This is a genomic window from Anaerotignum sp., assembly GCF_040307045.1.
In the GTDB taxonomy this organism is placed as follows: domain Bacteria; phylum Bacillota; class Clostridia; order Lachnospirales; family Anaerotignaceae; genus Chakrabartyella.
The window spans coordinates 1-57,671 of the sequence record NZ_JAWRKF010000003.1 but is presented as its reverse complement, the minus strand read 5'-3'; the positions used below and the strand labels follow the sequence as shown (position 1 = coordinate 57,671).

Sequence of the window (57,671 nt, the reverse complement as noted above, 5' to 3'; positions counted from 1 at the left end):
GTATTTTCCACTACGTAAAGTGAAAAATACCAATATTCGTATCCTTCGCCCTTAATGCATGTCAGGCTCTTGATATTTGATTTGTATATTACTTCTTAAAGGTGCAAGGTTTTTGCACCTTTTAAAAACACGAAAAAAAGACCGGCAAATAGACCTAAGCCAATCATCAAAAGGGTATAGTTATCCCTTTGATGTGGCAAAAGCCTATTTACCGGTCCCTTAATGGTGCTCTGTCTGCAACAAACACATGAGGCTTTTGTTAAAAGCCCTGTATCTGCGTGATGTCTCAATTACCATCACTGTTTCACACAGACTGCCAAGTTCGATTCCTTCGATAAATTTTAACGGTACAGAACGGCGATCTTCACGATGCTCTGTTTATGTGCGTCTTGACGATAAACTGTCGAGTACAACGCTCCTGTCTGTCCGAGTTCGTTCTTAATTCAAATTTAAAAGATTCACCATCTACTGTTTCTCAGATGGCTTTATAATTTTAACAATTACTGTCTGTTCATCCACGGTATACTCTATTTCTGCGCCACATTTTGGACATTTTGTTTCTGTCTCCGTTCCAGAACGGGAACGACCAAATTTATGTCCACAGCTGCTACAAAAAGTTAAAAGTTTCATTCCCATTCAATTCCCCCATTGCCTCTTACCGAAATCACCTGAAATTCTTATTTATCTTATAACCCTAGTTATTATTCAAGATCCTTCAACACCTTAACTGCTATACCCTGAATAATACATTCATCCACATAAATATCATTCATCTGACTATTTTCAGGATGAAGTCTGAATCTTTGCTGCTGAGGTTCTGGGAAGAAACGTTTTAAAGTCGCCTCATTTTCCATAAGAGCAACTACTATCTGACCAGATTGCGCATAGTTCTGACGTCTTATGAGTACAAGGTCACCATGGTCGATACCTGCTTCAATCATGGATTCTCCATTTGCCCTCAAGATGAAAAAATCACCTTTACCAAATAGGGCCACAGGCAAACGTACATACTCCTCAATATTTTCCTCCACAAACATTGGAATGCCACACGAAACCGCTCCAAGCACAGGAACCTTCACAGACTGAGTTCTACTTTGAGCTAACTGTCTTGTGATAATATTGCGATGGCCCTCATACTTAATCATTCCATTTTCTTTCATATAATTAAGGTATCTGGAAATAGTAGCAATGGAAAGGCTGGTTCCTTCAGATATCTCTCTTACAGTTGGTGAACCACCGTTTGCTTCATAATAATCATCTATAAACTTTTCTAGCAAAGAAAAATATTCTGGGTTTTTAGTACGCATCGTTTTCACCCTTTCATATGTGTAACATTTATTTCAATTGCGTTTTTAATTATATATTAGAACACAAGTTCTGTCAATAGCTAAATATAGTGAATTTCAACAACCACCAGTTCGCTTTCTATCAAAAATGGTTGCAATTCGGTCCAAGAAAATATGAAGAATTTGAATTTGCAATGATATTTAGGTTCTTAGGTGCATAATAAAAGGACTACTGATAATTCACTGCTAAACTCAGGTATTATCAGTAATCCTTATTTTAATGTGTGTAGACATTTTGGGGTACAATACTCGTATGAAAATTCTTAATCCTTGGATTATCTATTATAAACATACTGGGAAGCATATTTACCCCTAGCTTCTTTTTAGTTTTTCATTCACCTACAGCTACTCCACCCACAATTATTGCTTTTTTACATCTTCGCCCATTTTCCACTCTTATTTTTCTGTAATTATTCTATTGCATTGGTCTGATATAACCAGATTAGTAAATCCTCTGTCATTCTTAGTGCGAAGAAAGCATCTTCTAAGGTTGCATCCTCAAATTCAACCCCGGCTTGGTTTACATTACCCTCATTCTTATGAGCACCTAAAGCACAGGTATAGGAATAAAGTTTATATATTAAATTATACCGTGGGTACTGGTATCTTGCATTTACATCTTCAGCATTTGCATTGTATTTAAACTCAGGTATCTTGTTAATTGGCACATTCAAAATATTTTTGTCTTTACAGCAAACTTTTTGCATACCGTCCAACCATTTTCTTTGAGCTGCTTTCTTATATGTAAAAATACCCGTTATTATATTTCTGCAATGTGCAATACAACCAACTTCATCACTTACACTATATGCTTTCATAGCATCAATATAACTCTCTGCAATGTTTTCATAATGCCCAGACAGCCACTGAAGTATTACACTGTTATCAAAGGAACTCTCTCTCAAGCTGCCCGTGAAAGGCATAATACATAACGCTTCATCATCAAAGCAAATATCTAAACCCAGAATATTTACATTCGTTCTCAATTGCATAAAAATTTTACTCGGATACTTCATTAATATTTCGTTCTTTTGCTGAATGCTCAACTTCTTCAAATAGTCATCCAAATACATATTGCCATATTTGCGATAAGTGCGGCTCAAATCATCTTCTATATCTTCTTTAAATACCCGATTCATATTTAACCTGCAGACTATATTATTCAATAAATTAAATAACTCTTCATTTGAATTTGTTATTACCATATCCATAAAAGTCTCGTGCAAACCATTATAACATCTCTCGTTATTATTATAGTAAACATCACTTGGGTTACCCCCATAACTCTCTATCCTAATAGTAAACTGCGGTTTCCTTTGTTGAAAATACTCCGACAACCCTGCATTATTAAATATTTTCTTCCAGATATCCACTTCCAATGTTAAAAGCTTAGAACTAGATAAAATATCTGCTATCTTAGAAATAGCAATATCTTGTATACTATCCATGTAAAACCCTCCCAATTGGCTGCTATTTTTTTAATTTATCATTGTTAATAAATATAATGCCTCCTTGTTCTAACTTCACTTTTTTACGGCAATAAAAATTTTATCTCTGTTTAGTATTTTAATTTCATTTTCAAATTAAGATTACTGTCTCTAGTTACAGTAAGAATACAAAAAAAACGTTTGAATATATTGTGTCCTTAAAGTACGCATACTATATAAAAGTATTTCTTCTATAAATCTAAATTTAGCAAACCCGTACTCAACTAGGTACATAGACTATATCTTATTATCTGATAAAATTCAAAAAACTATAAATCGAATTCACTATACAACGATCTTGCAAAACCATCAATACCAGGTAATAAAGTTTCGCTTGTAATATTCATTAGTTTCAAATCTTTCCTTATTTCACTATGAAATTCTTTTGGAATTTTAATTTTAAGCAAAACACAGTCTTTATTTAATTTTTTTGAGACTTATTTACTGTTAAAGAAAGATTATATTCAAATGATTGATGTCCTTCAAAAGGAATTGCAAATAACCCTTGTTGTTTAGATAATCTTTCATGCAAATTGTAAGGTTCTACCAGCATAACTAACGGGCTTAGAGTTTGTTCATTTAGTACACTGTTACAGTGTTTTCTTGTTCCAAAAGAAAAATCATCTTCTAGCCCTCTCCATTTTTCAGTTTTAAGCCCTTCGTTATGAAGCAAGTCTTTATTTAAACAAAATACCGCTGATTCCTGTAATGCTTGCTCTATAGAAAAATACAGAGCAACATAATATGAATAAGAGAAATCTAATAATCTTGTTGGTGCTCCATGATGTTGCATTAATGAAATCCATTCTAGCGTATCGTCTTTATCTGGTAATTTTTCTATATAATTTGAAATACTACGTTTAAATTTTTCAATAATTGTTTTTTCGATCTTTGGTATATTTCTAATGTCAGAGTTGTTTATTTTTACTCCTCTTTCTAAAGTAGTTTGCAAAGGCCACGAACTATTTGCCTGCCCTCTAAAAACCCAATTTGTAAGATATTTGAACAACCTACTACAATCTTCCCATGATTTAATTGTATATTCACAAAATATATTATTATTATGCTTATTCACGATTTACCTCTATTCTTATCTTCACAATTCTGTATTTATTGTAACGACATCTATTTTAACAGCAAAACATAATTGTTTGCTATAATAGGCCTGTCCATAAAAATCATAGATGGGAAACTAAGCAATATCTACTTGCTTCTTATATCTTCTAATCCTTTGAAAAATTTCCAACCATTTTCAGATAATCCAGTAATCAGATCAGCAGGCGCGGATGGTGATTTAAACGCCAAATTCACTTGAGTTATGAGCTTTCCATTCTCTTCTTTAACTTTTTCATTTGCTATGTAGCTATCTATTATTGCATTCCCTCTTTTGTAATGATTCTGATCCTTCCATGTTTTTGTTGATTCTGGAGGTCTTTTTATCTCACTTCCAGCTGAGAGAATAAATTTACCATCCTTTACAAATAGCTTAGCATTATGCTTAGTTGGTGGATAATAGTATTTAATTGATTCATTCTTACCTACTTGCTCGTCAATGTCAATCCCCTCTGCACTTAATAAAAATTCAATTTGAGCAATAAATGCTTCAAGATTGGGGAGATCGTAAACACTAATATTTGGCTTATTAAGCCTTAAATCTTTATTTGTTAATACATAGCTGCTTTTCTTAAACTTCTGTATAAATTCATACTCCAAATAGTCAATTAACAACCTATCAAAGCTATTATTGTCAGTGACAAACAAAATACCATATGACCAAAAATCTTTACTCCTAACGTGATCTTCAATTCTCTGTATTCCGTTTACAGATTGCCCAACATAAACAAGGTTTTCATCTTCACTATCATTAAATAGAAAGTATATAGCATAGTTCAGAGAACAAGGTAATTCATAAACCCGTTTATAACTTTCTCGCGTAAAATAAAACGCTTTAATTTGATTTGTGCGATCTTGGTACATTTTTAGATTGGCTGCGTTTCTTTCATCTGGATACAAATATGTTATTGTTTTCTGCATAATACCTCCTAGACTTAAAGAGTTAATAAACAAATATTTGTTTATACCATTAGCTTGATAATGACTACCCATAAACATAACGTAAAGTTGGTAAATAAAACCTAAATTTGTGAGCATTTAAATTATAATCCCATTATCGACTCATTTAAAGCTACTTATATATTATTAATCTTACTTATGTCACGGCGATACATCTCTATGGCATCATTTGCTTTTATTAGTTCTTTACAAGATGCCTCATTTAAAGTAGAATTAAGAACGTTCCATATCTTTGGCTCTATATGTCGTATTTCAATATAATTTAAATCTAGTTTTTTTATACTACTATTTACTGAATATTCCTCCTTAGTGATTTCCACCTTGCCATCTAAATCTAAGGCTACTACCCCAGCATAATATGGATAATCCCCAGGTTTACTATATGTCAAATCCGCGAGTACACTAACGTTCAAATCTATATAATAAGTAATGATTTTTTCTTCTTTCACGACTGAAACAGTATCAATTTCCCAATTAATATTTTCTTCACCTGTTTCCAAATATTTTTCATTTAACTCTTTTTCAACATCAATTATAATTAACTCTTCTTCAACCTTTTTATATATATCATCATGATAATAAGTTAATAATTTTCTTGCATCATCCGCTGCTGATAGTTGCAACGCACTTTTGGAATTTCCTATATGCAACTCTTCAGCAATAAATGAGAAAAATTTATCCAGAGTCAGAAAGTGAATGTCTAAGTTTGCGTTATTTTCCTTAAATTCCATTAGCAATTCATTTTTTAAATCAATTGGGTTTTCTCTATCCTTTTCCCACCAATCTTCCTTTACATCATTACATACAAATAAAATGTTGGCACTTTGTTCTTTTGCGACTTTAATAATATTTTTCCAAATAAATAAATCTCCGTATTTATCTATACCGTCTTTTTCACAATCCTTATATCCAGGCGGAATTAAATTATCAAAACGAACTTGCCCCTCTTGTAAAATAGCTAATTTTTCATAAAACGGAATTATTGCTCCTATCTTCTTTTCTGCGACTAATAGGTCCACAAATTCTTTTACTCTGTCATTTTTCAGAAATTCTAAATTTGAATTAATTTCTGTTTTATGATCCTTGTGAAACGTTTCAATAATTAATTTCATATCATCAATTTTTCCATTTAAATCGTTTTGCAATTTAGTAATATCTATATAGTTATGCATTCTGTATCCATTGGTTTTAGCCCTAATGTCTTCCTTATGCTTTCTTATTAATGCTATTAATTCTCCACTTACTTTTTGATATTTCTTTTTCTCACTACCACAAATTTTCTGATAATTTCTTATGTACTCGTCATATACATATCTTGGCACATAAAGATTATTCAATATTTGCTTTAATGCCTGGATAACATCAATGCTAATAGAAGCTGGTTGACGATAAAGCTCTAATAAAATGTTTGTATCCAATACTATTAAATGGGTACTTGACCTTATTTTCTGAAATTCCTCAATAATTATCATAATAACTTTGCCTTTCTTTTTTTACTTAATATCCTCTTAATTATACACCTTAATTCAAAATATTTCCACAAATACAAAAAAATGCTACGACTAGTCTAATTTAGACTAAATCTTAGCATTCTGAACTCTTATTCCCACTTTATTTTGTAAGAAACGCACTACCTTTGAAACTTTCACCTTAAATATTCTTATGGTCACAAACTGCATAGCATATATAATATTATTCAATTTCTTATGGATTTTGCGAATATCTATACTCTGTCGATTTTCACATGTCGCTTATTTTTCGCTTAAATCCTCTAAATGATACTTGACAGGTGCAAACGATAAGCAAAAAACAAAGTTAAACATTGCTTTTGCGTCTGTTACAATCGGCACAAAGCATTTGACAGTTGTCGGCCGTTGTTCTTCCGCCTTTACTCCACGGTGTAATATGGTCGGCCTGCATTTGGCTAATTTCAAAATGTTCGTTGCATTTCGGGCAAATACCTTTTTGCCGTTCATATGCTGTTCGTGCCATTTTTGGGTTAAAAGCGCGAACACTCAAATACTTTTCATCACCGCAAAGCAAATATTCATAAATACCCGAATGCTTTGTTACATCTTCATCTTCCATAAGTTCGACAATACGGGCTTCAAGTTGTTTTGGGTCATACTTGCCCGTGCTGTACTTATTATAAAAGATACCCCATTCAAGCCCTTTCATTTCCTTGCGATATTTCGGAAAAATAGCCTTTACCCAATTTATTACAGTTTGAAAATAAAGCCATAGCTCATTGCAATTTGTGTCATGTTGGTGCATCGCCATATAATCTTCGATTTCTTCACCGTCACGGGCGGCAATCCAACGAATAGTCGTTTCAAGATAGCTTTGACGAATTGCCGAACCAGTAAAATATTCTCCTGCAATGGCATATGCGGGGCAAGCTGTTTTGCTAAAATACTTCTTTGCTTCGGTCAGCCATTCACCCGTGTAAATCGCATTGCGCAATTCCTGTGCGGTTAGCTGTTCGCCTGCAATGTTGATAATTTTGAACCAGTCCAGCTTCTCTTTGTCTGTACCTTCACAAATGTAAACCATAAGCGGATAGTCTAAAATTTGGTCACGCTCTGATTGTGTCAGATTATCAAAACCCATATGGTCAATAGAAAAATCGCCGCTTACATATTGGCAAATGCTAATAGTGCGTTGTTGCCCGTCAAGGACTTCAAAATTTCCGGCGTCATCCTTTACCCAATACATAACATTTAGGGGGAAATCCTTTGTTACCGTATTGATAACCTCATCGCGCTGTTTGTCTTTGTATATGAATTCACGCTGAAAAGCGGGGCGAATGTTCAAGCGGCCCCCATATCCGACAACGCCATTTTCCGCGCTGTCTATATAGCCTGATACAACTTGGCGCACGGGTATTTCATGTAATTTAATTTTCATTATATCAACCCTTTCGCTTTATTAGTATGCGCCCATACTTCAATTTGCCGTTTATGTATGGTCCATCTTTTCCGGTACTCGACGTAATACCCGCCAACCCTTTTATATTACCCGCAATTAATCCTACTATATCAAACTGTTTAGGGTTATACTTATCCATAAATGTAATAGGAACGCCCATAACACCGTAAAAATCACATGGAATATCAACTACTTTATTCACGTTAATTGCTTCATAATTATCATACTTTTCATATTCTTCAGGCGAATATACTTTATAAAGCAATAAATTTTCATGTCTTTTAGGAATATCAATATTTGTGTACCAACAAATATTCCCCATACTTCGATATTTTACACCGTTTTCTTCTCTGTATCGGGTAGCGCGTGGTTCGTAATAATCGGGTACTGTAAATTCCATATCGCCGCAATTATAGCCTAACCATACCTTGTTATCTCTTAGCATTGGAAATACTTCTTTATAAGTTAGCGCATTTTGGCTTCCTATTATTATGAACCATTTTTCACTCGCAACTAATTGTGCAATATATTCACGGAACAAAGAAAAAGGCGGGTTTGTTACAATAACATCAGCTTGTTCTTGTAATGCTTCGCATTCTTCGCTGCGAAAATCCCCGTCACCTTGTAACAGTGTCAAGGCATTTTTGTGATTTCTCAAAAGGTATTCCACATCGAAAAGGTCAATGCGCCCATCGCCGTTTTCGTCGATAACTTCCGTTATTTCAATTTTATAGGGTTTTCGTTCGCTTTCTTCCATTGCAACAATTTCTTCATCACCGAACAAATTTAGTTGCGTGTAAACAATAGGCGAAGTCGCATAGCAAGTTGCTATCAACTTTTTTAACCCTAACGAATTAAAATTCATTGCAAAATATTTGAAGAAATTACTTTCAAAAGGGTCGTCACAGTTGCAAAAGACAGTTTTACCTCTGAAAAAATCACGATAATGCCGCAATTCTTTTTCAATATCTGTGAGTTTGGTGTAAAACTCATCTTCTTTAGCAACTCCAGCTTTATTAAGACTACCGTTTTTGCTATTTTGTGCCATTCTCTGTTACCTCCGTTGCCTTATTTGTGGTTATCTCCACAATATCATCAAGCCCACATTTAAGGGCAATACATATTTTTGCAAGGCTTTCTATTGATACAGGTTCTTCTTTGCCCATTTTAGCAAGAATGTTTGTGCTGATACCTGCCTGCTTCCGCATTTCTGTTTTCGTGATTTTTTTGTCTATTAGTAATTTCCATAGCCTGTTATAGTTGTATAACATAAGGCAAGCCCTCCTGTACAATTTACCATGATTAGTATAGCACAAGCGGGCACAATAATCAATTTTATATCATGATATCGTGATATATGATTCTATTATCTTGCCCAGCAGCAGCAATATAAGGACAATTTTCGGCATTGATAATTAGGCTATTCTATTAATTATCATAAATCTTTCTATATTATAACAATCCTGTCTCCTCAACCCACTAAAAGTTATTCTGTCCACTCAACCCTATGGATTGACCAGTTCTCAACAGGCGAATTTACAAGGAATTATGGGGATTCCCTCCTCGGAAGAATTTTATACAAAATCTCGAAATCCCCTTATTTCAAGGCTTTTCGTACCTCTTACTTCTCAACCCTTGTAATCAACGCTATCGTCTCAACGTGAGATAGTTAGGCTATTTTATAATAACACATTTTGCTCAGAAAAATAGCATTTTTTCCCTACTTTTACAACCATTCTCTCTTTAAGATAGTACATCTCGATTAGGCTATTTTTCATTTTTGTCCTTTAAACTATATTTTTTGTCCTTCTGCTGCTGACCATCATCATTCTTAATTACATTACTCCGATAAACCTTTTCAATCTTTACTACTTGATATGTTTCCTTAGAAATAAGTGCAGGGTTATTATCTTCAGATAGATAATGTGCCTCAAATACTTAAATATTTAAATCTTCCTTCAGCAAAATTTCTCTATCAACTAATTGGTTTTCACCAATCAAACGTTTCATGCACAATAAACCAGCATTATGCGAAGCTGTCCCACCATTTGAGTCACAATATTTTGTCAAAACAATAGGACGTATATTACACTCAAATAATCCTGTTGCTATAGCAAGTACACAACAATCAGTATCTGCTCCAACAATAAATACTTCTTCAGGATAAATGCCATCATTTAATTGACATAGTTTCTGAATAAAACTAGAATTAACACATGTATATACCGATTTATCAAGAACACAATCAACATATTTTTCGTATCCATCAGCAAGTTCTCTTTCTTCTTTTGTTTTTAATCTATTCCATCCAAATAATTTTTCATATATACTATTATCATCATTAATAAAACGTGTAGCAATAACTACGTCAAATAATTTTCTCTTTAACAACTTTCGAATTTCCTCTGTTAAGTTAATTGTTTGATCATATATTGCAAATCCATTCTGCATATCAACTACTACTAATATTTTCTTCATTATCTATTTCCCCTTTCCTATTATCAAAATTGAGCAAATTATCAGTACTACCAGCATAATTCCGCCAATTACTAAATCAGCTGTACCTATTGTTCCACTTATAAGGTTTTTTACTGGTTCATAGATACTCACCAAAGTAAATATAACCAATAAAATTTCCGTAATCACACCATAAATTCCTTGCTTTTCACTTATTTTAGCTTCCTCTATTGCTATTCTATTCTCTAATAATAAAAATAGCTTTTCCTTTAATGTGTTAATTCCAGATGTAGCGTATATTGATTCCATTACGTTCTTTTCATTTGTACTCATGTTTGCACTCAATATATTGCTAATCTCAAGCGAAGCATTTGTCACTAAACTTTTTTCTTTTTGCAGATCTAAATTCGACATTTTACTATGTTTTATATTATCAATTAAACAATCAAATAAAAACCAACTTGCTTGAAGATTTACTTCATATTCAATTATTTTAGAAATCACTTCAGTCTCTTTCTCTTCAATAACTGCCACTGCTGACCATGATGATGCTACAACAGATACATCATTAATTACTTGTCGATTGTAGCCTTTCGTCTTATGTTTTCTTATTTTTTCTTTAATCGAACCCCACTGTTCTTCTTTTTCTATTTTGCTAAGTATATCTGGATTCATAAGCAAATCAATATCCCTGTTGTATTCCTGCTCTAAATTTTGAGAACCATCTATAATATGATAGACAGACATTACATATGACAACCCATTGTATTTGTAATTTTTAGATGCTGAAAACGGTCTTATCATCTTGTAGACTGAAGACCATACAATTTCCATAAATTCATTTACTTTTACAAATTCTTCTCTCTGATGCAATATTTTCTTTTGTTCTATTTTTTTTAGATAATATAAATCACATACAAAATTATTATCAAAAACCTCGCTAAAATGTGTCATGTCAGATATATCAAGGTTTTCAAATGTAAAAACTCCAACACCACACTCTAATAAATAGCAAGATGTTTTTTCGTTTAATTTTACATAGTACATATATCTATCATTAGATGAATTATCAATTGACATTCCTTTTTCCAAACACTTTTCAGATAAACATTTAATAAATTCTTGCCTGTTCTGCCTTTTAGTATATTCATAATCAAAAAATGAGCAGCCAATATCAAACGGTGCAATATGTATCAATTTGCTTTCCATTATACCTTCTCCTTAACTTAATTTTAACGTATCCATAACAGCGTGTTGGTATACAACTACTCATCATGATGTAGATTCTCCACTATGTTAATTAGCCCATTTTTACAACTTTTCTATCTCAAGAACCTGCCCAAAAGTAATTCTGTGCAATCTATTTGTAGATAAATTCTCCTAAACAATCTATTTTGACAAATTCCGGAAATACCCACAAACGGCAAATCCCCTTATTTTCTATATTTTCGAACCTTTTACTTATTCACCCTTGTCATTAACGTTATCGTCTCTACGGAGATACTTAGGCTATTTTATATAATACCTCAATCATTGTTGACTATATAGCTTGATAATATCACTACATAGAGTTAACATATGACACTACCAAAGGAGGTAGCGTCATGGATAACCAAAACCCTAGATTACATGTGATAATCTATTATCAAGCGAATTCTAAAGCTAAAACCAAACTGCATAAGAAATTAATTGTCTATGCTAAGAAAATTTCAGATGACCCTTATGAACCTACCATTGATATTTCTATGGAAAATTCATATTTGAAAAAGGTAAAGGCCGCCCTGCAGACATTAACCTGTGACACCATTAGCAGCTTTAACGTAAACCGCTCTCTAAGGGATACTGAACAGTTATGTATTTTCATTAAAATTTTACTAAGTCTTACACTTCAAAGATTATCTGAAAACACTCCCGATTACACGGTAATTGATAATTGGATGTTTATATCTATCATACCATCAAAAATAAGTGATGTATATGACATTGAATGGTCACTCGGGAAATAAAAAAACATAGCCTAATTATCATTCAGCCTATTTCCGGCATTGATAATTAGGCAATTTTAAACATTATTGTAAACCTATCTATCTTATAACAATGCTATCTCCTCAACCTACCTAAAGCTAATCTGTCCACTCAACCCTAAGGATTGACCAGTTCCCAACAAGCGATTTTACAAGGAATTCTCTGGATTCACGGCTCTCAAGAATTTTACCGAAAACCACGGAATCCCCATGTTTCAAGCCCTTTGGGACCCTCTACTTGTCTACCCTCGTAATCAACGCTATCGTCTCAACGTGGATTGTCATCGGAAATTGATCTACAACCTGCACATCTACCACCTGAAACCCTTTTTCACACAAAAAATGCACATCCCTAGCAAGAGTTGCAGGGTCGCAGGACACATAAACCAATTTCTCTGGACGAATTGTTGCAATTGTTTCCAAAAGGGTTTGTTCACACCCCTTTCTGGGTGGATCCACAACAATAACATCGGCTGTAATCCCTTGTTCCTGATATAAACGCGGTATCACTTCTTCCGCCGCTCCAACTTCGAAAGTTGCATTGTATATTCCGTTTCTTTTTGCATTTTTTCTTGCATCTTCAATGGCTTCGGGAATAATTTCTACCCCAAAAATTTTTTTTGCCTTTTTAGCAAAAAACAAAGAAATCGTTCCAATTCCACAGTATAAGTCTAAAACAGTTTCCTCTCCCCTTAAGTCAGCCATTTCAACCGCTTTATTATACAAAACCTCCGTCTGAGTCGGGTTTATTTGATAGAACGATAAGGGAGAAATTTCAAATGTGATACTATCTAAAGAATCCTCTATGGTTTGCTTTCCCCATAAGGTAATTATTTTTTTCCCTAAAATTACATTTGTTTGTTCTTTGTTTACATTCAGAACAATAGACACAATCCCCTTCACTTGTAGCAGTCGTTCCACCAAAACTTCACTGTAGGGAATACTTTTTCCATTTATGACGATGCAAACCATGATCTGCCCACTATTACGCCCTACCCTAGTTAAAATATGGCGCACAAGACCTTTATGCTTTTCTTCGTCATATGCTGAAACTTTAAATTCTTCCATAAAATTACGAACAATCACAGTAATTTCATCATTTACAGCATCCTGTAAATAACAAACGGGAGTATCCACAATTCGGTGGCTACGCTTTGCGTAAAAACCCACTTCCACAGCTCCTTCTTTTCCATTCCCCACAGGAAACTGGGCCTTATTTCGATAGCGCCAGGGGTTTTCCATGCCAAAAGCAGGTAAATCCTCCAGGTTTTTTAATCCACCAATGCGCTCCAAATCATCCTTTACCTTTCTTGCCTTATACGCAAGCTGCCCTTCATATGAAAAGTGTTGCAACTGGCATCCCCCACAAAACTTAGCCACGGGACAGCGTGGTTCAACACGATAAGGTGAGGGAGAAATAATTTCAATCATCTTCCCATAACCATAACTTTTTTTTAGCTTAACAATTAAAACTTTAACGGTTTCCTCGGGTAGTGCACCCTCCACAAAAATAGTAAACCCTTCGATTCTGCCAATTCCCTCACCATTGCTACCTAATGAGTCAACAGTCACTTCGTATATTTTATTCTTCTCCACAGGAAGACTCATTTGCTTTTCCTCCAATTATTTCTGTTCCTGAATGGGTACAAACCGTACCATTACAAACACAATATCTACAGGTTGGAAAACTTGGCTTCGCCTTTCCCACCCCGTATATTAACATCTCCCGCATTTCCTTTGTTGTTTTTTGTACTTCCTTTCGCAACGCCTTGGAATTCTTTACAATAAACATATAATCTTGATAGATAAGGCGTCCAAACTTTGGCCGAACTTTATACACATCTTCCAGTATTAAAAAGTATGCTCCAAGCTGTAATAAATCCCCTTTATGGGGCACAGGATCCTCACCAATCAAACCGCTTTTCAACTCAACCGGCACAACACCTTTTCCAATTCTTTTTTTATAAATATAGTCAGGTTTTCCTTGCAATTCAAACTCCGCCGAGTAGAGAAGCTTGCCAAAATCCTTCTCATTTTTTCTGCCCTGCTTCTGGTCAGCATAAATCAAGTGGTAACCCCACATTTTATTTGATGAAACCACTTTCTTCATTGACCAATGGTGCTTACGAAAATATAGTACTAAAAATAAACCTAGCAACAATACAACAAAAAATAAATCTGCCCAAACAAATCTACCAAACATTAAAAACTTGCCCCATTTCGAATAAAAAAGTATCCTATTATTACTGCAATCACAATTAAAGCCAACCCAATTTTCCAAACCAACCTTTGCAAACGCAATCTAGAATAATCCCTCTGGTGAAACTCTAAACCTTTATTGAAGTTTGCCGCCAAGCTATCCTCTAAGGCAAGGGCTTCGTTCCTCTCATGATACAGACGACGCAATTCTTTTCTACCATATAGTCTTTCATAATACCACTGATAGGGACAATAGGAATATTTATTAATCTCATGGGCAGATATAGTCTTTCTTTCCATTCGGCTTCCCTCTTATTTATAATCCGAACGACGGATATTTCTTTGAAGCATTCTATTGAATCCTGCCCAACTGCCTTGGGTATTATCCGTTGCCAGCATTTCTTCAATCATTTTTGTTTTGGCATCCATGTTATCTGCACAGTGTAAGATAAAGGCCTCCATAGTTTCAGGTACTTTTGGCGAGCCATACTCCAGCTCCCCATGATGGGAAAGGATGCAGTGTTTTAGCAAAGACTCCAACTGTTTTGGGAAGCCCTGAATTTTCGCTGCTGTATCTTTAATCAATTCGGCACCCAAAAAAATATGGCCCAACAGCTGACCATCATCGGTATAGTCATTTTCGGGGAAATCAGATAACTCCATAATTTTTGCCACATCATGCAGCATTGCAGATGCAATCAAAATATCTCTATCAACAAACTGATATCGATCGGACATAAAATCGCATATTTGTGTTACAGACAAAGTATGCTCCACCAGGCCACCACGAAAACTATGGTGCATACTTTTTGCAGCAGAATGATATTTAAATTCTTTGCTGATTAGGGGATGACGTAAAAAAATCTCCTCTAACAACTCTTTCACATATGGACTTTGGATGGTTTTAATATAGTTCAATAACTGTTGAAACATTTCATCAATATTCTTATCTGTAGATGGGATAAAATCCGCAGGATCATATTCCCCTTCCATACTACGGCGTATGCGCTTAATATTCAATTGCAGGTCGTTATTAAAAATAGTAACAGACCCGTCTACCTTTATAAAATCATTTTCCGCAAAGCTCTGAATATCTTTATTCATATCCCATACTTTTGCATCAACGATTCCTGTTTTATCCTGTAATTTAAGAGACAAATATGTCTTTCCATTTCTTGACTTTAGGCTCTGTCTGCTTTTACACAGATAGTGTTCTACTACACTTTCGCCTTCTCTTAATTCATTAATATATTTCATGCATACCCTCCAGTTCTAACTAATCGCATTTTCGTCGACCTTTATTATACACCATATAAAATGCGGATGCCATAAGAAACCCTTAAATTTCAAACTTTAATGGAACTTTTCCAATATTTGCACGTCAAATGAAAATAAGGTTTTCAATTCTTAGCTTTTCATGTAAAATATATAAAACTTAAGGAGGTATAAAAATGAAGAAAAAACTAATCTCGTTTCTTTTAGCATGCACCACAATTGTGGGGATTTTACCTATCACTGCTTTTGCGAAAGATGGCAAAACAGAAATCAGCCTAATGGCAATGGATTTTAGAGAGGTAAAAACAGATCAACAAGGTGATAATTGGGATTGGGATGCTAGCGATAAAATCTTAACCCTAAAGGACTTTAAAGGCACGGTTGCAGTGGGTGTACGTGAAAAAAGCGCAGCAATCCTACTCCCTGAGGACAGCACCCTTTGGTTAGAAGGGAAAAATAACGAAATCACCACAAACTCTTATCACTGTAACGGCATTTATGCTAATGGAGATTTTACCATTGCTGGCAACGGTAAATTAAAATTAACTCTGGAGAGCATGGGTGCAAGTGCTATTTATGTAAACGGAGGTGTTTTATCTATTGAAGATGAAGTTGACATCAATGTGGACTCTCCCAAGCACGCAATTTATATCTATAACCTAAAGGCAAACAAAGTAGCTGTTTCAGTTACAGAAAAAGCAAAACTTAGCTTTCCTGATGATTTAAATGATGATGCGGTATATGTTGTAACCAAAAACAATGTGGATCCAGACTCAATCACTTTTGATTATAAAGAAACCCATGACAAAGATGAAGAAATCATTACTTTGTCAAAGGCTGATCCCAAAAAACCTGAAACTGAGAAACCCGAAACCGAAAAGCCAGAAACGGAAACCCCTGAAGATAAGCCAAAGGAAGAGGATGTGAAAAATACATACACAATTTCTATTGGCAATAAAAATATTCTAAAAAATGGCACAGTTGCTTACACCGCTGATGTAGAGCCTTATATCAGCAATGGCTACACCATGTTGCCATTAAGAGCTTTGCTTGATATCTCTGACCCTAATGTAGATATCAAATGGGACTCCCCAACCAAGACAGCAACCATTTCTTATAACGGCAAACACTTTACTATTATTGCAAACAAAGAAAAAATGACCAAAGCTGGAAATCCCGTAGATTTGGCAACAGCGGCTGAAGTAGCCCATGGCAGAATGTTTGTTTCTTTAAGAGATTGGATGAAGATTATGGATATTCCAATGGAACAAGTAAACTGGGATTCTATAACAAAAACTGTAACCCTAACGCATTAATCACCATAAATCCAGGTTGTCTTACTGCTATCAAAACCACAGAGACCAAAAAAAACTAAGATAAGCCTCCATCAAACATTCTTTGTTTGCGGAGGCTTGTTTTTTGTCTGTTTTATATCTTTAATATCCTTTTTTTTCCATGCCTAGGCTAAATATTTCTCGTCTTAATGGATGTATGTTCAATGAATACTATAGCTTTAAAATTGATTTCATACAAATGATTCATCTGCATTTTCACATTCTCTACTTAGTTTTTCCTATTATATCACATCTTTAAAACCCTTTGCTACAACTCAAAAATACAGGAACACGAAAAAAATGCCGTCGGTTTAAATTTACCGGCGGCACCTCTCAAACGAAATTACCAATTAAGGATATCTTCAACGGCTTTTCAACTTTTAAATTTTTTATTCATCTCCCTGCATGGCATCATAACCTGTTTCCCCTGTTCTAATTTTAATAACGTCCTCAACATTGTAAATGAAGATTTTACCATCACCAATATTACCAGTATACAGGGCTTTCTTTGCTGCCTCCACAACCTTTCCCACAGGGACTTTGGTTACAACGATATCCACTTGAATCTTTGGCAGCAAGTTGATTTCCACAGGAACACCACGATAGTACTGATTGCTTCCCTTCTGTAAGCCACATCCCACCACATGAATCACTGTCATGCCTGTCACTTCAATCTCATTCATAGCAACTTTCAATTCCTCAAACTTACTTTGGCGGGTAATTATAGTTACCTTGGAAATTTTTCCACTTCCAGTTGCGCCCTCAGCAGAGTGATATTGAACAGGGATTCCCTCATCCATAGGTATAGATACTCTTTCACTGATTAATTCATTGGAAGGTGCACTACCAACGAAACCGCCATAGGTATTTGTAACTGGCATAAAGTCCGCATAGCTGCTTGCAAGTCCATGCTCACTGGAGTCTAAACCTTCAATTTCATCGGCCGCAGAAACTCTCAAGCCATTCACCTTCTTAATTACTGTAAAAACGATATACATTGTCACAACAGTCCAAGCTCCAACGGTGAAAATACCAACCATTTGCACCATCAACTGCTGTGTGCCACCCCCATAGAACAACCCTTTTGAAACAACATCGCTTTCATAAATGTTAAAAAAACCAACTGCTAAGGTTCCCCAAATACCATTTGCACCATGAACTGCAACAGCACCAACGGGATCGTCAATATGTAGTTTTAAATCCAACAGTTCAACCACAACTACTACCAAAAAACCAGCAACGATACCAATGATAATTGCACCTACAGCATCCACGTTTGCACAAGGTGCGGTAATGGCAACCAAACCAGCCAAGGAGCCATTTAGTGTCATAGAAACATCAGGCTTTCCATTTTTCAACCAAGTAAAGGTCATTGTTGATACGGTTGCAAAGCCTGCTGCGATGGTAGTTGTACTAAATATTTGAGCCAACTGACTTACTTCCCCAGCAGCAGCTCCATTGAAGCCATACCAACCAAACCATAAAATGAATACCCCTAATGCACCTAATGTTAAGGAATGACCGGGTATAGCTCTGGGTGTCAGTTTTCCATCCTTCCCTTTGGTATATTTTCCAATACGAGGACCTAGCATTTTGGCACCGATAAAAGCGGCGATACCACCAACCATATGGATTGCAGCAGAACCAGCAAAGTCAATGAAGCCCATCTGATATAACCAACCGTTGCTGTTCCAAATCCACCCTGCCTCTATAGGATAAACAATACAACTGATTACCCCGCTATACATCAGATAGGAGCTAAATTTTGTTCTTTCTGCCATTGCCCCTGAAACAATTGTTGCAGCGGTTGCACAAAAAACTAAGTTAAAAATAAAGGAAGACCAAGGAAAACTTGCAAAGTCAGTAAAAATACTAAAATTAGGAATACCGATAAGTCCGAACAGCATATCCTCAGCCATCATAAGGTTAAAGCCAAGAAATAAAAACACCACTGTACCCACGCAAAAATCCATTAGGTTCTTCATAATGATGTTTCCTGCATTTTTTGCTCTGGTAAAACCAACCTCCACCATAGCAAAGCCTGCTTGCATAAAAAACACCAATACCGCGCCCATTAAGAACCAAATTCCAAATAAATCGGACGACACCTGTTCAAACAATTCTAAAGCATCCATTTACATTACCTCCTTTTTTATTTTAACGAAAAAGGCACTGGGGTTATTTTCCCCAGCGCCTTTGCTTTACCTTACGCAGTGTAGCATCTAAAAAAAAGAATGTCAATACTAAATATTAATTTTTTTGGGCGTTTTGAATAAATTTTAACAATATATTTTGTGCATAATAAACTAAATTTTAGCCATTTATCAAATACTAGCTTCATTCTAATTTTGTGTTGTTTCTCTAATTATGGTTTGCTCTTTTTCCCTCTTTGGGTATATTTATATAGCCAAATTTCTCAAAATGTACATTTGTCTTTCGTTATATGAAAAGAAAGTAGTCATTAGTATACTTTATACACAACTTTCACAAAAGGAGATTACATCTAAATTTTTGTTCTCCTCTCTAAAGGAATAAAAATTAATACAGTCATTTTTTGCATTATTCCTTGCTTTTTTCCTCCTTGCTTTTTTATACTTTTTTAGTTCCCAATTGAAATAAAAGCATATAAAAAAAGCACCCCCTAAGGGATGCCTTAATCATTTTAGCCCTGTGTTGCCATCTCTTCACTCATTCTTCTATCATATCTGTGCTCATTCAAAACTACCTGAGAGATATTCATAGCATGGTCAGAAATTCGTTCCAAGTTTGCAAGAACTTCCAAATAATGAATGCCTGCATTCACATTACACTCCGCGTTTGAAAGTCTATCTATATGACCAGCACGAAGTTTCTTCTCCAACTCATCCACCTTTTCCTCGTAAACGGCTGTTTTTGCTGCAGATGCAACATCACCGTTTTCCAATGCCTTCAAGGCATTATCATAACTACTAAGAGCAGCACGAATCATTTCATCTAACTCTTCAATGGCATTATGAGAAAATGCCAAATCTTCATTAGACATTTCTTCGGCCAACTCAGCTATATTTTCCGCATGGTCTCCCACACGCTCCATATCGCTAATTGTGTTAAGCAAAGAAGTTACAATCTGATTTTCTCGATCGCTGATTTGCAGGGTGCAAAGTTTTATGAGATATTCAGAAATACCATCACATACTCTATCTACCACTGACTCTCTCTGTCTTACTTCATCGATTTTCTCTCGAGATTTATCGTGAAGGGCTTCTAAAGCACAAGCTAAATTCTCCCTTGCGATATGTCCCAAACGGATGGTTTCCTGTTTTGCACCTTCTACAGCCACACTTGGGGTTTGCAACATACGCTTGTCTAGGTGGAGGAGCTGGCCTTCATCCGCCCCTGTGCTTTCTTCAACACCATTAAGGCGCATAGCCACACGAATAATCCACTTGGAGAATGGGAACAGTAATAAAGTTGTACCAATATTGAAAGCCGTATGGATGGCACTGATTTGTGTCTGAGAAATAATACCTCCACCAACTTCAGGATTAATTGAAGAGAAAAATACCATTGCAAAAACACTAAATACAATAGTACCAATAATATTAAACATCAAATGCATATAACCAACGCACTTTGCATTTTTACCTGCACCAATACCACTTAACAACGCAGTAACGCAAGTACCGATATTCTGTCCCATGATGATAAAAACGGCAGCATTAAATGGCACTAAGCCTGTAGCAGCAAGGGAAAGCAGAATACCTTGGGCTGCTGAGGAGCTTTGAATAATTGCAGTTACAGCGGCACCAGCCAAAATACCTAGCATTGGATTCTGACCAAGCATTACAAAGGCATCTTTAAATACCTGAGAATCTCGCAAAGGTGAAACACTATCAGACATCATTTGCATACCAATAAACAAAATACCAAACCCAATAATAATAGAAGCTACTTCTTTGTGCTTCATCTTTTTACCGGTAATTTGTAGTATAACACCAGCCATGACGGCCAAAGGTGCAATCGTTGTAGGGCTAAGCATCTTTGCCCATTCAGAACTGGAAACAAGCCAGCCCGTTGCAGTGGTACCGATGTTGGCACCCATAATAACGCTCATTGCTTGTCCTAAATTCATCAAACCTGCATTTACAAAACCAACAATCATAACGGTTGTTGCCGATGAGCTTTGCACAATAGCTGTAACCAAGGCACCCAAAGCAACTCCCATTACTTTATTTTGCGTTAGCGCTTCAAGGATTGACTTCATTTTTGTGCCTGCTGCATTTTGTAAACCCTGTGCCATGTAGTTCATGCCAAAGATAAACATGGCGAGCCCACCAATAAACGGGATGATTATATTCGCGTAATCCATTTCTTCCTCCATTAAAAAGCATATAACATTAACAACTGCAAAATAGCCACAGTAATCATAACATACCCTATAAACTACCGCAATGAACTTTTATTTGCTTTTAACATTTTGTGAATCTTTATGAATTTTAGATGAAAAAAACATTAAATTTTGTCGAATGCTCAAACTTGAGGAGGAAGTATAATTCCGCCACCAACTACATAATCTCCATCATATAACACTAAGGACTGACCAGGGGTAATTGCCCGTTGGGGTTCATCAAAGACACACTCCAACGTACCCTCATCAATCATTTTAACGGTACACCAAGCCAACTTATTACCATAGCGTATTTTCGCCTGCAGGCGCATCCCATTCTCAAACTTGTCAAAAGCCATGTAAGCCAATTCCCCAGCACACAACTTTGTTTGGAATAAGGTTTCATTTTCACATAAAACAACCTGATTCAATTTTGAGTCTACAGAATAGACATACATGGGTTTGCCAAAGGCAAGACCAAGCCCCTTCCTTTGACCAACAGTATAATGAATCACACCTTTATGTTGTCCTAGAATATTTCCTTGCTGATCAACAAAATCCCCTACTACCCCACTGTCTCCTCTTTGACCAACAATAAATGAAGCATATTCTCCATCCGGGATAAAACAAATATCTTGACTATCGCCCTTTTGTGCAATAAAACCATCAATTTGTTCAGCAATTTTTCGTACTTCTTCTTTTGTATACTCTCCCACAGGCAAAATCATGGATTTTAATTGATCCTGTGTTAAACGATACAATGCATATGTTTGATCTTTTTCAGCCGTGGCAGAATTACGAATGGCATAGCGGCCTGTTATGGGATGTTTCTCCACCCTAGCGTAATGCCCTGTAGCAATTCGGGCTGCTCCAAGCTCATGGGCTTTTTCCAAAAGCGCTTCTCCTTTTATGTAGCGATTGCACACCACACATGGGTTTGGAGTTAACCCTCTAAAGTAACGATCAATAAAATTGTCAACCACTTTTTCCTTGAACTCCTCTCTAAAATTCAACACATAGTGAGGAATACCTAACTTTTCTGCTACCATCTTTGCATCTTTTATAGCCTTATCGCCATTTTCACCCGGCCACAAATCCATAGTAACCCCAATTACATCATAGCCCTGCTGCTTTAATAAATAAGCGCAAACAGTGCTGTCTACTCCACCGGAAAGCCCAACGATTACCTTCTCCTGCTCCACTTTTCCGATCGCTCCCTTCTTACACCAATTTCAATAGTCTCCGGAATTCTCGCCTTCTATCTCTCTTTAAAACCTCTTTTACATATGCAAACGTGGCATCTTCCCCACATTCTGCTAACATTTTTAACAAATGCTCCAACAAACGCAAGGAATCTTTATGCATCACCTCATGCACAAGTCGTCCTTTTACGTGATATTCCCATGGGCTAGCATCAGTATATTCTTCTTTTTGATATGTTTTACAGGCAGCAATACGATCCATAAACATTTCAACAACAAAGCGGACAGGCATTTTCATTCCCGCCAATAACCGATCCTTGCTTCTACTGTAATCAATCCAATATTCGAAATGATGTTTATTTCTTCCTTTGTGATGCAGCCACGAACTGGAATAACCTTTATCCTCTCTTTCTGCATTATTGGGACTACGGTCACCCTGAAAATATTTTGCACCAACCAAAAATTCTGTTGGTGAAAATTTAGAAAGGTCATGGGTTAACCCTTGCCAGTAAAGCCCCACCCGAAAACAATTTTGTCGAACCAAATGCCTATGATATGTAATCGTTTTCAAGTGCTCTATTGCTTTCATGCTCCCTGCCTCCATAAAATTCTTTATTTTGCTAGCTTGATTTTGAATTCTTTGACCAGACTGATTATATTTTGGACAAATTTTTTTTGCAAGTTTCAATCCCTTGCAAACAATGATATCCCCCGCCTAATCAGGCGGAGGAATTTGGACTATTTCATAAAAACCACTTTTTAAATTATGCACCGTTACAATTTTTTTTAAACACGTAATCCTCGATGGAACTTAAATTCACTCATAATGAATAAAGTTCGTTAAAAAGCGGCCCAGGCCATTGCCCGGCCGCTTTTTAACTCAAACCAAAGCGAATATCATTTTACTAATTTGGAAATTGTTTTGAAGTGAGGGGATTTTGCACCACCAGTCAATTCAAACAGTACAGCTTCACAGGTGGTTAAAACTGCACCCTCAGCCTTCATTCTTTCCAAACCTATTTCTTTGTCAAAGGGATTTCTGGAACCAACACAATCTGCAACAACGAATACTCGATAATCTGCAGCCAAAAGATCAATAACTGTCTGTAATACACAGATATGAGCCTCAACACCACAAATCAAAATAGTCTTTTTACCCTGTGCTTTAATCCAAGCTGCAATTTCTTCACATTCAAAACAGCTAAATGTGCTTTTTTCCATATATTGAAAGGATTCCATGACCCTTGCAACTTCAGAAACAGTTTCCCCTAAGCCCTTAGTATATTGTTGAGATACCCCATAGGGCACGCCTAATTCTGTAAGCCCTTGTGCCAAAATTGCTGATTTTCTAACGATTTCCGCGTTATCACTGATAACAGGAACCAATTTTTCCTGAAAGTCAATAAACACCGCTGCTGTATCTTCTGCATAAATTCTCATTTACTTCTTCCTCCTAAAATCAATGGGCAAGCATCCCTGTAATCTTGAATATTACGGATTCCATTATTTCCCTATCCTGAAGCCCTGATTTTCCTTACAATACCCTTTTATAAAAATAAATTCTTGTCAAAGAATATACTAGAAAACCAAAAACTTTTCTTCCATTTTACATGATTTTAAGCGGCTTGTCTATTATCTTATACATATTTTCGCATATGCTTTAATGCACTTTTTTCTAAGCGACTTACCTGGGCTTGACTAATCCCAATTTCTGTACTTACTTCCGTTTGCGTTTTTCCCTCAAAGAACCTTAAAGATACAATTCTTTTTTCTCTATCAGAAAGATGGCGCATAGCTTCACTTAAAGATAAATTTTCTAGCCAAAATTTATCCCCATTTTTTTCATCGCTCACCTGATCCATAACAAATAAAGTATCTCCACCATCATGATATACAGGTTCAAACAGTGAAACTGGATCCTGAATTGCATCCATGGCAGTTACTACACTTTCCCGGGAAATTCCCATCTCTCTGGCAATGTCTTCAATGGAGGGTTCCTTCTCCCGCTCTGCCATCAGTCTCTCCTTGGCCTGCAAGGCTTTATATGCAGTATCTCTTAAAGAACGACTAACTCTGATTGAATTATTATCCCTTAGATACCTTCTGATTTCCCCAATGATCATGGGACAACAATATGTTGATGGCATTACCTGCATATTTATATCAAAATTATCAATGGCCTTGATTAAACCAACCACGCCCACCTGAAATAAATCATCCATATTCTCATTTCTATTTTCAAATCTTTTGATGATACTTAGTACCAGCCTTAAATTTCCTTCAATCAGTTTTTCTCTAGCTGATTCGTCCCCTTCTCTGTATTTAATGAATAGCTCTCTTGCCTCGGCTCCACTTAAAGTTGGTAAATTTGAGGTGTTGATACCGCTAATTTCTACCTTTCCATAATAGCCCATTATGCCCACTCCTATCAAGCAATTTGGTAGCAGAAATGGCAAAACCATTTCAGTTGAAGATAATTAAAATCTCCCCCTGAACGCGGTAATTTATACCTTGCAAATATCGTCAATTTCTTTTGAGCAACCCAATTTTTTCCCTTTCAATGATTAACCTATTTGGTTTTATTATGCCTAAAATTCCAGTAAATCAGCCCTTTCAATTGGATTTTTTTTTGTATATTACCCGGGAGAAATATGACGAAGGAGCATAAAATATATTGGAAAAAATACATTTTTAGGAACAAAAAAATTGATACCGAAATGAAAAAGAAGCTACTCAAATGAGTAACTTCTCTTATATAAAACGAATGTCTAAAGTTTTATTATTGTAAGTTGACACTAATGTTGCAAACGGTAAAAAAACAGTTCTTACTGAGGGTGTTTTGCATCCTTAAAGGAAGATTCCTGAGGGCCTCTCTGGTTTTCTTTTGCGATGAAAAGGCTGCCTGTTGCTCTACCACACAACACGGGAGGTTCGCAAGCTGTTGCTCGTGTATCCTGAGGATTTGTGATATCAACCATAGTTGCAACTTTCCATGCTTCAAATTTACAGGTGTAGGACTGATTCCCAACTTTTTCAATCCATCCATGGTATTCCATGAAGTCACCAACATATACAGGTGCTGTGAACTCAATTTCTTTGTATCCTAAAAATAAGGAAATATCACCATCAACATAAACCATTAATTCTGTTCCAACATCGCCCCACTGATTAACGATTCTAGCACCATTTACTAAGTTTCCAGTATAGTGAGCATCTTTTGCGCTCATCATAACGTGATGTACAACCTTTTTACCTACCATAATTCATTTCCTCCTTGTAAATAAATAACTTTTTATAGTGTCATACACAATAAAATGATTGTGTAAGCCCCCCAAATTAATCTAAGATGGCAATTCCATCTATTTCCAAATTTGCACCGCCCATAAAGTCCTTAACTGCCATAGCAATTCTTGCAGGAGGGTTTTTTGGGAAGTATGTTTTATAAACCTCGTTAAATTCAGGAATCATACTCAAATCTTTCACATAAACCTGCATCTTAACGATATTTTCCATTGTGCCACCAGCTGCTTCAATGGTATGTTTGATATTTTCCAAAGCAGCCTTTGATTCGATTGCAATATTACCATCACCGAGAATTTCCCCCGTAACCGGGTCGTCTCCACAAGCCCCGGCCAGGAAAACCATATTGCCATGTTTTACGGCCTGTGTATACCAAGAAGTTGGTTTCGTAGCCTTTTCGGTAAAAATCATTTCTTTTTTCATAGAAAAATTCCTACTTTCTGTTATGTACTTTCTTATTTTGTAAAATTAAAGCCTGCTTCCAAAGCCTGCATATTTACTTCAATCAGCTGAGGTTTCATCTTCTTTTTTAGGACTTCCTTTACATCGTCAAGGCTAACAATGTCCAAAGTTTTTACAACTGCCCCCAAAGCAACCATGTTGGAAGACTTAGCACTGCCGAGCTTTGTTGCAATTTCTGTAAAAGGCATTTCTACTACATGAATATCGGTTCTTGCTGTTTTCAATCCAATCATAGAACTATTGATAATTAGGGTGCCACCAGCTTTTACTTTATTTTCATAATCTTTAAAAGATTCTTCATCCATAACAAGGATTGTGTCCGCCTTAGAAATAACGGGGGAGCCGATTTCTTTAGAAAGAACAACCTGACAGCTTGCTCTACCGCCTCTTTTTTCCTGGCCATATGCAGGTGCTAAAGTTACGTTTAAGCCCTTTGCTGCTGCCGCTGTACATACAAGTTTACCCATGAGAATTGTACCTTGACCGCCAATTCCGGAAAAAATCATTTCACTCTTCATTATTCACCCTCCTTTGGTGCTTTGAAAACGCCAAGTGGATACTGATGCAACACATTTTCACCAATCCATTCCAACGCCTGTACAGGTTTTACGCCCCAACCAGTAGGACAAGGAGAAACAACCTCAACAAAGCTTAAGCCTTTGCCATCCAACTGATATTTGAAAGCTTTTTTAATGGCTTCTTTTGTTTTTCTGATATTTGCTGGAGAATTTACAGCAACTCTTTCGCTATAATAACAACCATGCAAGTTACCAATGATTTCAGCCATATTTACAGGGAAACCTGCATTATCTGCGTTTCGACCATGAGGAGACGTGCTTGTTCTTTGCTCCATCAAGGTGGTTGGTGCCATCTGACCACCTGTCATACCATAGATTGCGTTATTTACAAATACCACTGTGAATTTCTCACCTCTGATACCAGCATGCATAATTTCCGCCATACCCTCAGAAACCATATCGCCATCGCCCTGGTAAACAACAACAAGGTTATCCTCCATGGCACGTTTGATGCCTGTGCCCATTGCAGGGGCTCTACCATGCAATGCACAAACAGAGTCAACATTGAAATATCTATCTGCATAAACTGAGCATCCGATCGGCCAAACCATAATAGCTTTTTCCGATAAATTTTCCTCTTCAATGATTTCAGCAATTAATTTATTAATAATACCGTGGCCGCAACCGCCGCAATACTTCATATATTCATCTGTAAGAATTTTAGGTCTTTCATATACTGTTTTCATCTTTTCACCTCCGATTACTTTATGTACAATTCTTTAATCTTATCAAATAATTCCTGAGGAGTCGGTGTGATACCACCAAGTCTTCCGTAGAATTCTACTCTTTCTTTATCTTTCACTGCCAGCTTTACGTCTTCAACCATCTGGCCTGCGCTAAGCTCAACCACAAAATAGTCTTTGTCCGGATACTGGACAAACGCTTTTTTGGGGAAGGGCCATAAAGTAATAGGTCTGATCATACCAACTTTGATGCCATTTTCCCTTGCAATTTTAATTGCTGTCAAAGCAATTCTGGCAACACTGCCATAGGCGACAATAATAATGTCCGCATCATCCGTTTCATATTCTTCCCATCTCTGTTCGTTTTCTTCAATGGCATTAAATTTTGCCTGAAGATCCAGATTGAATCTTTCCCACTGTTCAGGTCCTAACGCACAAGTTGTGATTACATTATGCTCTCTGCCCTTTGCACCGGTGATGCCCCACTCAAAGTTATTATTTACTTCAATCTTTTCAGGCAATTCTACGTTTTCCATCATTTTGGAAAGCATACCATCACTGGCTACAACAACTGGGTTTCTATATTTTTCTGCCAGCTCAAAAGATAAGCCAGCAAAATCAGCCATTTCCTGAACGGAGTAAGGAGCAAGAACAACGGTGTAATAATCACCATGTCCACCACCCTTTACAAGCTGGAAGTAGTCCCCCTGAGCTGCAAGAATATCGCCATCGGCAGGGCCCGGTCTCATTACATCAACGATAACTGCGGGAAGGCCTGCTGCCGCCATATAACTCATAGCTTCACATCCAAGGCTAAAGCCAGGGCCGGAAGTAGCCGTCATTGCTCTTTTGCCTGTGGCAGCAACCCCTGCAATCATATTGAATGCAGAAACTTCTGTTTCCGCCTGAACAAACACCAAGTCTTCGGTAGGTGCTTTCTTTGCGTAATATTCAGGCATTTCGCTGGAAGGCGTAATTGGATATCCGAAGAAATATTTACATCCGGATCTAATTGCTGATTCTGCAAAGGCTTCGTTACCCTGCATAAATACTTTCTCTGCCATTTTAATCCTCCTTATTTTTAAACGTCTTTTTCAACCTTAATTGCCGCCTCTGGACAAACTGTTGCGCAAATCCCACAGGCAATACAATCTTCCAAGTTTTCTGCAACGGCGGCATAGTAACCTTTTTTGTTAAGGGTATCCTTCTTTTTTAAGATTGTTTTCTTTGGGCAGAATGTAATGCAATATTCACATTCCTTACAAATTTCTTCGTTAATCGTAACTCTGTTCATTTCTTAGCCTCACTTTCTTGATTGGTAGAATTATCTTTTATCACACCACATTATTCTATTATTTAGAACTATATTTGAAATATTAGAACTTTTATGAGTTCATTATATAGAACGCAATTCTATAAGTCAATAATAAACTATTAAAAAATTTACTATATTTTTTGATAAGAAATTCGTTGCCATTTGTTAAAAATGAAAAAATGCAATATATTTCTACATAGTTTCAGCCAAAATTTCTCTCGCTCACCCCTTCTTTGTAGAATGACTGCATTGAAAATAAAAAACCAAACCCATATATTGGGGTTTTCTAATGGTAAAATCAATTTTATAGGTCTGCATCACGTTTAAAATGAAATAATCTTAGGACATCTAATTCCTCGTTTCCATGTTCCTACTTTTTGAAGTGGTACAAACTGGTCAAAATATAATAAAACGGTATATATTCTATTTATTATTAATGCGTTCTATTTATTATAATATTTTTTTGGTTTATGTTTACAAAACAGACAACTTCATCTATAATTAATGTAATAACTTTTTTGAGGTGACAATCATGTCTAACTATTTAGAAAATTCAAGCTATAAGCCTAAATACCCTGTGCAAACCCTGGGGAAAGCTCTTGATGTTTTAATATATATTAAAAATAATGCTTCTGCCGATGGTGTCACCATCGCAGAGTTAAGTGAATATTTAAATATGGGAAAAAGTACAGTCCATAGGCTTTTAGATACCCTCCTGGCCTATAACTTTGTAGAAAAAGCGTACGCCACTGCCTCCTACAAGCTAGGCTGGGGTATCTATGATATTGGTAGTGCCGTTCCTTTTCAACATTCTCTAAATAACACCAACTTCTATCCTTTATTAGAAGAACTTTGCAATGAGTGCTCAGAAACAATCAATTTTGGTATTATGAATCATAAAAGCATCGTTATTTTATACAAAGCAGAGCCAAACATTAAAATTAGAGCAAATGTTAACATTGGTGGGAATGAACCTCTTTATTGCACTGCCATTGGAAAGTTGTTTTTATCCACCTTTTCCGTTCAAGAGGTGAAGGATTATTTCACTCATACAGAAGTAACAAACTTTACCAACAACACCATTACTACGGCAGAAAAAATGTTTCCTGAACTTAGTAAAATTTCAAAAAATGGTTATTCCATTGATAACGAAGAATTTTATATAGGCTTAATCTGCGTAGCTATTCCTGTTTACGATTACAGTGGCAACCTTGTTGCTGGCATCAGTATCAGTGGCCCATCCGAACGTATGGTACAAAATAAAATTGATGCTGTTCTACCTAAGCTTAGAGGTACCTGTGAAAAGCTTTCTATGTATCTGGGATACAGATAAGTAACATACCTTTACAAAACAAAAAAACCGAGCAAACGCAAATTGCGTATGTTCGGTTTTTTATTTATCATTTATTTTTTCACCATGAAGCACATTTATTTAATTTTATATCAATCATCAACCCTCTTTTCTCTGTTCCTTTTCTTCCATAATCATACCACTTACATATTTGTTTCCTTCTTCTCCTATGAAAATTTCTCCCCTAAAGCTTGTCCAGCGCCATTGCCCATCTTTACAATAGTGACGATAGAATAGGTCTTGCGTCATTTTTTCTTCTTTCAATATCATTCTTAGCCCTTCTTTCACCTTTTCTCTATCGTCTGGGTGAATGGACAAAGAAAGATTTTCTGCAAAAAGTCTTTCATACTCTTCCTGGTCATACCCAAACATTTGTGGTAGTCTGCCATTACAGTAAACCAACCTCATACAGTCAATCCCATGAATCACTAAAATACCATGGGGCACACCATTCAAAACCGATACCAGCCAGTGAATCATTTTTTTGTCAGCTGCAGCTTTCTTTTTGCTCTCCGTAATATTTTTAACGGCAATATAAAGTATTTGCCTATCTGAGTTTGAAACAAGAAGGCGTGATCGTAACTTTAGCCACCGATATTCGTTGGTTAATTGAGAGGTTCTTACTTCAACCTCACAGCAAGCCTCTCGGCCCGTTGATATGGACTCTTCTAGCATAGATATGGCTAGGGCTTTATTTGGGTTTTCATAATAATCAAAAACCCTTTGCCCTCTATTGATATATTCTGTTCTGGTTGTTCCAGTTTCCGTTAAAAATTGATCGTTAATCCTCAGTGTGGTCAAGGCTTGACTTCGTGAATCATACTCCACCACTGCCGCTCCACCTACAAGGCTATTAAATAGCAACATAGACTGTGAAGAAAAGTGCAAAAAGTCTACAGATCCCTCAATGCTCTCTACATAGTTATCTTCCAATACAAAGTTGGTTTTTGCCCTAGTTAATCGTTCTTCAAAATCACTCACAGGCATTGGGCGGTCAAAAAAATAGCCTTGCATGAGCAAACACCCAATACTCCTTAAAAAATCCGCCTGTTCTTTTGTTTCAACCCCCTCGGCAAGCACGGGTAGTTTTAGTGCTGCCGCCATACGCACAACGGCATTTAAAATGTTGCCGCTTCGCTCCCCTTTAAAATCGCTTCCCAAAAACTTCATGTCCAACTTCAGGATATCCACACTTACATTCTGTAACATATTTAAGGAAGAATATCCACTTCCAAAATCATCCATATGTACTTTTAAACCATGGCTTCGTAGTAGGCTCACTGTGTTCATCAACTGTTCTGCATTTTGCGTATATGCACTCTCCGTTATTTCCAGGTGCAATAAATCCGGTTTTAGTTCATATCTTTTAAGCAAAGCCAAAATATTGCCTACCAAATGAGGGTTATAAATGTCCCGCCTTGAAACATTCACAGAAATAGGGACCACTGTCAAATTTCTATCCTGCCATTTTTTTAGCAATATACAAACCTGCTCCCACATGTATTCATCCAATTTGGAAATAAACCCATTTCTTTCAAATAGAGGGATAAACTTGTACGGCAATATATTGCCCTTTATAGGATGCTGCCAACGAACCAAGGCTTCCGCACCAATGAGCTCACCTGTATCATAATTATACTGAGGCTGAAGATAGACTTTAAATTGTCCATCTTTTAATGCAAACTCCATCTCATTTACAATTTCCTGCTGCTCAATCAAAGCTTCCCGCATGGAGTCGTCAAACCAAGCGTAGCGCTTGCCATAGCTATCTTTGATGGAGCGCAATGCAAGCAACGCTCGATCACACATTAAGGCGACATCTAAAGTTGGATCATTAATCATATAGATGCCAACACGAGGGGTATACTCAAAATCCAAGGTTTTTAATTGAGCCACATAGTCATCAATAATTTTTGTAATTGTTTCTGGTTCAAAAACATCAGCTTCTTGACAACAAACAAAATGATCCGCATCATACCTAGCAAAAGTCATTGTTTCTGTGTTCTTTTCTCCATATTTCCGAAAAAAGTCACCCACTTTTTTTAAATAAGCATCTCCCTTGTCGGTTCCAAACCAGTCGTTGTACACCTTAAAATTATCAATATCCCAGCGGAATAAAACAAATTTTTTTTGGGGGTATTTTTCCAGCATTTTAGCGGTATGACGATGAAATGCATTTTTATTATATAGTCCTGATTTTTCATCCGTATACATCAATTTCAGTTCACGCTTATATGCCCTATTTTGCTCCGCCAATTTTTCTGTTTCTCTACGTGACATGATGTTTTTGATACGATGTAAAATAATCTGGGAGCTAAAGGGTTTTGTCAACACATCCGTTGCCCCACCAGATAAAGCTCTGATTTGAATATCTTCTTCGTTGCTTGCAGTTATCACCACAGTTGGGATGCCACGAAGATATTCGTCCTTTTGCATCTCCTCCAGTACTCCAAAGCCATCCATCTTAGGCATCATAATATCCAAAATTAAAACCGCAATATCTGTATTATGGCGTAATTTATCTAATGTTTCTAAGCCATTATCCGCTTCTTCTATGTCGTACTCGTTTTCAAAAATCTTTTTAAGCAGCAAACGATTTGGTTTAGCATCATCGGCAATTAAAATTGTTTTTTTCATAACCCCAAAATCCATAATTGATCATACCTCCTTTGCGGCAAGAATGCCAGTCAAAACAGAATGATATGCTCCTTCCAAATCTAAAAAAAGTGACACAACTTCCCCATGATCTATTGTTTCATTTTTATGCAAATACTCACATAGTTTGCCTGCCCTTAAAAATACCCATGTTAGGTCTGTATTACCCGCTACCCCTTTTAGCGTATGAATACATTCGTATAACTCTTTATAATCTTTTTTTTCCAACGCTTGCTTTCCCCTAGCAAAGGTTGCATCTTCCAAAAAAGAATCTAAAATACTTTCAAATAATTCCCTATCCCCAAGGAAACGAGCTACGCCCTTCTCGAGATCAATTCCTGCAGTTTTTAAAATTTCACTATTCATTTCAATGACCTCCTCTTTTTTCTGTCTTATACTCCAGGCAATGATGAATAAAATTGGTCAAGGTTAGTCAGTTTTGACATATGAATGTTCATCCTTTGTGAAAAAGATATTTGATGTTTTTGTTCCATGCATAAGCAGCAAGTGGAACAACATGGTTTTTTGTCATCAGTGTGGGTAGCTTATGAAATACCCACACTGTTTGAAACCTTACATATTCGGCAATTGTACATCCTATCAAATTACACCAAAAGATTGCTCAATGGAATGCAAAAGCTTTTCTTCTATTTATAAGGCAGATAGAAAACCCTTCAAGTTCCAACGAGTTTAGGAGGGTAGAGCTTTAAGCCATAGGAAAAGATAGAAACTGTTGCCCACCAATGGCAACTTTTCGTATCCTCACCTCAATGCCAGCCACTAGTCATAATCCCCCAACCACATACTAACTCTTTTTTTCATAATGCAAGCAGTTATCTATTCAACCTCCAATATATTAAGCCTACTTTTCTCACATATTTGAAATGAAATTAATACGGAATATTCCTAGAACAAAACTAGCTCCAAACGTTGCATCTACAAGTAAAAGAAAAAAAAAGAAAAAGTACAATGGCTTAATGCTCTTATATTTCCTTTGCATAATTTCCCTTCCTCCTCATTTGACTATAATGTAGAAGGTCCACTCTATTCCCATATTTGAACGAATCGGTTTTTCGATTGCTAGAATATCCAAAGCCCAAAAAGGGCTAAATCTCGACATATATTTTTGTTTATAGTGTCCCATTATTATAACAAAATTTTCCGTAGCCCGCTACATTTAGTTAAGTGTCACCGTATTATAAACCATAAAAATTTGATTCTTTTTTCCTACGGAAGTTTATGAAATATTTCTATAATTTAATAGATTCTTTGTACTTTCAGATTCATCTGATTTTTTTGCTCATTTGACCCCGTTGAAATTCTAGTTTTTTATGCTTGTTGTAAATTATCTGGCGAAATAATTTTTGTTGTTATTCCCACCCTCGTTCCATTAACCACCACCAAAACACCTTACCCTTACCATTATCCAAGGTTTTTCACACTTCAATCCCTACTACTAAGTAGGCCTTGCTGAACCAGATCTGAATGTTCATTCCCTATCTATCATCGTAACCTTCTCTGTCCTTCCCATCAGTTCATTAAAGTAGTAAAGAGCCCCCTACTGCTCAAGTTATATCATTACTATTTAACACCCTAGCAATTTTTACTAGTACATCTAATTTTTACTCTTTATCATCCATTTAGCCACCCTCTCATAACTTATTACCATAAACCAACCAATTTTTTCCACATTCAGTTTGGATTAGTATACCACGTGGAAATGAAAAAAGTCACATATGAGTTTATTTCTCACATATGACTTTGGAAATAATAGCTATAAATCAAAATTTCAGTGAAACGCCAAACCCTGTCCGACTATTGTTACATTATGTATACCACTTACAAAATATCAATATACTCGTTGTTTAGCGCCTTGTTCATACTCCTTACTGCACAAAATTTGCCGCACATAGAGCAGGTATCGTCAAATTCAGGAGTCCTATCCTCTCTTATGGACTTTGCAAATACAGGGTCAATGGCACATTCCCATTGAGTCTCCCAATCCAAATTACGCCTTGCTTCACCCATTTTGTCATCTATATCCCTTGCATGGGGGATATGTTTGGCTATATCCGCAGCATGAGCCGCAATTTTGCTTGCAATGATCCCCTGCTTTACATCATCAATATTAGGCAATGCTATATGCTCAGCTGGTGTAACATAGCACAAAAACGCAGCCCCCGCCATGGCAGCAACAGCTCCCCCAATTGCAGCAGTAATATGATCATAGCCGGGGGCAATATCCGTAACAATGGGACCAAGAACATAAAATGGTGCACCCATACAAATTGTTTGCTGAATTTTCATATTTGCCTCAATTTGATCCAAGGGGATATGACCAGGCCCCTCTACCATTACCTGTACATCTTTTGCCCAGGCCCGTTTTGTCAATTCACCCAAACGCACCAGTTCATCAATCTGGCAAACATCTCCGGCATCAGCAAGGCAACCTGGCCTGCAAGCATCACCCAGGGAAATGGTAACGTCGTATTCCCTACAGATATCTAAGATTTCATCGTAATATTCAAAAAAAGGGTTTTCATTGCCTGTCATGCTCATCCAAGCAAACACAAGGGAGCCGCCCCTTGAAACAATGTTCATTTTACGCTTATGTGATTTGATTTGTTCTATGGTCTTCCTGGTGATACCGCAGTGAAGGGTCACAAAGTCCACGCCATCTTCTGCATGCCTTTTAATCACATCTAAAAAATCCTTAGCTGTCAACGTTGCCAAATCTCTTTGATAATAAATTACCGAATCATAAACAGGAACGGTACCAATCATAGCTGGGCATTCAGCCGTTAGTTTTCTTCTAAAACCAGTTGTATCACCGTGGGAAGAAAGATCCATAATTGCCTCTGCCCCCATTTTTACCGCTTCCATGACCTTTCTAAGCTCTACATCGTAATCTTTGCAATCTCTTGAAACGCCAAGATTTACATTGATTTTTGTTTTCAGCATAGCGCCAATGCCGTTGGGGTCTATGCAATTGTGATTTTTATTCCCACAGATAACGATTTTGCCTTCGGCAACATTTTGTCTAATAAACTCTACGTCTCTTAACTCTTTCTTTGCCACAATTTTCATTTGCGGTGTTATAATTCCTTTTTTTGCAGCTTCCATTTGTGTTAAATAACCCATAATCAACCTCTTTTCTTAATATGAAATTAATATTAAAATTAAAAAAAGCAGAAGACTCCTAATTTAGGTATCTTCTGCATCAATAGCAGTGTGCTTCCTACGTTGGCATTATCCAAATCAGGTTAAGGGTCGAAGTTAAAACTTCCTCTCAGCCTGTTACACAAGCTCCCCTGCTTATTTTTCATTTTTTCAATATAACACATATGGAATAAGAAGTCAAATTTCCATGGTTGTTCTCTCAAAGATAATTCGTAAACCTATAGCACCCAGACAACACCCTAATTCGCCATAAATACACTTGTTTCAACCATATTTTTAGGTGCTAATTCGTTTGACTGAAACGTTATAGCCCAAGCTTGGAAAAAGTTCTGATTTCACGAATTCTGGGCTTGCCGCCTTTCCATCCTACGCCAATTGATGAATCCATAAATATCATTAACAAGGAAAGCTAGAAAGCAAACAACAACAGACAAATATGAAACATCTTCTCGGCTTGCCAAAATCCACAAAACAATCAGCACCACGTCATTGACTGCATATCCCACAGCAAAAAAAGGACTTCTTCTGAAAGTAAGATAAACTGCAACAAAACTTGTTGTTACAGAGATAGTACTTGGAATAATATTTGTAGTATGAAAATATCCCAAAATAAAATAGAACCCTAGGGTAACCACAATGGTTACAATCCACAAAACTCCCCATTCTCTTCCAGATAGGCGATTCACCCTCACCTCTGCCCTATTACCGTTATACGGGTTTTTTAGCCAAGAAATCAAAGCAAATACTGCCATGGGCATGGTCATTCCCAGATAAGTCAGCATCTCTCCATAATAGGCAAAAGTAAATGATATGATACCATAAATTAAACTAAACACAATCGTAAGCAATTGACCAAAAGGATTTCCTTTGGCATTAAAAATCAGTGAGGTAACGCCAATTAGCGATGCCAAAAGAGATAAGTAGTTTTTTCCATCAAAAAGATAAAAAGCAATTGCTGTCATGAAAACAGAACCAATCCACAGTATAAGTTCCCATTTAGAAAAATAATTCATATTTAATCTTGTTTTTATCATAAATCCTCCAAAAAAATAAGCATCCTTATACACATCTTCTTCGACCTAACGATGTGTAAAGGAATGCTTCTCGCATTTCTACCCGGTGGCAGATACTATATTTCATGTTATATTAGTACTAAAACCATAAAAAATCAACCGTTTAGAAATAAATTTTATGTAAAAGGTATCTGCATCTATTTCATATTTTTTTATAAAAACCTTTGACACCTCTGTTTCTACCTTTGAAAAACCCAGCCATTACACCATAATACTAAAATAACCCCCCAGTTTCACCACCTTGGTAGTGACTTCATTTTGAAGCAGGAAAGCTACCTTTCTGAATTACGCTTACGGCCAAATAGAATTGGTGTTTTAACGTTTTCAATATTTTTCCATATTCCGTAAATTTTTTCATACCCCATGGGTATTAGTTATTTAACAACTACTTACTTATGTGTATAAGACAAGCTTTATTCCTCTTTATTAAAAAAACTTTTTGGCTATCAGGATAAAATTAAAAAATCAGGTGTGAGTTACACTCATACCTGACTTTTTCTTTAGTGCGGATGGTGGGACTCGAACCCACACGATATCACTACCGCCAGATTTTGAGTCTGGTGCGTCTGCCAGTTCCGCCACATCCGCAAGGAAAACTGCTTGACCATAATAACATATTTTTTTACACAATGCAAGTATTTTTTTATATATTTTTATCTTTTTGTTTCTAATATATTTATGGCAAACGAACCTTCTCATAAGTTAGTCTGCCATTGAATAGCTATTTTTGCCCGATCCTTTAACTTTATAAAGGGCTTTATCTGCTGCCTCATAAAGTTGATTAAAGCGAATGCCGTCCTTGGGATAACATGCAATGCCAATGCTACAAGTAACAACTGCTTCATCAGACTTCAACTCTGCCTTTTCTAGGGCTTCACAGATTTCTGCGGCTTTTTTTGTTGCTTGCTCCTCACTTACATTTTTCAAAAACACAACAAACTCGTCTCCACCAAGGCGACCCACATAATCACTGCTACGCACACTGGCTTTTATTATTTCGGTGGTGGTTACTAAGGCATGGTCACCCAATGCATGTCCATACCCATCGTTGATTTGCTTAAAGTTATCTAAGTCCAAAATCATCATAGCATGCCTTTTGTTTGCCAACTCAGGCTCATCAAAACATAAATTCACGCTATTTTCAAAGGTCATCCTATTCAAAGCTCCAGTTAATGAGTCTTTTTCCACTTGCATCTGTAATTTTAGAATCTCTTTCATCTGCTGATCAATTGGCACAATCATGCCATAGCATTTTATGGGAGCACCTCCCCTATCATGCCAAACACGATAAACAAACTGGTGCCATTGTATGCTTCCATCCTTACAAAGGGTTCGATACTCAATACTCCCTGTTTCCTTCCCTGCAATTAAGTTAAGACCCATCTTCTGAAAAGCCTCTCTGTCTTCCTCTAAAATATAAGGATGAGGCTTTTTAAAATCACTGATGGTTTGGAAAGAGGGCTCTCTGCCAAACTGCTTGTAGTAGTTGTCATTCACCACAAGGATATCTTTCCCATAGTCGCCTTCAAAAGAAATCATTCCCGCCACTTCTTCCGCTAATTTGAACCGCTCGTGTTCTTTTTTAATGGATAAAGTAGCCCTTGCTATAAAAGCGTATAGGATCACACATGCTGCCCCACAAAGCAAGATAATTTTAAAAATTATATTTGCACCTAATAACTCAAACTCGCTTGCACAGTGGGAAACAACATAGTCTGGTGTAGAACAAAACAGATACCAGTCATGAATACCTAAAGGAATATAGGTCATAAAGCGTTTTTCTTCCCCATTGTTATGGCTAAAAATGCTAATTTCATTTTTTTCTATGTTATGTTGTATTTCACCAGTTTCTATATTGTTTGCCTCCAGATAAGTAAAAATATTGCTGTAGTCTTGCAAAAAGTTTCCTTCGCCGCCTTTGCTTAAAATATTTCCCCCATTATCCATCACATAAAGAAAACTATTTTTATCGTAAAAATTATGATAAATTGAATTTACTATCAAAGGATGATTCAGCGTTCCAATCAAAACAGAAGTAACAACACCGTCTCTATTTATTAATGGGATGGAAAGTACCAGTTGAGTCCGTCCATCCACCTCATTATGAAAAAACCCAAGGCTTCGCATACCATGCACGGGGTCTTTAAAAAACGTTTCACCAGAAACATCTATCCTATTCCCTTGTTCAAATTCGACTACTCCTGTCTCAACATTGGCAATCCCAAATTCATCAAAGCAACTATAAAAATCCATATATTGCATAAAATCATGAATATCATTGGTTGAAAACTCATTTAGTCCCATTATGTATTTTGCCACTGCATCCAACAGGTTATATTGCTCCTCAATTCGTTGCAAAAGGTTAACCTTCATGGTTTCAGCGTGCTCATGGAGGATGTAATCCCTTTGTTCGTGAATGATTCTTTTGCTTTGTTTTGAATACTCTACAACCTGAAAAAATATTGCTCCAAAAAACAGAAAGATAATTAGAAATATCCACAAGAATCTTTTATTTCCCCGCATATACGGCCCTCTCAAATTTTCCATACAAAGAGAACTTTTAAAAAGCTCTTAACAGTATATTGAGTTACATTTATCTGTAATCTAATATACATTTTTTTCGTCAGGAATACAAGCAGATGGGAAAAGAAAATATATCTTCGTATTTTGATCTCAAACTGTTTTTCTTTCGTCCTCTCCTTTTTGACGGAAACAAAACTAATTATGATACCTTAAACTTCCCAAATTTATTATGAAATTCTTTGGTAGCCTATGCCTTCTAATAACTTTGATAAATACCTTTTAAAAATGTTAATTATATTTCTTTTACTCAATAAATATAAAATATCTACTTTGTTAAAGCTCAACGTGAAGATAACCTTCAACAATATACAAAAGAAACACAAACAAAATAGCTATTACCCCTAATAGCTTATCTATGACTTTATTTTTATTCACATTATTGCCCTCCTTGTTAAGATAATTCTCAATAACTGCATATTATAAAAAAAATTTTTGTGCTTATTTATAATTTTTTTCTTAATCAAAATAAATACTATTTGAATTTATTTTCCTTTCTAAAAAAAGTCCTCTTCTTTGTTAAAAACAAAGAGAAAGGACTTTATCATTTAAACATGAAATGGACAGTTGCTTTTCATTTCAGTATATTGGTAAGTTTATATAAACTTAGTCCAGGCAATACAGATGGAAAAAAGCATATGTAATTTTGCCTTTATTTTGCGTTATCAACGGAGTACATATGGGCAATCAAATCAACAACTTTGTTGCTGTAGCCCCATTCATTATCATACCAAGCCCGTCTTGATTTCTAAAAAACCAAGCAAATAAAACATCCTTTATTCAATACTTCGAATCTGTAAAATCAAGGGTTTCAAGAGTTTTAGTCAAAAATCAAATAATAAAATTTTACTTTCTATTACGAGAAATGAATTGTTTTTCATACCACATCATTATCATACTAAAACACACTTTATTTTTCGTACTACAATGAAGATTATCATAATAGAAAGCATATGTCAAATAGGTTTTTAAAAGAAAAAAAAGGGTATATAGCACCTACACTATATACCCTAAAATTTTCCTACATCGTTCCCCCACTCATTAAATAACCAACCAAAGCACCCACAACGACAGTAATCACCCGTTCAACAACACTGTCCCATCTCTTTGCAGGTTTATCAGTAAGTGTTTTAACATCTTTTTTAATTTCTCCAACATCATCCTTTATGTTGTCTTGCTCATTTTTCATAACTGATACCGCAGCAGTTAATTTCTCTAAGTTGTCTTGTCTTTCCTCTATTTTTTCAATTCTGTATTTGTTACTCTTGCTACGAGCATCAACTTCAGTAAGTTTAATTGCTTCATCCTGATTCATTGCACCAACTCCTATAATCAATATAAAAAGAGCTGTAATAAATACAGCCCTTAATTTTGTAAAACTTTAATTTTATCCCATTAATGTTACCAATTCCGTATACTCTGCTTCTGTAAGACGATTATTCAGCAGAAATAAGTCCATCTTTTTCAGCATATCTTGCTTATCATATGTACCCCTTGTTACCATTGTTTTAATCCAATTAAATAACACTTTACATTCCTCCTTTATTGTTTAAGCTCCATCATCGTTGTTATGTATTCCATATTGATAGCCATTTGCATAAGTGTCTGTTCCTTAGGAGAAAGTGGTTCTGGTGTAGGTTCTGATTGAATGTCAATGCTATTAACACTCTTTTTTACAACCATTCCATTAGAATAAGTAATAACTTTATATTCACCTATAATTTCTTCTTTAATAATCTCAAGCATTTTATCACCCCATTAAACCATAATTTAAAAGTACATAATTTTTATCATCGGTTACATTAGATGAAGCTAATATACGAAGATTCCGTGAAAATTTTAATAACGACCCTAAAACTACACTTTTAGTAGAGATATTTCCATCTTTAAAATTATTTAAATCTACTACTGATTGAACGGCTCTGTTTCCAAATTCAATATACCTACTTGTGGGTTGTGTTATAAAATCAAATAATAATTCATCATCAACATATACTTTAATCCGCATTTCTGTACCTGTCACTGAATAACCGCCAATTTTAGCAATAAATCCTGACCCATTTATATTAATTAGTTCTGTTTCAACACTTGGAATATTGTATAAATTTGTAGAAATATAGTTCTTACTAGCTACAATCATATCTTTTTCATTTCCGGATATAGCATCATGCTTAATTCTCTGGATATCACTTCCACCTAAAATTCCCATTAAATCACCTTTCCTTTCTTTAAATTTAATGTGAGTAAAATAACCATTTTACATTTACTATAATCTTCCATTAAATAACCTCGCTAATATAAATTCCCGTGGCTGCGTCCTTATATTCTTTCTTTGTTTTCTCTTTTATAACTGTTATACCATCTGTATCAAATACTTCCTGTTTAAGCATATAACAGTTGACACCATTCACACTCTCCTGCCATTCTGTCTGTCTTGCAATCAACTTATCGTCAGCAGTTGCATTTATTGTTGTAATATACTTGCCTTCTGCATTCTTAGGATGCTCTTTGTATTTGCAACCATTTAGTTCAGACCAATTTTGGAAATAAAATGACTGCAATGTGGCAATGTTGTTCTTAGCTCCGTCAAACCATCCTTGAAATGCACTTTGTTGTGTGTTAAATTCATTCTGCTGTGTAGAAGTTTGTGTTTGCCAACTATTTTGCTGTGTTGACATTTGTGTTTCCCAATCTGTGTTTTGTTGTGCTTTTGTTTCATTCCATTCAGCAATCTTTTGGTTGAGATAGGTTTCATATTGATTGAAAATCTCTGTTGTATCCACTGTATCAACTACCGCATGAACGATACCACAAACCGCAGTATTGAGCCTAGTGTCGGTAATATCTGCTTGTGTGATAGCTTGTGTGCCACTCTTAACAAGCACCTCTGCAAGTTTTAACTCGTAAATATCGTCATTCCGCAATAATACAGGCGGTAGGGGATTTGCACTAGCAACTCCTTCTTTACAAATGGTTTTTATCCATCTTTCAACATGATTTAATTGCAAAACAATATAATCTTTTCTGTTATACGCTGGATTGCTAGGGGAAATATTGATAAACATATCTTCTGACAAGATATAACCATACCCGTTGATAAATCCACTACCTTTATGTATTGTAAGCACCATGTTACTATTTAAACTCTCAATTTTTAAACCGTTTGATGGATTTGGGTAAACACCGTTTGATATAAATTGTGAAAAATAGTTTGCAAAATCTTGTTGCTTGTACGCTCTGTCTGGTCTACCGTCTGCATCTTTAACACTTCCGAACGGGAAACTAACTTCTTTTATTTCTTCCACTGTATCACTTCCTTTTATAGATAATCTCCAAATGTAACCGCCAAATTTAAACCAGAAGTGTCATAGAATTCTTCTACCTCAACTATGTTTTTTTGGATTGTTACACCTAACTTTTTATTAATGGTTGTTACTACGTCACCCAAATTCCAATCTTTTAAATACTCAAACTGAATAGAATTGGTATCCATCACAGTGTCCATACTCTCTAATATTTTGAATTGCTGTAAATAAAGCTTGCCTTGTTCCTGTGCTGTTGAGGTACTTTGAGAATCTAATTTCATATATGTTTCTTTTCTGCCTAACCCCTTATTACCATCATTAACAGTAATAGTTGAACCTTCATTGTCTTCTACAATACAAGTATTTTTATTTTGCGTGGTATTGAGGTAATATTCTTGCTCTATTACATTATTAAACTCTTTACTGAATTTTACATCAGTTTGAATAATACCCTCATACAACTCAAATACATATCTTTTGTTTGGTATATCATAGTTAACTCTAAAGCCTATATCGTACTGTTGGGTAACTTCCTTTAGAATGGTATAAACGTCCACATTCTCATATTTAACGCTAATACTTGGATTGTTTTTTAAACTAACTGCCCCCAAAATCATATTAGGAATATTTCTATTGATATTGGTTGCATTGATGAAGTTTTCATTTAATAGCTTTGTTACCAAATTGGATATGGTAGTATCCCCTATAAAACTTGTCATTCTACTTTCTAAAATGCATGATATGCACTTTCCAATGATTGTTAGCTTCTCATTCCCGTAGCTATCAGTAGTAACATTTTTCTGTAAGATAAAACAGGCTTCATTATTTTGCTTATGGTAAAGCACACTGTTAATTCTCAATAGCTTAAACACTTCTTCATCAAATGGCATTTCAATCTCACATTCCCCAATATCATTAAACCGCCTAGTCCAACGCAATGAATCATATTGAGTAATTAGCCCCTGCAACACAAAGTTTTCATATACATACAAATCCATAGCTTACACCCCCAAAAATCGTGGCGTATAATACACAATCACATCTAAATTAATTGTATTTTCATCTGCAATGTAGCTTAATTTATTCTTGCCAACTAACAAATTAAAGAAGTTGCTTTCAATGTCAAGGTAACGGAAACCGTTAATGGTACTATTAACAGTAACTTTTTTCTTTTCAGGATAGCTGATAACCTCAATGCTATCCCCTTTTTCCATTGAATAGTTTAACTTAATAAATTCACCCGTTAAATCATTCATTATCTTAGGGTTTTGAACCGTTCCCCCTCTGGCTTTAAATAATACCCTTACACCACTCTCTACGTCACCCTGATTATTAAATTCCGTCTCAAGTACAGAATCTTTTAAGCTGAAAACCATTCCTTCTTCTTGCTCAATAACCAAAGGGAAGGTTAGCATTGGCATAAATAGTGCAAGATATTCTGTTTTTTCGGTATTTTTCCAAAATGGATTGCAAGCCATCAAAGAAACCTCGTATCTAATCAAACCACCGTTAGCGTTAATATCTGGTATCTGTTCGGGGATAACTTCAATTTCCTTTACCTCATTTTCATTTTGATAAATCAATTTCCCCTTTAAGGTTGGATTGACAACCTTTGTTAAATTTCTTATTAATGCTTTTGTTGTTGAGTTCTTGTCAATAAGTCCAGATAAAGAAATGTATCTGCTTTCTAATGTGTTTGAGATATAATTCTCACCATGGATAAGGTTTGTCTTATTGGTTGTGATATTGTTTTTTGTTTCTTCCTCAATATTTTCGACAAAGTAGGCAGAAAAAGGAGAAAATTCAATTTCCCCACCCACTTCATTTCTGTAAATTATTTTTGTACTTTTTGTGATTAGCAAATCGAATCCCTCCTTATGCCAGTCCTAATTTTCTTATTGTTTTCTTTGTCTCTCTTGCAACTTCAAAAGCTGTTCTTTCTTCTTTGACACCATAGAAGTTATTTGTAATATTGGCATTATTAGTGCTGTTGCCTTCGCCTTTACGGTATCTATCAGCTTCAGCTTGCGTGAGTACCATTTCCCCTTTGTGAAGAATAGAATTATAGCCATCAAAAGGGACATATGATAAACCGTTTCTATGACTACCGTCGGAATCATCGTCTGAATCGTCATTCATTTCTGATTTGCTTTTTCTCCAGAAGGTTAGCTTGTCAGTAAGCCATGATACTTTCTCATCAACCCAACTTTTGATACCTTCCCATACTTCCTTAATGCCATCCCATAAACCTGTGAAAATTGCTTTACCTGCGTTTTTGAAATCTTGAATTTTATTATTAATAGCAGTTTTAATTTCTTCAACCTTTGTGGTGATTGTTGTTTTAATGTTTTCCCAAACCTCAGAAATCTTGTTGAATAAATCCTCGCATTTTTGTTTTACGGTATCCCAGTTCATGTAGAGGGCTACCCCTGCTGCAACCAAAAGTCCAATAGCTGTAACTACCGCTCCAAATGGATTGGCAGCCATAACCGCATTTAACGCAGCTTGTACCGTAGTAGTCCCTGTGATAGCTGTTTGTACTGCTGTAAACAAAGGTAGTATAGTATTGATTACATTAAACGCAACAAACCCAGCCACCGCTCCTGCCAAGATAGGTATAATGATATTAAGGTTATCCGTTACAAAAGTAATTGCACCACCTATACCTTCCATAATCCCCTGAAAGGTTGCTTGTATCTGTGGCATATTTTCTTGTATGTAATTAGCAAACTCATTCAGCTTTGGCAACAATCTTTCACCCAATGGAATCATTAAACCTGTTTCCATCTGCCTACCAATACCTTGGAACGCATTACCTAAACTGTCATACTTAATCTCTTTGATTTTTTCCAAATTGTCTGCTGTCTTGTCAAATTCCCCATTGGTATTGGTGAGGGCTTTTACTGCATCTTCCCCCATATCTTCCCACATAGTTCCAAATAGGTTAACACCTGCAGTATTTTTTACAACTTCATCGTCACAATCATTCAATGCCTTGGTAACAGTTTGGAAAGCTTCGTTGGCACTCTCTCCACCTTGAGCAAATTTAACTTGTAACTCATCGGCATTTAATCCTAACGCTTGATAGGCTTCTATGGTTGTGTTACTGCCATCCTTGGCTCTGATACCGAATTCTTTCACAGCATCCCCAAGTTTATCTACATCAAAAACACCTGTTTTTGCACCGTTTGAGAACATATTAAACATTTCTTCGCTATCTAATCCAAGTTGCTGAAAATGTACAGAATACTCATTAATACTATCAAGCAAGTTTCCATTCTTATCTAAGCCATTTTGACTGCCTTGTGCAATGAGATTAAAAGCTTCTTCGGAAGTAATACCAAACTGCTTCATCATCATATCGGCTGCACGAGTACTTTCCTGTACTTCAAAACCAAAGGTATCACGCAAGGCAATAGCATTTTCTGTCATTGTTTCCAACTCGTCCCCTGCAAGCCCTGTTTGGTTCTTTACCTCTGCCATAGCAGTGGCAATATCCTCAAAACTTTCACCGTAATTATTGGCATAAATATTTTTTAGGGATTCTTCTAGCCCTTGCATCTCTGCATCGGTTGCCCCTGTTTGTGTTTGAAGGGTATTAAACGACTGCTTTAACTCATCAGCCTTTTGCACACACCCTACAACAGCATCAGCCGTCTTCTTAATTGCCACACCAATGGCAAATCCAGCCGCCAACTTTTTTAATGAACCAGCCAAGCCTATACTTTTTCCATCTGCATTTTCAACTTTACCGCTGAAGTTATCTAGCTGTTGGATACTATCGCCACTATCCACCTGTAATCGTGCTACTAAAGCACCCATATCAATCATTCTTTTCACCTCCAAACCGTTCCTTTAATTTATTTCTATCTGGTGTTGTTTGCTGTAAAAGCCAACATTCCTCAAGGTATTCCTTGCCTTCCTTGGATTGTTTTAAATCGTAAATAAAAGCATCTCGAAAAAGTAGCTTATAGGTATCCATCCCAAGGTTTAGACATTCGTCAAAATTCAACCCTGAATAATCGGACACCTTTTTTAATTCCCCTGTTTCAGTTGTCAAGTATTCCTTGACTTCCTCCCCTGTATCAGAGGGCATATAGGGGAGAACTATTCCCCCATTTTCAGATTTTGGTAATAGAATTCAAAATATTCTTGTAAAGTCACAAACAAAATATCGTAGTTGATTTTCTCAATATCTTCCTTTGTGATTTCAAGCAATTCTTTTTTCTTTTTAAGCTTATTTATAAAACCCTTTTTTTCGATATAAACAGGTTCACGTTTACTGAAAATACGAAACATTAAATTATATAAAAACTCTTGCGCCATTTTTTCGTCCATATCTTTATCACGTAAATCTAAGAAACTAAGTTCCATTGCTCTGGTAGGTTTATCTAATCTTAATACGCTACCATCAAGCCATTTGATTTCGTACTTCTCGTTTACCGCCTTTTGCAAATCTAACATTTACTCCACTCCTTTTCCATAGAAAAGAGGTGTACCCTAGAATAAAGTACACCCCTAAATCATTTACGCTTTAATTGTGTTATCTTCTTCATTATACAGAATCAAAGTACCTTCTTCATCTAAAGCAGTCGCTTTAAACTCTGTATTTACAACAGTTTCTTTGTCTTTGGCAAATGCAAACTCAATAGGTGCCTGATTATTACCAACAATTGTTACCCTTACATCACCATCGGCAGCATCTCTATGTAAGAAATGAATCAGATACTTCTTCCCATCAAAGTTATTAGCACCACCGATTTTAACAGTTCTTGTATGTTTAGTAGCATCCTCAGTTACTCTTGCTGTGGCACATAACTTTTTAATCGTATTACCATTTAACGTAGCAATACCAGTTTTCAGAATTGCTGTTTCTTTTTTGAGATAACTCTTACTAACTCTACCACTGTCGACTTCTGCGTCATACCATTCTACGTTGTAGCTAATAGTAGCACCGCCTTGGATTTCGGCAAGTAAATTTTCCATTTTCTCAATTTCGGCATATTCTGGAATTGTTCCTGTATATTCCATACAGAAAACATCACCACTACCAAGTAAGATTCTTTCCATTTATATCATCCTTTCCCTAATTGTCAAAATAAAATAAGCCTTAATGATGTGTTGTTTGGTTTCTTCAACATAAAGACTCCCTCCACCATTTAAGGCTACGTTTAAAATATCATTGTTTAATTGTTTGTTGCCTATTGTAACTAATAGCTGTTTTACTCTATTTAGCATACTTTCAGCCTTCCCATAATCGGGACTAATACAGTTTATCTCTAGTTTGCTTTGTGCCTTAATTCCATCACTTGAGATGATAAAATGCTTATAGCTAATACAAGTTTCAGCCTTCCCTTTGTTCATGTAGATTTTGGTATCTGATACCGTAGCACCTAAGAGGGAAGATAATTCACTATCAGCTTTTAGAATTGTTAAAATTTCATTCAGCATCATTAATCCCCCTTTATAAAGCTTGTGCTAGTTGGAAAGCTTTTAACATTTTGGGGAACATAAATGCAATCCAATCTACTATTTCTTCATTATTTGCCCAACTTTCATCATTAAGCCCACTTTCCGATAAGAAAGCATGAATTAACTCGTGACGTATGACTTGTTTAATGTAAACACCAATATCTCCTATTGCATTGCTATCGTGATTTTCCGAGACATCAACTGCACAAACTTTTGTGGTAAAATCGTGATAACCATCACAATTTTCCAATCCATAATCTTTTATTTTATTAGTTAATTTAAGAAGGTACTCCGTCCCCAAAACACTAATGTTATATTCATTTTCCATCATCAAGCACCCCCTTAAAGCAATTCAATATTTCTTGTAGGTTTTCCTGTATACTTTCCTCAAGAAATGGATTCTTTTCATGGTGGTATGGAGCGTACTCAACATTACTGCCAATGTAACAAGTGCCACCCTCTACATCATGAGTAATACTTTTTCTCAATGTGCCTGTGTCAACACCACATTTAACTTTTGCACTGTTCTCTACAATGTACCCTGCTTTATCAAGCCCTTTTTCAATGGCAGAGGGAAGTACATCTTTAATAAAATTCTCTATGTTTAAAGAAATTTCGTTCATACCCTCACCTCTTCCAAGACAAGCTGAGACAACCGCCCATTGATAAATGAGGTAATCTTATATTCATGATAGGAATTACAGATTTTATATTCCTCACCAAGTTCAAATTTATTGTAAGGTGTAACCCCTTGCCATGCTTTCACGAAATAACAGGTATCTGTACCCATTACTCTTAAATGCTGTTCATTGGTATAGACTTGAATATCTTCTAAAAATTCAATGTCGTTCTTACTGTTGCCATAATTGTCAAAGGTTTCTACAAGCTGATACAATTTATAAGTTTCATATCTCATAGAAATCTCACCTTACTTTTTAGCTTTGCTACACTGTCCAACATGACTCTTATATAATAAGGATAGAATTCATTATAGTTTTCTGTTGTGCCAGAAATTGAAATACTATTCAAACCCTCATTACCTTCTTTGGATTTATGACATTTAGCCATTTCCTGAATAATGGTAAGGTGCTTTGGATTTGATTCATCGTATGGAATATTGGTATAGGCTTCAAATACAGCTTTTGCCACTTCTAAATACTGTTCCATTTATCTCACCTCTTTATAAAAGGGGCATCCATAATGGACACCCCCTCATGTTAAACTTAGGCAACTTTCTTTGTAAGTTTAATTGCCTTTTTCTCGTTATCAAGGTAAACAATACCTGCAAACTTAGTTACAAAAGTTTCCTTTTCCAATTCGTTGTATACGTCAGTAGTAACAGTTGCATCGTTCTTGCACTCATAGACAATTGTGTCTTTAGACGCAATAATTGCTTCTTCATCACCCAATTTGTTAGAAATTACAATGCTCAAACCGTCTACAGTTTTCACCTGACCAGAGAAAATAATTTCGCCATTGTTAGCAGCCTTAACCTCTGCGGATTTCTTCAACTGAGAATACATCTTAGGAGAAACCAGTAAAAACATTCCTTCTCTTGATTCGAGGTTCAATGTTGCAAGTGCATCCTCTACAGCATCCCAGTTAAATGTTGTATATTCACTTGTCTTTGTGATGCTTCTCAATGCTGTATAGAAACTATCATTAATAAAGTTGTATGTAGTTTCTGCGTTTCCATTTGCCATCATAGTTAATACATTACTATTCTGACGCTTCATTTTGTCGGTTACATCAAAAGCCTGCTTAAAAGGTTTGATTCTAAGTTCCTGTGTTTTGTAGGAAAGCTTACCTCTCTGTGCTGAAGGTACTACTTCACCAGTATCAGCATCTACTACACCACCCTCATAGGTATATGTAATCTTTCTGATTAAGTCACCATCTTCACCCTGTAATGTAAATTTTGTGGTGAATAAATTCTTTGCATTAATCAAAGAAGTAATTGCTGTTTCAAACGCATTCTTTACTATCAGTGCTTCAAAATATCCTGCTGTTGTTGCCTGTGTTGTTGTTACATTTCCGTTAATCGTTGCCATGATTTATCATTTCCTTTCTATATAAGAGCCTATTTTTTATTTTAAAAAATCTGGATTGCTCAAAAGATAAGCAATCTTTTCATCATCATTAAGTTTCGCAAACTTTTCTTTTGTCATTCCTACCTCTAATCCAATTGTAGAAGTTTTTGGAGTATTGCTACCAATCCGCTTTTCAACCTCTGCCTTGACTGCTGCCTTAAACAGCTTGTCCAAGCTATCAATTCTTACCTGTGCTTCCTCCACATCGTCACCAATCTCAATTAAATCTGCAAAACGTGTATCCAAACCCCTAGCAGATAACACTTTAGTGATTTCAGACTTGTTTTGCATGATATTAAATTCTCTTAGTTTTTCTTCCAACTCAGTAATACGCATATCCTTTTCAGCCTGTTTTCTCTGCTGTTCATCCAAGCCAGAGAGAGAAAGTTTTTTCTCATAATCTTTCTGTTGTTTCTTCAATGCCTGTGTTACTCTTTTATCGGATTCAGATTGTAATAAAGCCATAACCTCTTCTTGAGTGTATGTCTTATTTTCTGTATTTTCAGTTTCCTGTGTTTCATCAACATTAATGTTTGTATTTTCTTCCATAATTAATTCCTCCTATAAAGTTCTGGCAATTTGCCAACCCTTAAATTATCGTATATTGTAGTTGTTTCTTTAGTGCCTAACCCCTTGAAAAAGGCAAATAAAAAAGACACTCTATAAAGTGTCATCAATCTACTACTATCAATATGGTACTTCTCGAATTTGGATGGATTGGCGGCATATGCTCTGTATCAGTCAAAGGAAATATTTTCCCATCCAATTCCATACATTCCTCACAAGTCTTTTCATCCTCATAAGCTAGAAATTGATAACTCGTATATCCTCTGTCCATTGCCTTTTGTCGGCAACTCTCATTAAATATACGTCCAGTTTCCGTTACGGTAATCCGTTTGCTACTGGAATAAGCCACATTCATTCTTTCTTGCAATTCCTTTGCTACTTTGCGTACGTCTTTACCCTGTAAAGCAGACTTAGTAACGCTATCTTCAATTTGAGTGCGTAACTTATCCATATCACTCCAAATACGTTCTGAAAAATTAGCATCTTTGTAATTTTGGTTGATTATCTGATTTGCAACCTGTTCATCCAAGAATGAGAATGTCCCCTTTAAACCTAGAAAGTTATCCATAGATTCGTATCCATTTTGAAAAGTTGCAAACAAGCCTATTTGCATATACTCTATGTTTGTTTCTCCAAGTTTTTTTAATTCCTTGGAAAGTAAGGCTTGTAAGTTGGACATTCTATTTCTCTGATACAATGCTGATTGAGATATTTCACCCTCACCAGCCATATCAAGCCATATATTAAGCAATTCACCTTTAATATTATTAAACGCCTTTCTATATAGCTTTTTAAGTGGCATAGTGACTTGCTTTTCTGATAACTTGAGAGCGTTATCCATTCTTTCAGCCCAATAGGTTTTATTGTCCATCTTCATCACTTCCACTCAAAATATCATCATCATATGAATTGATAGAGTTTTCTTTTTCCATTGCTGACAATTCACCGTCAATATCTGAAATGAAAGGGATTTGAGATAATAATGAGCGTTTACTAATATAAGGAGCCATTTTAGCCACAAAATCACCTATGCTTACTAAATCCAAGGGGATGTTGCGTAGGAATGTAATCTTTAAATCCTCAATAGTAATATTGCTACCTAAAAGATTGTGGTAATTGCATACCATCTCCCAACGGTTTAATAATGCTTTGCGGAAGTAAGTTTCCTTAGTGGCACATTTCTGTTCCAATGCAAGCATGGAAAGTTTTGCAGCGGTTGCAGTGGTATGACTCTTATTCTCTAACTCACTGATACAAGAAAACATTTTAATATCACTTGCTAATCTGTTTTTATAGTTCTCATTCTCAGTATCGTTGGAATCCTTATTCAGCCAATGAACATCTGACTGCATCCCTTGTTCCGTATCTTCAATACAAATAATTCTATTTTGTTTCATTGCAATAATAGCTTCTTCGTCAAGGTTAGTATTGCGGAAACATAAATATGAATCATTTAATTCTTCCCTGAAGTTTGCTGTGTCAGATAACGACAAATCATACCCATCAATTAAAGTATGTACCTTCTCGGCATCCCCTGTTAAATCTTCGTTGTTATAGTAGATATTAATGGGAACTTCTTTGAAGTAGTGGCTTTCCTTACCAGTGCAAACCGTACCATTAATTGACTTGCTATAATAAGTAATCTGACGGCTATCATAAACTTCAATGTTAGTTGTGGTTTCATTGGTAAGAATGTCTGTGCTATCCCAAAAACGAATACAGTAAATCAATTCCTTAGTAATATCAGTTGAATAAATAGGTATTACTGTACTAGGTTCAATTTTTTCAAACTGTACTTGTTTATCTCCATTAATAAAAAGAAGCTCTGCAGCAACCCCATAAATTGAGCAATCTTTTGCTAAACTTTGGTTGTGAGAAACTTCTTTTACTGTGTATGAAGATAAAATATTTTTCAATTCTTCGCTTTGGGTGTCGTAAGTCACAGGCTTTCCAGCAAAATAACCTGATATGAGTGTACAGATGTATTCACTCCAAGGTGTAGCTATTTTTGAATTTGGTTTCGTAATATCTTTAAATGTACGGTTCATAATGGTATCATTTTTACAATCAAAATACCGCTTATTCTTTAATAATCTCGGCTGATAACGAAACTTAAAATCTTCAATGTATTTTTCAATACGTTCTATTGTTAATACTGTGTTTTTATCTAGGTAATACAATTTCTCACCCCTTATAATTTTATGGTTAATATGTTGGCTTTTTTCTTGATAGACTGAATAGAATAACGTAGGGCATCAATCGCATGGTTAAAATCATCAATGGGGACATTAATGTATTCTCCCGTCTGCTTATTTTTCTCCCAAGTATAGTTATCCAGTTCAAGGATAGTATTTTCACATTTCTTATGGACAATAATTTTATACTCTTGCAGCTTATTGATACCATGAAGAATACTGTCCTTCCCTTTGCGACATTTACGAATTCTATCTAAGCCCATTCTCCGCAAATCGGTAATATCCTTTGGATTCGCACAATCTGCGACAATAATATTCTTATGCCATCCTTTTTCTTTGACTTCTCTTGCAATGTCAGTATTCAGCATACCTTTTTTATAAATTTCATCACAGATATATAGGGTTTTAGTCTTTTCGTCTACCAATGATAGAATAACCGTTGTCGGGTCGTTGCTGAAACCAAAGTCCATACCTGTACAAGTAATCAATTCATTATTATTCTTAATTAATTCGTTTACATCAAAATCCTGCACTTCCCAATTATTAAAAATAAGCTTGTCCGTAGTTTGAAACAAACCATTTGCAAGAATATTATATAGTCTTGGATTTCTTTCTTTAATGGGAAGTAAAACCTCATCATGGTATGTATCGGGTAGAAATTTATTGTCTCGATAGGTTGTTTTAAGAATTGTCGTATTAGCTGGTACTATTTCAGTGTCATGCCCAAAATAGGAATAACACCATGAAGCCTTACTCATTGGATTGTAAGATACTATTACCTGTAAATTTTTATACTTCTTAGAACGAATTGAACCATTCAAGGCAATAAAATCATCCTGTGAAAATAGGTTTGCTTCATCCAGATATAAGTCTGATATTCCAGAAATACCTTTAGCTTTTTCTTCATTGTCCAAACCTTTAAATATAAACTCGCTACCATTAGGTAATTTAACTGTCATATCAGAGCGGTTAATTTCTACTTTACCAATTTTTCTTATCTGCCATTCGTCCAATAACTCCATTAATTCACGCCAGATACCTTGTTTAATTGCATTTGTTGTTTTCATCATGCAAAGGATTCTGCGTTTATCTGTTAAGGATTTGTAGAGTAACTTTTGAAATATAAATTTTGTTTTCCCCGAACCTCTACCTCCATAATAGACTTCATATCTATTTGAATAGTCTGTTAAGTATGGAAAGTATACAGGGTTGAAAATATTTTTATCTAATGCTATGTTCAACTGTAGAATCATCTCCTTTTATGTTATATGTGGTTCTTGGGTTTAAAATAGGCTGTGAGATATATGTAGGGTAAAACACCCCACCCCATACTCCCTTAGAGGGGTGTCCCCCCTACCCCTTATTTACATCAATTCACACTGTTTTCATTGTGCAAATTAACAACGATATTTCATTATTTTCATAACTAAATTTCCTCTAATCTTATGTGCAATCTACACAACAAAAAGGCTTGAAATTTTTATTTCATGCCCTTATTCTTCTATATTACCATTGTGCAGATTACACTATAATTCTATACACGCTACAACCCTAGTAATATCAATCATTCTTAACACTATAAGATAACTTATTATTCGCATAACATTTCTTTTGCGAATAGATAACTTACAGTAAAGTAATAGAGTATTAAATTATTTGTATTGTTCCAAAGAATATCATTGTGATTATTACCAATCAAATTTATTCCTCATTTTCAGCGTTTTCACTACCATCAAAGAAGGAAACTACAATGTTTTCTGTGGTATTTTGAGTGACTTCCAACTTATTGTTTAAGTAAAAATTCTTCTCATCATCCTCTAGCACCATTCTAATAGCTGGCATTACATCTCTATAGCTTGCATTCTCAAGTACATCTCCTAGTCTTTTCCAAGCTTTATTTTTGAATTGTCTTCTCAATACTTTTCTTTCTTTTTCCAATTCTTCCATAAATAAATCTTGCTTATACCAATCGTAATATGTACTACAAGGTGTACCTACAGCTTCATATACTTCCTTACCTTTTTTCCCTTCATATACAATCAAATAAATAGCTTCTATCTGTTGCTTACTCAATCCAGTAGTAGGAATATATCTTCCATTTTCATCTCTATATTTTGGCATTTAATCACTTCCTTTCATACTTACTGAGAGATTTCTTTGCTTCTTTTATCATTTCTTCGGTTATTGTAGGTTCTTTTTTATTAGAATCTCTAGTAGTTTTCATGGTGTATACATAATTTCTATTCATAAATTATCACCTTTTCAATACCGGAATACTACCTTTGTTACTAACTTTCAACCCCAACACATTTGCAAAATCCCTAGTCTTAATATAAGTAATTCCATCCTTGCGAATCATATCAACCTTACATTCCTTGCCATCTACAATAATAGTACCTTGTTCTACCATTTCATCCTCCTGCTTTGGTGCTTTCCAATTAGCTGTAATCTCAAAATGTGGCTTGTCTGGTGTACTCCAAGTACCACCCCAAGTGATACCTAACCCCTTTGCAATCTCCCCACACTTATTAAAGAAAGCACTATCAGAATACTCTTGTCCTCTTACATTCTTGCAAATATCCCATGCCATTCTACCAGTATGCCTACTATTTTTTGTCCATGTAACAATATTTCCTGCCCTAGTTCTGCCTTGTTCATATAGCCAATTCTGCCGATTCTGTGGACGGTAAGTTTCAGTAATGCAAACATTCAAGCCAGCCTTTTTACACTCGTCTAGGAACAAATTACAAGCTATTTGAGCCAATGGAGATAACTCTTTAATGTCTCTGCAAGCCTTGGTTATATCACTCATTGTCATTATCTCCCTTATCATTTAATTTCTTGATTTGTGTGCCAAAATAGAAACCAATTACCACTGTAAATATGGTTAAAAACTGTTCTCCTGTTATCCTACCGACAATAGCCAAATAGGAAAATACGCCACTTAGTAGAATTGTAACAATACTTTTTACTGTCAATAAATTCTGGATTGTTACCTTTGAATTTTCACTCATGTTTTCTTACACCTACCTTAAGTTTAAAATAAATTTTCTTGCATGATACAAATAGAAATTTAAAAAATAACTCAATCAAGCTTGCCACCAGAATAAGCACAGGTGTAATAATAATTGTAAAAATAATGCTCATGCTAATTAATGTCCATAGTACAGAAAATGTTAAAAAACTCATATTCATTCCTCCTTGTGTGTACAATAAAAGGGTGTGTATAATTGACACACCCCTAAACAATGTTTACCTCTGAATTATAACTCTTCGTCAATATCCTCAATATCAAGCAGTCTAGCGTACTTAATCAACCTATGATTATTTTCTTCGCACCAATCAGAGAATTTATTGATATTTACAAGTAAGCCTGTTACCTCTCTATTATCAATAGTCTTGGTAATGCTCCGTAGGCTTAACTTATGGCTGTCTATGTATTCCTTCAAACTGTCCTTAGTGTACATCCACAGAATACCGTTGTATTCATCAATGTAACAATAGCAGTTAGCTTTGGAATTGTAGTACCAACCTTTTTTACCTCTGTCTTGATAAGTCTCAATGAACATATTCCCTGACCTGTGCATCACCGAATCAAATTTTACATCAAATCTTGCTGTCGTGCCATCCTGATACTGGACAATAAAATCAATACCACTTTCAATGCCTAGAAATCCATCTGTACCTACATTAATGCAGATAATACCTTTGTCGATACAAAAGTCATGAAACCATTTCTCGCCAATCTTGCCATGCTCTAAATCTTTGTTAAATTGCAAATTGCTCATTCTGTTAATTCACAGCTTCCTTTCATGTGTGTTAGTAGTTTATTGTTGTTTACCCTATAAGGATTGCTTAGTGGGTATTAAAATAAAATCAAAAATTATAATTACAATGGGGGTTTGGGGGAAATGTAAAGGAATAATGGAACGTAGTGACATTATGACTTTCCCCCAAGTAACAACCAAAGACAACCACTATTCAATATTCCATTTGAAATAAGAAAAGTAACACCTTTTAAATCTCTATATAGTATAATGGTACCTGTAATCTAGACAGGTTACTTCAAATTTCTTAGTGAATTCTGTTATAATAAATACATCTAAAAAAGGACGGTATTCACATGAAAAAAAGACGTAGTTTTACACCAGAATTCAAAATACAAGTTGTACTA

At 35.6% G+C, this 57,671-nt stretch carries 61 protein-coding genes, 1 tRNA gene and 1 riboswitch; of the genes, 3 read left to right on the top strand and 59 right to left on the bottom strand.

The features are described 5' to 3' along the window. Positions 1-465 precede the first annotated feature (465 nt). The 11 genes from ABVZ64_RS02155 to ABVZ64_RS02105 form a co-directional block, all read right to left on the bottom strand. The gene (locus ABVZ64_RS02155; RefSeq protein WP_352399423.1) at positions 466-636 is read right to left on the bottom strand and encodes a hypothetical protein; all 171 of its coding nucleotides are present in this window, start codon (positions 634-636) and stop codon (positions 466-468) included. A gap of 65 nt (positions 637-701) precedes the next feature. Beyond that, the gene (lexA, locus tag ABVZ64_RS02150; RefSeq protein WP_352399422.1) at positions 702-1,307 is read right to left on the bottom strand and encodes a transcriptional repressor LexA; all 606 of its coding nucleotides are present in this window, start codon (positions 1,305-1,307) and stop codon (positions 702-704) included. Between the two features lie 449 nt (positions 1,308-1,756). After that, positions 1,757-2,794 (bottom strand): hypothetical protein, encoded by a 1,038-nt coding sequence (locus tag ABVZ64_RS02145; RefSeq protein ID WP_352399421.1) that lies wholly within the window; start codon positions 2,792-2,794, stop codon positions 1,757-1,759. A 460-nt stretch (positions 2,795-3,254) separates the two neighbouring features. After that, complete coding sequence (locus tag ABVZ64_RS02140; protein WP_352399420.1) at positions 3,255-3,908, bottom strand: FRG domain-containing protein; 654 nt, start codon at positions 3,906-3,908, stop codon at positions 3,255-3,257. Positions 3,909-4,036: 128 nt separating this feature from the next. Next, complete coding sequence (locus ABVZ64_RS02135; RefSeq protein WP_352399419.1) at positions 4,037-4,867, bottom strand: GIY-YIG nuclease family protein; 831 nt, start codon at positions 4,865-4,867, stop codon at positions 4,037-4,039. Between the two features lie 155 nt (positions 4,868-5,022). Then, a complete protein-coding gene (locus tag ABVZ64_RS02130) occupies positions 5,023-6,378 on the bottom strand; it encodes a PIN domain-containing protein (RefSeq protein ID WP_352399418.1) in 1,356 nt (451 codons plus the stop codon). 343 nt (positions 6,379-6,721) lie between these two features. After that, positions 6,722-7,786 (bottom strand): GmrSD restriction endonuclease domain-containing protein, encoded by a 1,065-nt coding sequence (locus tag ABVZ64_RS02125; RefSeq protein ID WP_352399417.1) that lies wholly within the window; start codon positions 7,784-7,786, stop codon positions 6,722-6,724. A 31-nt stretch (positions 7,787-7,817) separates the two neighbouring features. Further along, complete coding sequence (locus ABVZ64_RS02120; RefSeq protein WP_352399416.1) at positions 7,818-8,882, bottom strand: adenine-specific methyltransferase EcoRI family protein; 1,065 nt, start codon at positions 8,880-8,882, stop codon at positions 7,818-7,820. Beyond that, positions 8,869-9,105 carry a helix-turn-helix domain-containing protein gene (locus ABVZ64_RS02115; protein ID WP_352399415.1) on the bottom strand — a complete coding sequence of 79 codons (237 nt, stop codon included), beginning with the start codon at positions 9,103-9,105 and terminating at the stop codon, positions 8,869-8,871. The genes ABVZ64_RS02120 and ABVZ64_RS02115 overlap by 14 nt, the downstream gene beginning before the upstream one ends. Before the next feature lie 667 nt (positions 9,106-9,772). Then, positions 9,773-10,312, bottom strand: coding sequence for an isochorismatase family protein (locus tag ABVZ64_RS02110; protein ID WP_352399414.1), 540 nt, complete (start codon positions 10,310-10,312; stop codon positions 9,773-9,775). Positions 10,313-10,315: 3 nt separating this feature from the next. Further along, positions 10,316-11,500: a hypothetical protein gene (locus tag ABVZ64_RS02105; protein ID WP_352399413.1), complete on the bottom strand. Its 1,185-nt coding sequence runs from the start codon at positions 11,498-11,500 to the stop codon at positions 10,316-10,318. A gap of 395 nt (positions 11,501-11,895) precedes the next feature. Between ABVZ64_RS02105 and ABVZ64_RS02100 the strand changes: the two genes are divergently transcribed. Further along, positions 11,896-12,297, top strand: a complete 402-nt coding sequence (locus tag ABVZ64_RS02100; RefSeq protein WP_352399412.1) for a hypothetical protein — start codon at positions 11,896-11,898, stop codon at positions 12,295-12,297. Positions 12,298-12,549: 252 nt separating this feature from the next. Here the strand turns inward: ABVZ64_RS02100 and rlmD are convergent, their stop codons facing one another. Genes rlmD through ABVZ64_RS02080 form a run of 4 tightly spaced genes read right to left on the bottom strand, consistent with a single transcriptional unit; the run spans position 12,550 to position 15,771 of the window. Then, positions 12,550-13,923, bottom strand: a complete 1,374-nt coding sequence (rlmD, locus tag ABVZ64_RS02095; RefSeq protein ID WP_352399411.1) for a 23S rRNA (uracil(1939)-C(5))-methyltransferase RlmD — start codon at positions 13,921-13,923, stop codon at positions 12,550-12,552. After that, entirely contained in the window at positions 13,898-14,518 is a 621-nt protein-coding gene (locus ABVZ64_RS02090) for a PD-(D/E)XK nuclease family protein (protein WP_352399410.1), read from the bottom strand. The genes rlmD and ABVZ64_RS02090 overlap by 26 nt, the downstream gene beginning before the upstream one ends. Next, positions 14,518-14,814 (bottom strand): hypothetical protein, encoded by a 297-nt coding sequence (locus tag ABVZ64_RS02085; RefSeq protein WP_352399409.1) that lies wholly within the window; start codon positions 14,812-14,814, stop codon positions 14,518-14,520. Before ABVZ64_RS02085 ends, ABVZ64_RS02090 begins: the two co-directional genes overlap by 1 nt. Positions 14,815-14,826: 12 nt before the next feature. Further along, positions 14,827-15,771, bottom strand: coding sequence for a 3'-5' exoribonuclease YhaM family protein (locus ABVZ64_RS02080; protein ID WP_352399408.1), 945 nt, complete (start codon positions 15,769-15,771; stop codon positions 14,827-14,829). A 194-nt stretch (positions 15,772-15,965) separates the two neighbouring features. On the opposite strand from ABVZ64_RS02080, the gene ABVZ64_RS02075 reads away from it, so the two are divergent. Then, complete coding sequence (locus ABVZ64_RS02075; RefSeq protein ID WP_352399407.1) at positions 15,966-17,105, top strand: copper amine oxidase N-terminal domain-containing protein; 1,140 nt, start codon at positions 15,966-15,968, stop codon at positions 17,103-17,105. 407 nt (positions 17,106-17,512) lie between these two features. On the opposite strand, the gene ABVZ64_RS02070 is transcribed toward ABVZ64_RS02075, so the two are convergent. From ABVZ64_RS02070 to ABVZ64_RS02015, 12 genes are all read right to left on the bottom strand, one after another. Then, the gene (locus ABVZ64_RS02070; RefSeq protein WP_352399406.1) at positions 17,513-19,258 is read right to left on the bottom strand and encodes an ammonium transporter; all 1,746 of its coding nucleotides are present in this window, start codon (positions 19,256-19,258) and stop codon (positions 17,513-17,515) included. A gap of 527 nt (positions 19,259-19,785) precedes the next feature. After that, positions 19,786-21,471 (bottom strand): Na/Pi cotransporter family protein, encoded by a 1,686-nt coding sequence (locus tag ABVZ64_RS02065; protein WP_352399405.1) that lies wholly within the window; start codon positions 21,469-21,471, stop codon positions 19,786-19,788. A 161-nt stretch (positions 21,472-21,632) separates the two neighbouring features. Further along, positions 21,633-22,691: a tRNA 2-thiouridine(34) synthase MnmA gene (gene mnmA / locus ABVZ64_RS02060; protein WP_352399404.1), complete on the bottom strand. Its 1,059-nt coding sequence runs from the start codon at positions 22,689-22,691 to the stop codon at positions 21,633-21,635. Positions 22,692-22,710: 19 nt separating this feature from the next. Next, the gene (locus ABVZ64_RS02055) at positions 22,711-23,280 is read right to left on the bottom strand and encodes a DUF5662 family protein (protein ID WP_352399403.1); all 570 of its coding nucleotides are present in this window, start codon (positions 23,278-23,280) and stop codon (positions 22,711-22,713) included. A 308-nt stretch (positions 23,281-23,588) separates the two neighbouring features. Then, positions 23,589-24,131 carry a hydrolase gene (locus tag ABVZ64_RS02050; protein ID WP_352399402.1) on the bottom strand — a complete coding sequence of 181 codons (543 nt, stop codon included), beginning with the start codon at positions 24,129-24,131 and terminating at the stop codon, positions 23,589-23,591. Positions 24,132-24,328: 197 nt separating this feature from the next. Next, on the bottom strand, positions 24,329-25,105 hold the full coding sequence (sigG, locus tag ABVZ64_RS02045; protein ID WP_352399401.1) for an RNA polymerase sporulation sigma factor SigG: 777 nt from the start codon (positions 25,103-25,105) through the stop codon (positions 24,329-24,331). A gap of 411 nt (positions 25,106-25,516) precedes the next feature. Continuing rightward, a complete protein-coding gene (locus ABVZ64_RS02040; RefSeq protein ID WP_352399400.1) occupies positions 25,517-25,951 on the bottom strand; it encodes a hotdog fold domain-containing protein in 435 nt (144 codons plus the stop codon). A 76-nt stretch (positions 25,952-26,027) separates the two neighbouring features. Further along, positions 26,028-26,414, bottom strand: coding sequence for a RidA family protein (locus tag ABVZ64_RS02035; protein ID WP_352399399.1), 387 nt, complete (start codon positions 26,412-26,414; stop codon positions 26,028-26,030). A 32-nt stretch (positions 26,415-26,446) separates the two neighbouring features. Next, entirely contained in the window at positions 26,447-26,971 is a 525-nt protein-coding gene (locus tag ABVZ64_RS02030) for a 2-oxoacid:ferredoxin oxidoreductase subunit gamma family protein (RefSeq protein ID WP_352399398.1), read from the bottom strand. Next, entirely contained in the window at positions 26,971-27,717 is a 747-nt protein-coding gene (locus ABVZ64_RS02025; protein WP_352399397.1) for a thiamine pyrophosphate-dependent enzyme, read from the bottom strand. Before ABVZ64_RS02025 ends, ABVZ64_RS02030 begins: the two co-directional genes overlap by 1 nt. A 14-nt stretch (positions 27,718-27,731) precedes the next feature. Further along, positions 27,732-28,778 carry a 3-methyl-2-oxobutanoate dehydrogenase subunit VorB gene (gene vorB, locus ABVZ64_RS02020; protein WP_352399396.1) on the bottom strand — a complete coding sequence of 349 codons (1,047 nt, stop codon included), beginning with the start codon at positions 28,776-28,778 and terminating at the stop codon, positions 27,732-27,734. A 17-nt stretch (positions 28,779-28,795) separates the two neighbouring features. Then, a complete protein-coding gene (locus ABVZ64_RS02015) occupies positions 28,796-29,008 on the bottom strand; it encodes a 4Fe-4S dicluster domain-containing protein (RefSeq protein WP_352399395.1) in 213 nt (70 codons plus the stop codon). A gap of 553 nt (positions 29,009-29,561) precedes the next feature. Between ABVZ64_RS02015 and ABVZ64_RS02010 the strand changes: the two genes are divergently transcribed. After that, complete coding sequence (locus ABVZ64_RS02010) at positions 29,562-30,362, top strand: IclR family transcriptional regulator (protein ID WP_352399394.1); 801 nt, start codon at positions 29,562-29,564, stop codon at positions 30,360-30,362. A 117-nt stretch (positions 30,363-30,479) separates the two neighbouring features. Here ABVZ64_RS02010 and ABVZ64_RS02005 read toward each other — a convergent pair whose 3' ends face one another. The 32 genes from ABVZ64_RS02005 to ABVZ64_RS01850 form a co-directional block, all read right to left on the bottom strand. Further along, the gene (locus tag ABVZ64_RS02005) at positions 30,480-33,032 is read right to left on the bottom strand and encodes an EAL domain-containing protein (RefSeq protein WP_352399393.1); all 2,553 of its coding nucleotides are present in this window, start codon (positions 33,030-33,032) and stop codon (positions 30,480-30,482) included. Between the two features lie 6 nt (positions 33,033-33,038). Next, positions 33,039-33,401 (bottom strand): Hpt domain-containing protein, encoded by a 363-nt coding sequence (locus ABVZ64_RS02000; protein ID WP_352399392.1) that lies wholly within the window; start codon positions 33,399-33,401, stop codon positions 33,039-33,041. A 1,473-nt stretch (positions 33,402-34,874) separates the two neighbouring features. Then, positions 34,875-36,179, bottom strand: coding sequence for a phosphomethylpyrimidine synthase ThiC (gene thiC / locus ABVZ64_RS01995; RefSeq protein ID WP_352399430.1), 1,305 nt, complete (start codon positions 36,177-36,179; stop codon positions 34,875-34,877). A gap of 74 nt (positions 36,180-36,253) precedes the next feature. Further along, positions 36,254-36,358, bottom strand: a riboswitch (TPP riboswitch). A gap of 192 nt (positions 36,359-36,550) precedes the next feature. Next, positions 36,551-37,249 (bottom strand): nicotinamide riboside transporter PnuC, encoded by a 699-nt coding sequence (gene pnuC / locus ABVZ64_RS01990; protein ID WP_352399391.1) that lies wholly within the window; start codon positions 37,247-37,249, stop codon positions 36,551-36,553. A gap of 543 nt (positions 37,250-37,792) precedes the next feature. Continuing rightward, a tRNA-Leu gene (locus ABVZ64_RS01985) sits at positions 37,793-37,876 on the bottom strand. A 114-nt stretch (positions 37,877-37,990) separates the two neighbouring features. Further along, positions 37,991-39,811: a sensor domain-containing diguanylate cyclase gene (locus tag ABVZ64_RS01980; protein WP_352399390.1), complete on the bottom strand. Its 1,821-nt coding sequence runs from the start codon at positions 39,809-39,811 to the stop codon at positions 37,991-37,993. Positions 39,812-40,889: 1,078 nt separating this feature from the next. Continuing rightward, entirely contained in the window at positions 40,890-41,183 is a 294-nt protein-coding gene (locus ABVZ64_RS01975; protein ID WP_352399389.1) for a hypothetical protein, read from the bottom strand. 72 nt (positions 41,184-41,255) lie between these two features. Further along, positions 41,256-41,396: a hypothetical protein gene (locus ABVZ64_RS01970; RefSeq protein WP_352399388.1), complete on the bottom strand. Its 141-nt coding sequence runs from the start codon at positions 41,394-41,396 to the stop codon at positions 41,256-41,258. A gap of 14 nt (positions 41,397-41,410) precedes the next feature. Next, positions 41,411-41,614, bottom strand: coding sequence for a hypothetical protein (locus tag ABVZ64_RS01965; RefSeq protein WP_352399387.1), 204 nt, complete (start codon positions 41,612-41,614; stop codon positions 41,411-41,413). A 4-nt stretch (positions 41,615-41,618) separates the two neighbouring features. Continuing rightward, positions 41,619-42,077, bottom strand: a complete 459-nt coding sequence (locus tag ABVZ64_RS01960; RefSeq protein ID WP_352399386.1) for a hypothetical protein — start codon at positions 42,075-42,077, stop codon at positions 41,619-41,621. A 70-nt stretch (positions 42,078-42,147) separates the two neighbouring features. Continuing rightward, complete coding sequence (locus ABVZ64_RS01955) at positions 42,148-43,173, bottom strand: hypothetical protein (RefSeq protein ID WP_352399385.1); 1,026 nt, start codon at positions 43,171-43,173, stop codon at positions 42,148-42,150. A gap of 14 nt (positions 43,174-43,187) precedes the next feature. Next, complete coding sequence (locus tag ABVZ64_RS01950; protein ID WP_352399384.1) at positions 43,188-44,171, bottom strand: siphovirus ReqiPepy6 Gp37-like family protein; 984 nt, start codon at positions 44,169-44,171, stop codon at positions 43,188-43,190. Between the two features lie 3 nt (positions 44,172-44,174). Next, positions 44,175-45,035 (bottom strand): phage distal tail protein, encoded by an 861-nt coding sequence (locus tag ABVZ64_RS01945; protein WP_352399383.1) that lies wholly within the window; start codon positions 45,033-45,035, stop codon positions 44,175-44,177. Positions 45,036-45,048: 13 nt separating this feature from the next. Further along, positions 45,049-47,004, bottom strand: a complete 1,956-nt coding sequence (locus ABVZ64_RS01940; RefSeq protein WP_352399382.1) for a phage tail tape measure protein — start codon at positions 47,002-47,004, stop codon at positions 45,049-45,051. After that, positions 46,997-47,233: a hypothetical protein gene (locus tag ABVZ64_RS01935; protein ID WP_352399381.1), complete on the bottom strand. Its 237-nt coding sequence runs from the start codon at positions 47,231-47,233 to the stop codon at positions 46,997-46,999. The genes ABVZ64_RS01940 and ABVZ64_RS01935 overlap by 8 nt, the downstream gene beginning before the upstream one ends. Before the next feature lie 47 nt (positions 47,234-47,280). Then, complete coding sequence (locus tag ABVZ64_RS01930; RefSeq protein WP_352399380.1) at positions 47,281-47,637, bottom strand: hypothetical protein; 357 nt, start codon at positions 47,635-47,637, stop codon at positions 47,281-47,283. 63 nt (positions 47,638-47,700) lie between these two features. Next, complete coding sequence (locus tag ABVZ64_RS01925) at positions 47,701-48,243, bottom strand: hypothetical protein (RefSeq protein ID WP_352399379.1); 543 nt, start codon at positions 48,241-48,243, stop codon at positions 47,701-47,703. Then, positions 48,244-48,627: a hypothetical protein gene (locus tag ABVZ64_RS01920; RefSeq protein ID WP_352399378.1), complete on the bottom strand. Its 384-nt coding sequence runs from the start codon at positions 48,625-48,627 to the stop codon at positions 48,244-48,246. Positions 48,628-48,637: 10 nt separating this feature from the next. Then, positions 48,638-48,976 carry a hypothetical protein gene (locus ABVZ64_RS01915; RefSeq protein WP_352399377.1) on the bottom strand — a complete coding sequence of 113 codons (339 nt, stop codon included), beginning with the start codon at positions 48,974-48,976 and terminating at the stop codon, positions 48,638-48,640. Continuing rightward, positions 48,963-49,268: an HK97 gp10 family phage protein gene (locus ABVZ64_RS01910; RefSeq protein ID WP_352399376.1), complete on the bottom strand. Its 306-nt coding sequence runs from the start codon at positions 49,266-49,268 to the stop codon at positions 48,963-48,965. The genes ABVZ64_RS01915 and ABVZ64_RS01910 overlap by 14 nt, the downstream gene beginning before the upstream one ends. After that, positions 49,265-49,561: a hypothetical protein gene (locus ABVZ64_RS01905; protein ID WP_352399375.1), complete on the bottom strand. Its 297-nt coding sequence runs from the start codon at positions 49,559-49,561 to the stop codon at positions 49,265-49,267. Before ABVZ64_RS01905 ends, ABVZ64_RS01910 begins: the two co-directional genes overlap by 4 nt. Further along, positions 49,558-49,812 (bottom strand): hypothetical protein, encoded by a 255-nt coding sequence (locus ABVZ64_RS01900; protein ID WP_352399374.1) that lies wholly within the window; start codon positions 49,810-49,812, stop codon positions 49,558-49,560. The genes ABVZ64_RS01905 and ABVZ64_RS01900 overlap by 4 nt, the downstream gene beginning before the upstream one ends. A gap of 56 nt (positions 49,813-49,868) precedes the next feature. Continuing rightward, positions 49,869-50,696, bottom strand: coding sequence for a hypothetical protein (locus tag ABVZ64_RS01895; protein ID WP_352399373.1), 828 nt, complete (start codon positions 50,694-50,696; stop codon positions 49,869-49,871). Between the two features lie 36 nt (positions 50,697-50,732). Then, entirely contained in the window at positions 50,733-51,284 is a 552-nt protein-coding gene (locus ABVZ64_RS01890; protein WP_352399372.1) for a capsid assembly scaffolding protein Gp46 family protein, read from the bottom strand. 124 nt (positions 51,285-51,408) lie between these two features. Next, on the bottom strand, positions 51,409-52,173 hold the full coding sequence (locus tag ABVZ64_RS01885; protein ID WP_352399371.1) for a minor capsid protein: 765 nt from the start codon (positions 52,171-52,173) through the stop codon (positions 51,409-51,411). Further along, the gene (locus tag ABVZ64_RS01880) at positions 52,163-53,482 is read right to left on the bottom strand and encodes a phage portal protein (protein WP_352399370.1); all 1,320 of its coding nucleotides are present in this window, start codon (positions 53,480-53,482) and stop codon (positions 52,163-52,165) included. The genes ABVZ64_RS01885 and ABVZ64_RS01880 overlap by 11 nt, the downstream gene beginning before the upstream one ends. Before the next feature lie 11 nt (positions 53,483-53,493). Then, a complete protein-coding gene (locus ABVZ64_RS01875) occupies positions 53,494-54,738 on the bottom strand; it encodes a PBSX family phage terminase large subunit (RefSeq protein WP_352399369.1) in 1,245 nt (414 codons plus the stop codon). 460 nt (positions 54,739-55,198) lie between these two features. After that, positions 55,199-55,618: a phBC6A51 family helix-turn-helix protein gene (locus ABVZ64_RS01870; protein WP_352399368.1), complete on the bottom strand. Its 420-nt coding sequence runs from the start codon at positions 55,616-55,618 to the stop codon at positions 55,199-55,201. 133 nt (positions 55,619-55,751) lie between these two features. Then, entirely contained in the window at positions 55,752-56,309 is a 558-nt protein-coding gene (locus ABVZ64_RS01865) for a M15 family metallopeptidase (RefSeq protein ID WP_352399367.1), read from the bottom strand. Then, positions 56,302-56,511, bottom strand: a complete 210-nt coding sequence (locus tag ABVZ64_RS01860) for a hypothetical protein (RefSeq protein WP_352399366.1) — start codon at positions 56,509-56,511, stop codon at positions 56,302-56,304. The genes ABVZ64_RS01865 and ABVZ64_RS01860 overlap by 8 nt, the downstream gene beginning before the upstream one ends. Continuing rightward, a complete protein-coding gene (locus ABVZ64_RS01855) occupies positions 56,504-56,686 on the bottom strand; it encodes a hypothetical protein (protein WP_352399365.1) in 183 nt (60 codons plus the stop codon). Before ABVZ64_RS01855 ends, ABVZ64_RS01860 begins: the two co-directional genes overlap by 8 nt. A gap of 74 nt (positions 56,687-56,760) precedes the next feature. Beyond that, a complete protein-coding gene (locus tag ABVZ64_RS01850) occupies positions 56,761-57,285 on the bottom strand; it encodes a hypothetical protein (RefSeq protein WP_352399364.1) in 525 nt (174 codons plus the stop codon). Positions 57,286-57,671 lie beyond the last annotated feature (386 nt).

Excerpts from the sequence above, each read along its gene's own strand:
- ABVZ64_RS02135 (WP_352399419.1), bottom strand. The coding sequence starts at position 4,867 with ATGCAGAAAACAATAACATATTTGTATCCAGATGAAAGAAACGCAGCC.
- ABVZ64_RS01865 (WP_352399367.1), bottom strand. The coding sequence starts at position 56,309 with ATGAGTGATATAACCAAGGCTTGCAGAGACATTAAAGAGTTATCTCCA.
- ABVZ64_RS01895 (WP_352399373.1), bottom strand. The coding sequence starts at position 50,696 with ATGGCAACGATTAACGGAAATGTAACAACAACACAGGCAACAACAGCA.
- ABVZ64_RS01855 (WP_352399365.1), bottom strand. The coding sequence starts at position 56,686 with ATGAGTTTTTTAACATTTTCTGTACTATGGACATTAATTAGCATGAGC.
- ABVZ64_RS02010 (WP_352399394.1), top strand. The coding sequence starts at position 29,562 with ATGTCTAACTATTTAGAAAATTCAAGCTATAAGCCTAAATACCCTGTG.
- ABVZ64_RS01850 (WP_352399364.1), bottom strand. The coding sequence starts at position 57,285 with ATGAGCAATTTGCAATTTAACAAAGATTTAGAGCATGGCAAGATTGGC.
- ABVZ64_RS02055 (WP_352399403.1), bottom strand. The coding sequence starts at position 23,280 with ATGAAAGCAATAGAGCACTTGAAAACGATTACATATCATAGGCATTTG.
- ABVZ64_RS01860 (WP_352399366.1), bottom strand. The coding sequence starts at position 56,511 with ATGAGTGAAAATTCAAAGGTAACAATCCAGAATTTATTGACAGTAAAA.
- ABVZ64_RS02030 (WP_352399398.1), bottom strand. The coding sequence starts at position 26,971 with ATGAAGAGTGAAATGATTTTTTCCGGAATTGGCGGTCAAGGTACAATT.
- ABVZ64_RS02085 (WP_352399409.1), bottom strand. The coding sequence starts at position 14,814 with ATGGAAAGAAAGACTATATCTGCCCATGAGATTAATAAATATTCCTAT.
- ABVZ64_RS02100 (WP_352399412.1), top strand. The coding sequence starts at position 11,896 with ATGGATAACCAAAACCCTAGATTACATGTGATAATCTATTATCAAGCG.
- ABVZ64_RS01940 (WP_352399382.1), bottom strand. The coding sequence starts at position 47,004 with ATGATTGATATGGGTGCTTTAGTAGCACGATTACAGGTGGATAGTGGC.
- ABVZ64_RS02120 (WP_352399416.1), bottom strand. The coding sequence starts at position 8,882 with ATGGCACAAAATAGCAAAAACGGTAGTCTTAATAAAGCTGGAGTTGCT.
- ABVZ64_RS01900 (WP_352399374.1), bottom strand. The coding sequence starts at position 49,812 with ATGGAACAGTATTTAGAAGTGGCAAAAGCTGTATTTGAAGCCTATACC.
- ABVZ64_RS02090 (WP_352399410.1), bottom strand. The coding sequence starts at position 14,518 with ATGTTTGGTAGATTTGTTTGGGCAGATTTATTTTTTGTTGTATTGTTG.
- ABVZ64_RS02005 (WP_352399393.1), bottom strand. The coding sequence starts at position 33,032 with ATGGATTTTGGGGTTATGAAAAAAACAATTTTAATTGCCGATGATGCT.
- ABVZ64_RS02075 (WP_352399407.1), top strand. The coding sequence starts at position 15,966 with ATGAAGAAAAAACTAATCTCGTTTCTTTTAGCATGCACCACAATTGTG.
- ABVZ64_RS01930 (WP_352399380.1), bottom strand. The coding sequence starts at position 47,637 with ATGTTAGATTTGCAAAAGGCGGTAAACGAGAAGTACGAAATCAAATGG.
- sigG (WP_352399401.1), bottom strand. The coding sequence starts at position 25,105 with ATGGGCTATTATGGAAAGGTAGAAATTAGCGGTATCAACACCTCAAAT.
- ABVZ64_RS01920 (WP_352399378.1), bottom strand. The coding sequence starts at position 48,627 with ATGATGCTGAATGAAATTTTAACAATTCTAAAAGCTGATAGTGAATTA.
- ABVZ64_RS02115 (WP_352399415.1), bottom strand. The coding sequence starts at position 9,105 with ATGTTATACAACTATAACAGGCTATGGAAATTACTAATAGACAAAAAA.
- ABVZ64_RS02000 (WP_352399392.1), bottom strand. The coding sequence starts at position 33,401 with ATGAATAGTGAAATTTTAAAAACTGCAGGAATTGATCTCGAGAAGGGC.
- ABVZ64_RS01885 (WP_352399371.1), bottom strand. The coding sequence starts at position 52,173 with ATGGACAATAAAACCTATTGGGCTGAAAGAATGGATAACGCTCTCAAG.
- ABVZ64_RS01950 (WP_352399384.1), bottom strand. The coding sequence starts at position 44,171 with ATGGATTTGTATGTATATGAAAACTTTGTGTTGCAGGGGCTAATTACT.
- ABVZ64_RS02070 (WP_352399406.1), bottom strand. The coding sequence starts at position 19,258 with ATGGATGCTTTAGAATTGTTTGAACAGGTGTCGTCCGATTTATTTGGA.
- ABVZ64_RS02105 (WP_352399413.1), bottom strand. The coding sequence starts at position 11,500 with ATGGAAAGCAAATTGATACATATTGCACCGTTTGATATTGGCTGCTCA.
- ABVZ64_RS02025 (WP_352399397.1), bottom strand. The coding sequence starts at position 27,717 with ATGAAAACAGTATATGAAAGACCTAAAATTCTTACAGATGAATATATG.
- ABVZ64_RS02040 (WP_352399400.1), bottom strand. The coding sequence starts at position 25,951 with ATGGTAGGTAAAAAGGTTGTACATCACGTTATGATGAGCGCAAAAGAT.
- ABVZ64_RS01915 (WP_352399377.1), bottom strand. The coding sequence starts at position 48,976 with ATGATGGAAAATGAATATAACATTAGTGTTTTGGGGACGGAGTACCTT.
- ABVZ64_RS01960 (WP_352399386.1), bottom strand. The coding sequence starts at position 42,077 with ATGGGAATTTTAGGTGGAAGTGATATCCAGAGAATTAAGCATGATGCT.
- ABVZ64_RS02065 (WP_352399405.1), bottom strand. The coding sequence starts at position 21,471 with ATGGATTACGCGAATATAATCATCCCGTTTATTGGTGGGCTCGCCATG.
- ABVZ64_RS01910 (WP_352399376.1), bottom strand. The coding sequence starts at position 49,268 with ATGAACGAAATTTCTTTAAACATAGAGAATTTTATTAAAGATGTACTT.
- ABVZ64_RS01975 (WP_352399389.1), bottom strand. The coding sequence starts at position 41,183 with ATGAATCAGGATGAAGCAATTAAACTTACTGAAGTTGATGCTCGTAGC.
- ABVZ64_RS02155 (WP_352399423.1), bottom strand. The coding sequence starts at position 636 with ATGGGAATGAAACTTTTAACTTTTTGTAGCAGCTGTGGACATAAATTT.
- ABVZ64_RS01890 (WP_352399372.1), bottom strand. The coding sequence starts at position 51,284 with ATGGAAGAAAATACAAACATTAATGTTGATGAAACACAGGAAACTGAA.
- ABVZ64_RS02110 (WP_352399414.1), bottom strand. The coding sequence starts at position 10,312 with ATGAAGAAAATATTAGTAGTAGTTGATATGCAGAATGGATTTGCAATA.
- ABVZ64_RS01905 (WP_352399375.1), bottom strand. The coding sequence starts at position 49,561 with ATGAGATATGAAACTTATAAATTGTATCAGCTTGTAGAAACCTTTGAC.
- ABVZ64_RS01965 (WP_352399387.1), bottom strand. The coding sequence starts at position 41,614 with ATGCTTGAGATTATTAAAGAAGAAATTATAGGTGAATATAAAGTTATT.
- rlmD (WP_352399411.1), bottom strand. The coding sequence starts at position 13,923 with ATGAGTCTTCCTGTGGAGAAGAATAAAATATACGAAGTGACTGTTGAC.
- ABVZ64_RS02130 (WP_352399418.1), bottom strand. The coding sequence starts at position 6,378 with ATGATAATTATTGAGGAATTTCAGAAAATAAGGTCAAGTACCCATTTA.
- vorB (WP_352399396.1), bottom strand. The coding sequence starts at position 28,778 with ATGGCAGAGAAAGTATTTATGCAGGGTAACGAAGCCTTTGCAGAATCA.
- pnuC (WP_352399391.1), bottom strand. The coding sequence starts at position 37,249 with ATGATAAAAACAAGATTAAATATGAATTATTTTTCTAAATGGGAACTT.
- lexA (WP_352399422.1), bottom strand. The coding sequence starts at position 1,307 with ATGCGTACTAAAAACCCAGAATATTTTTCTTTGCTAGAAAAGTTTATA.
- ABVZ64_RS01925 (WP_352399379.1), bottom strand. The coding sequence starts at position 48,243 with ATGGAAAGAATCTTACTTGGTAGTGGTGATGTTTTCTGTATGGAATAT.
- ABVZ64_RS01980 (WP_352399390.1), bottom strand. The coding sequence starts at position 39,811 with ATGCGGGGAAATAAAAGATTCTTGTGGATATTTCTAATTATCTTTCTG.
- ABVZ64_RS01870 (WP_352399368.1), bottom strand. The coding sequence starts at position 55,618 with ATGCCAAAATATAGAGATGAAAATGGAAGATATATTCCTACTACTGGA.
- ABVZ64_RS02050 (WP_352399402.1), bottom strand. The coding sequence starts at position 24,131 with ATGAGAATTTATGCAGAAGATACAGCAGCGGTGTTTATTGACTTTCAG.
- ABVZ64_RS02015 (WP_352399395.1), bottom strand. The coding sequence starts at position 29,008 with ATGAACAGAGTTACGATTAACGAAGAAATTTGTAAGGAATGTGAATAT.
- ABVZ64_RS02080 (WP_352399408.1), bottom strand. The coding sequence starts at position 15,771 with ATGAAATATATTAATGAATTAAGAGAAGGCGAAAGTGTAGTAGAACAC.
- ABVZ64_RS02035 (WP_352399399.1), bottom strand. The coding sequence starts at position 26,414 with ATGAAAAAAGAAATGATTTTTACCGAAAAGGCTACGAAACCAACTTCT.
- ABVZ64_RS02145 (WP_352399421.1), bottom strand. The coding sequence starts at position 2,794 with ATGGATAGTATACAAGATATTGCTATTTCTAAGATAGCAGATATTTTA.